Origin of the sequence: Bacillus sp. TE8-1, assembly GCF_008368855.1 — a bacterium.
Lineage (GTDB): Bacteria > Bacillota > Bacilli > Bacillales > Bacillaceae_G > Bacillus_A > Bacillus_A cereus.
The window spans coordinates 1-57,671 of sequence record NZ_QPET01000022.1 but is presented as its reverse complement, the minus strand read 5'-3'; the positions used below and the strand labels follow the sequence as shown (position 1 = coordinate 57,671).

The window sequence follows — 57,671 nt, the reverse complement described above, 5'->3', positions numbered from 1 at the left end:
TTATTATTACAAGCTGTTAATAATAAAGATGTAACAAGTGCCATTACCATTAAATGGCTCTTTTTTCGCTTCATGAGTTGTTCTCCTTAAATATAAAATATTATAAAGCGTAATATATTATAGCAGAAATACTAACAGAAAGATGCGACATTCTTTTGAATATTTATTCGTTCAAGAAAAAAGCTATCCTTTTAAAAGGATAGCTTTTTCAACTGCCACATAATTATCTATCTTTGCAGACCTCGTTTATAACGACTTGCTTCAAATATAATACGCTCTTCATCTAACGTTTTACATTCGCCATTCCAAACGACACGTTTTCCGTTAATAATTACATCGCTTATATCTTTTCCACTAGCAGCATATACAAGGTGTGATAACACTTCATCCGCTGGTTGTAAATGCGGCTTATTAGACGGGTCAATCGTAATAAAATCAGCACACTTACCAGCTTCTAGTGACCCTGTTTGTTTCATCCCGATTACTTCAGCAGCCCCTTTAGTCGCAAGTGTAAGAGCTGTTTCAACTGGTAATGCTGTTGCATCTTGGTGAATACCTTTTTGTAATAAAGTCGCTATGCGCATTTCTTCAAACATGTCTAAATTATTGTTAGATGCAACACTATCTGTTGCAATTCCTACTTTTATTCCTGCTTCTAGCATCGCTTTTACATTCGCTATACCAGAACCTAGTTTTAAATTACTATTTGGGTTATGTGCTACTCGAACATCATGTTCTGCTAAAAATGCACGCTCATCATCATTTAATACTACACCGTGTGCAATAACTGTTGGGCGTTTAAACAATCCGCAGCTCGCTGCATATTCTACTGGACGTTTTCCGTACTGTGCTTCAATATCACGTACTTCACGCTCTGTTTCAGAAAGGTGGATATGAACCATTGTTTGATTCTCTACTGCAATCCGTGCGCACTCTTCTAACAATTCTGTACTACATGTATATGGACTATGTGGTGCAACCATCGTAGTTAACATGCCACTTTCGTTATAGTAACGCTTCACATATTTCTCAGCTTCTTCAATCGCTTTCTTTTCATCGTCTTTCGTTCCGAAGCTAAATAAAGTCCTTGAAACAGCAGCTCGCATCCCGCTCCTTGATACCGTTTCCATAATTGCGTCTTGATCTACTCCAATTGGATTAAACATGTCAGAGAATGATGTTGTACCACTTTTCACCATCTCAAGTAATCCTAATTCCGTACTAGCGACCGCAATTTGGGGAGTAAATTGACTTTCCAGTGGCCAAATTCTCGTCTCAAGCCACGGCTGTAATAACATATCATCGCCAATACCTCTTAGGAGACTCATTACAACGTGTGTATGTGTATTTACAAGCCCTGGTAAAACCCACTTTCCTTTCATGTCAATTACTTCATCTACTTCAAAATCATTAGCGAATTCTCCGCTCTTTACATCTATAATTTGATCATTTTCTACAATGATATATCCATTTTCTATCACTTCGTTTTGTTCATTCATCGTTACAATTGTAGCGTTTACATAAGTTGTTTTCAAAAGTATTTCCCCTTTCAACTCTATGAAGTTCCCTTTAATAAGTTACCACCATTATAGTAACTTATTAAAGATTAAGAGTCAAAAGATAATTTTAATTCTTTCGTTATTTTTCCCTTCAAAATGCTATATTGTTTTTCATTTGTATCTGCAAATGCTTCTTCCCGATTTGACTTTTCATCCATATAATTCAATTTCCCATTGAATTGAGTCTCTGTAAAATCAAATCTCTGCCCATCTATAAAGTTATAAAAGTGCCATACCTCTCTTACTTTTGTCTTTTTAATTTCTCCTCCATATATGTCTTGAACGACAAGAGCTGTAACACCACATTGTCCCTTTGCTGGGCTTTCAATTATCCACTTTGAACTTGTTTCAATCGACCACGATTTTATTAGTGCTTCATATATTCTTTTTTCCTTTACATCATCCATTCTAATCTTCCCCTACTATTAATAGTTTTACACATCATATTTCAAAAGAGGCAGTACACGACCCTTAAAGACAGTTGATGGTGTCTCTCCTATTAACTGTGCTCCCATTTTCAAGTAATATCCTTTTGCATTCGGATCACTATCAATCGTAAAACTTTTTAATCCTAGTTCATTGGCTTTTTCTATTACATACTCCCAAAGTATTTTCCCGTAACCTTTTCCTTTGTAATCAGGATGAATGTACAAGAAATCGAGAGCTTTATCATTACGTAAAAATGAGAAAAAACCAATCTTCGCATTATCGTTTTCTAAAACATATACAAAATTATTTTTTATGTATTCTTCTGTAATTGTTAAATCTTCCTTACAAGCAAGTATGAATTCTTCACTATAATCCCACGTTGCTTTTGATTGTAGTGCGAGTTCACTTAATTCATTTGCTTCACTTAATAACGCTTCTCTTATCTTCATGATTCTTTTTCCTCACCTTCGATATGTAAACTACTAAATTGATTCGGAAAGCACTTCAAAAAACCTTTTATTTTCATAAATTAGAGATTATTTTTATAAATCTTTATTATAACCAGTACAATTTTCAACAATTTTTTTAAAGAAAAAGAACGCCATCCCTAAAAGTTGGCGTTCTCTTTTTCTAAAATTTAATCTTCAAACTCACTCATTCATTTTACTATTTTGTACGATACAAACCTATACAGTTTCTACTACCGCTTCAAGCATTGTTCCATTTTTAGCATAATTCGTATGCCAAGAAAAAGCTTTTTCTAAAATATGAGGAGTTTGTCCACCTCTTGTTTTTGCTTCTTCGTAATAAGCACGTAGTTGATCACGATACATTGAATGTGCGCAATTCTCAATAATAAGTTCCACTCTTTCTCTTGGCGCAAGTCCCCTTAAGTCGGCATACCCCTGTTCAGTGACGATAACATCTACATCATGTTCAGTATGGTCTACATGAGAAACGAAAGGAACAATACTTGAAATGTTACCACCTTTCGCAATCGATTTAGTAACAAAGATAGCTAAGCGTGCATTTCTTGCAAAATCACCAGACCCACCAATACCATTCATCATTTTTGTACCTAAAACGTGAGTAGAGTTAACATTTCCGTATATATCTAATTCTAATGCAGTATTAATTGAGATTAATCCAAGGCGACGAATGATTTCAGGATGATTGGAAATCTCTTGCGGACGCATCATTAATTTGTCACGATATTTTTCAAAGTTAGAAAATACTTGTTGCATTTTCTCTTCAGAAAGCGTGATAGAACAACAAGAAGCAAAATTGACTTTTCCAGCATCCATAAGATCAAAAACTGCATCTTGTAAAACCTCGGAATATACTTCTAAATCTTCAAATTCTGAATCTAACATTCCATGCAATACGGCGTTAGCCACTGAACCAATTCCTGATTGTAACGGCGCTAAACGATTTGTTAATCGGCCTACTTTAACTTCTTCTCGAAGGAATTCTATTAAATGCTGTGCCATAATAACAGTTTCTTCATCCGGAGGAACAATTGTCGATGGCGAATCCAATTGATTCGTAAACACAATTCCCTTTACTTTTTCAGGATCAATTGGAATACCGATTGTTCCAATTCGGTCATCTGTTTTCACAAGCGGAATTGGAAGCCTCTCCCCTTGTTTACCTGGTTCATATAGATCATGTAGCCCCTCTAATTGCGCGGATTGAGCCATATTCATTTCAATAATAATAGACTTAGCATTTAAGGAAAACGCTAAGGAATTTCCAATTGAAGTGGTTGGAATAATCATTCCGTCCTCTGTAATCGCAACCGCTTCCAAAATAGCGAAATCTATATCCAGAACGTCAGCGCGGAGTAACTCTGCTGTATGAGACAAGTGTTGATCCACAAATAAAAAGTCTCCGTTATTAATTCCTTTTCGCATAGTCGCGTCAGCTTGGAAAGGTAATCTTTTCCCTAAAATTCCTGCCTCAGCAAATAATTTGTCTACATCCGAGCCTAAAGAAGCCCCAGTATAAACATTTACTTTAAAAGATTCATCATTCTTAACTCGGTTTACAAGCGCAAATGGGACTGCTTTTACATCACCTGCACGTGTAAACCCACTTAAGCCTAAAGTCATTCCACTTTGAATCCAGGAGGCTGCTTCTTCAGGTGTAACTACCCGATCTTTTAGACGTTGATCTCTGATTCTATCTAAATTATTCTCCATATGTAATCCCTCTCTCATTGAATATTCATAATTATTTTACACATTAACACTATCAAAATAGGGATTTTAGTATACAATGCCGAAAATTCAGACAGAACAGCAAATCTAGGTTCTAAAGCAGAAAAATTTAGAATCCTAGAAGCTTACGGAAATAACTAGCGTATGATTGACTAACTGGTACTCTCTCACCATTATCCATCGAAAGTACAAAAGTAGAATGGGTATCAGGATAAATCGCTTTAATATGATTAACATTTACAATAAACGAACGGTGACATCTAATAAATGAATCTTTCGGAAGCAAGTATTCGAATTCTTGCAGAGAGTATTTATGTGTTCCTGATAACTCTTCTGAGTTCACGTACGTCTTTTTATCTTTAGCCTCTAAATACATAACCTTTGAAAAAGGAACCGGAATCCAGCCGTCTGTTGTTTTTAAAGTAACGACTGACTTTCCATCCGTTAAAGCTGGATAAATTGCCGTTACGCACCCTTCAAGCTTTCCATTGTTTGAAAATGGTACAGCCATTCCATGATAAGGAATACCAAAAACATCCCGATTCATAAACTCAGATGTTTTTTGATTCATCACCATCGCTTTATGAGCAATCGTTCCTTCCTTTATAGGATCCCCGACACTAATCTTTAAATCAATTCGTTTACTTGGCCGATAGTAAATATATTCTTTCGTATTCGAAACAGCAATTGAAATTTCATCTGAAAATAATTCCCCAACAACATCTAGTAATAAACCTAATGTTCTATCTTCCATTCTATTAACACCTCATTCACTATTATACTACTATTATGAACGAGCATCTGTTGCTTTATAAAAAGTTTGATTTTAGGTTACTTTTAAAATTAGTTTTATTCACTATTACTTCGTTACTACAAAAAACCTCACTTCAGAAAAGTGAGGTTTCCTCTCATACAATATTTCTTTATTTTTTGAACGACTATAGAATAAGATTTATTTTTTATTAAGTAAAGTGAATTTAAGAATTTATTGCCCCTATTTCTGTATAATAAATAATCCCAAATTACAAACAGTTTGGGATTATCTTTCTCATTTATTATGCGCATCTAACCACGAAATTAAATCTTTAAATACTTCATCCTTATTTACTTCATGAAACATTTCATGTCTACCATTTTCATATAAACGTAGTGTCACGTCTTTCACACCACATTTTTTATAGTTTTCATATACTTCTTTTACACCTTTCCCCATATCGCCAACAGGATCACGATCACCAGAGAATATATGTATTGGAAGATTCTTTGGCGTCTTCTTGTATTCTTCTAGTTTATTTACTTCTAATACTCCAGAAAATAATTCTCGGTAAAAACTCGTCGTACAAATGAAACCACATAACGGATCCGCAATATATTTATCAACTTGATTATTATCTGAAGATAACCAATCAAATTTTGTACGATTTGGCTTAAAGTTCGAATTGAAGTTTCCAAAAGATAAAAAGTTTAACATTGGACTTTTCGTTTTTGCCCCGCGCAATTTCATTTCGATTGTTGCTACTTTATGACCAATAGCTCCTAAAAGCCCTGGATTTCCACCTGTTCCTGAAATCAGAAATCCATCGTATAGTTCACCCCTAAGTTGTACAGCACGTCTTGATAAAAAAGAACCCATACTATGTCCAAGTAAAAACAAAGGACTTGACTGCTCTTCTTTTATCCTTTCTGAAACAAAGATAACATCCGATACAACTTGATTCCACCCTATATTTGGTTCAAAATGACCATAATCTTCTTCTTTTTTTACTGTTTTCCCATGTCCTTTATGATCATGCGCATAAACACCATACCCTGCTTCCAATAAAGCATCTACAAATTCTGTATACACCCCTGCATGCTCTGTCATGCCATGTGCAATTTGAATAATTCCTCTCGGATCTCCTTCTGGTAACCATTTACGCAAATAAATTTCCGATCCATCCAATGCCGTAACGAAACTTTCCTGTACATTCATTTCGTCAGCCCCCAACTCTATTATGTATAGCTTTAAGAAAATGAATATCCATTCACTTTTCTTATTTTATATTATATGTAATTGCTTTCATTATGACAAATGATGTATTTTTCAGACTTGCTTTTAAACTAATCTCTTGACGAATTAAAAATAAAATTATATAGTTACTTACATAAAGTAATTATATAATTTTTAGGAGGTTTCTACTATTATGATGCCATCATTATTTTTAGCACATGGTTCGCCTATGCTCGCTATTCAAGATACAGACTATACACGATTTTTAAAAATACTTGGAGAAACATATAAACCGAAAGCAATTGTTATTTTCACTGCTCACTGGGAAAGTGAAGTATTAACGATTTCCTCATCAGATAACGAGTATGAAACAATTTATGATTTTGGAGGTTTTCCCCCTGAGTTATACGAAATCAAATATCGTGCGAAAGGCTCTTCTCATATTGCATCTATTTTAGAAACAAAATTTAAGAACAAAGGTATTTCAGTCCATCATAATATGACGAGAGGTTTAGATCATGGTTCATGGACACTTCTGCACCGCATGTATCCAGAAGCAAATATTCCTGTCGTGCAAATATCAGTCAATCCATTCCTTTCTGCAAAAGAACAATTTGAAATTGGAGAAGCACTTAAAGGACTCGGACAAGAAGATATTTTAGTAATCGGGAGTGGCGTTACCGTTCATAATTTACGAGCACTGAAATGGAATCAAACTACACCTGAAAAATGGGCAATTGAATTTGATGATTGGATTATTAAACATATGCAGAATAACGATAAAGATTCATTGTTTAATTGGGAGAAAAATGCTCCTCATGCACAATTAGCAGTACCAAGAGCAGAACATTTTGTTCCTTTATTTATCGCTATGGGAAGTAGTGAAAATAGCGGTGAAGTCATTCACCGTAGTTACGAGCTTGGTACATTAAGTTATCTTTGTCTTCGATTTTAAAGAAAAGGATGAAGCACATGTTGCTTCATCCTTTTTCTTTTTCATTCACTTAGTTAACTAACTTCCAAACGTTGTTTCTCTGATACTTCTTCGTTCTTATTATAAAAATAAACCCAAATACACGCAATAAATAATAGTGATGATGTAGAGAGGAAAACATATTGGAAGCCTGCATGCGCTGCAATTTGTCCCCCGAGCACTGGCCCAATCATATTTCCTAAAAACTGAAACGACTGATTATATCCAAATATTCGTCCCGTAACATGGGTTGGTGTATGTTGTTTTAGTAGAGTTTGTACGGAAGGCAATAATCCTGCTTGTGCGATACCTAATAAAAATCGAAGAATTAATAGTTGCCAAGCTGAGGTTACAAATGCTTGCGGGATAAAAATAATTCCAGCTGCAAACAACGCTACAACTAACGTTTTTTGAGGACCGATATGATCTGATAATCTTCCTAGTCTTGGTGCTGCCAAAATAACTGCTAATCCTGTCGCTGACATAACTGCACCCGCAATTGTTTCAATATGTGCAGTATGAGGACCTACTAAATTTTTCACGTACAATGTAACAATTGGTTGAACTGACATATTAGCAAGTTGAATAATAAATGTTGTTACAAATAAACTAATAATTAAATGCTTCGCTGGGACCATCGTCCATACTTTTTTCGGCTGTGTTTTTTTTGCTTGAGCAGAGTGATTTTCTTCATGCAAGAAGAAAAAAACGATGAGAAAGGAAAGGAATAAAAAAGCTCCTGTAACAAGAAAGACATGACGCATTCCAATTAACTCAGACAAATAACCTCCAAGTAACGGGCCAAGTAACGAACCGCTCACACCACCAGTTGAAATTGTGGAAATCGCCCAACCTGAATGTTCTTTCGGAGTTTCTGCTGCAATAAATGTCATCGCTGTTGAAAGGAAACCAGATACTGCTCCCATTAAAAATCTTAGTGCGACTAGTTGATACACATCCGTTACAAACCCCATAAGCGTCATAATAATCGCCATACCGAGGCTAGCACGAATAAGCATCAATTTCCGTCCATGTATATCACCAAGCTTTCCCCATATTGGCGATACGATCGCACCCATTAAAAATGTTACACCAAATGCAAGTCCCGACCACTGTGCAATGCTTGAAGTGCCAGTTACTCCTAATTCCTCAATATAAAAAGATAAGAAAGGAATTACTAAACTCATACCGGCTGCAGTGGTAAAACAACCTAGCCAACAAATCATTAAATTCCGTTTCCAGCTGGCCATTTTCACACCTTCTTTCTTTAGATACCCATTCTACACCCTTTCTTGTAAAAAGTTTAGTAATTTGCTTTATATGCAAGATTTACTACAAAACCCGCTATTTTCTAGTAAAAACCAATACATCTCTACATCATTTTCATAATAAAACCAACTCCTCTATATGAAGTTGGTTACTTATTATCTATCGGTATTAAACGAGCATTACAATTTCTCTCGTAAAACTCAATGGGACCTGCTTGTCCAATAATCGCATATTCATATCCATCTTGCTTCATATTATATAAACAATGATGCAATAATTCTTTTCCTACACCTTTCACACGATTTTGTTTCGCTATGCCCATTGGACCAAACAAGCCTTTCTTTCCTCTCACTACATCGTAACAGGCGAAACCAACTATTACTTCCTCCTGCTGTGCAATATAGATAGGTAACTTTTCGTTATATGTCCGAAATCCATAATCAACCGACTGTAACCACCGTTCACCAAATTCATCCACTACAAATCGTGATAACTTATCAAAATCAGAAGGACTAACTCTTCTTACATGACAAAATAATGTATTATAAATAGCTTTAAAACGATTTAAATCAACCGCTAAGTCTCTCGGTGCAGCTGTAATACGTAATATATCTTTTTGCATTTGTGTATGTATAAATCCACCAATATTTGTATCTACACGAAATAATGCATACATAACATGTCCTTCATTTACTACTACTTGCTGAAAGCGTTCCATACGTTTCTTCGCTATTTGTAAAATTTCTATCGCCTTATAAGATAGTTTATATTGCCCTATTTTTTTATACTCTTGATTATGTAAATCGAATTGTTTTCGTAACGAAAGTTTTTCTAAAAAATCTGGACCGACTTTGTGAAACAAATACATAAATAACTCAGCGCAAACTCCTGTACCTTCTTTACACATACCTATAAACAGATGGACTGGGTGAATTATGTTATACTCACTCTCTTTTGCTGCAATCTCCAATATTTTATGCACACGTTTTGTAAATTGAAATTCCTCCATATGTGTTTCCATCCTCTACTAATTTACTAACAAACCGTAACCATAAATAATTGAAACAATTACACCCACTACCAATATACCTGGAAGTAAATTTGCCACCTTGATTTTAATAATACTAAGCAAGTTCAATCCAATAGCAGATATCATAATGCCGCCCGTAGCCGTCATCTCCACTATAAATTGGTTCATTAATTCTTTCGAGACAAAACTATTAATTTGTGTTGCAAAAACTGCAATACCACCTTCATATAAAACAACTGGAATCGCCGAAAATACTACGCCAATTCCTAGAGTTGTCGTTAATATAATAGAAATAAATCCATCGATAATCGCCTTTGTAAATAAAATATCATGATTTCCGCGAATCCCACTGTCAAGTGCACCAAGTATCCCCATCGCGCCAATTGCAAAAATTAAAGTAGCTGTTACAAAACCTTCTGATATGCTACCTTTCCCTTTCGATCCAACTTTATTTTCTAGCCAATCCCCTAAATGTTTTAACTTTTCTTCTAATTGTAACCATTCTCCAATTACCGTACCAATCACTAAACTCAGTATGACAACAAGAAAGTTTTCACTTTTTAATGCCATTTGAAGCCCAAGCACAGTAACCGCTAAACCGATTGCGTGCATTATCGTCCCTTTCATACTTTCTGGAATCCTACTAAATAATTTACCAAGTAAAGTACCAAATATAATACAAATTCCATTTACAACTGCTCCTAATATAACCATTTCTCATTCTTCACCCTTCGAATTCTTTATTTCTATATTTTGGTTTATACATTGATTTACAGGTCATCTATATGTTAACTTAATATTGAGAATATTAACAAATGTTTTCCACTGCATAACCCGCTATTTTTTGTAACTTTAATTACCTTTAATAGATTCAGTGTTAATTTAATTGCGGGATAATATTAAAAGGGAAGGTATACATGAAAACTTTACTAAAACGATTTTTGTTAATAGCCTTTTTCATTACACCGATTGTTTTATTAATCAATTACTCTTTTATTTCAAAAGCAAAAGACAAACCCGATTTGCAAAACAAATCTAGTAAAACCGCTTCAAAAAGCGAAAAGAAAATAGAAGACCAAGAAATCACACTCACCTTCTCTGGTGATACAATGTTTGATTGGCAATTACGTCCTATAATCGAAAAGAATGGGGCTGATTACCCATTCCAACATGTAAAAGAAGAAATAAAAAAAGCTGATATTTCTTTTGTGAATTTAGAGTCGGCATTTACAACGAAAGAAAAGAAAGCACCTGGGCAACTGTTTTGGATTAAAAGTGATCCATCTACACTACAAGCTATTAAAAACACTGGATATGACATCGTAAATATTGGGAATAACCACACACTTGATTATGGGCAAGATGGATTATTAGATACGATTTCTCACGTAGAAAAATTAAAGTTCCCTTACACTGGAGCCGGAAAAAATGCGAAAGATGCATATACAGCACGAGAAATGACCGTAAAAGGGAAAAAATTTAAATTTCTTTCCTTCGTTCGATTTATGCCTGATTCTAATTGGGTAGCTGGTGAGAATAAACCTGGCGTTGCGAATGGCTATGATTTAAATCTTGTAACAAAAACAATTAAAGAACAAAAACAAGATGCAGACTATTTAATCGTCTATATGCATTGGGGCGTTGAAAAATCAAATCGTCCGGTAGAATACCAAAAGCAATATGTACCTAAAATGGTTGAAGCAGGAGCTAACGCAATTGTCGGAAGCCATCCACATTGGTTACAAGGGTTTGAGTATTATAATAAAGTTCCTATCGCTTACTCATTAGGTAACTTTTTATTCCCGAGTTATGTGAATGGGAAAAGCGCTGAAACTGGCGTATTAACTTTAACTTTTAAAGGAAAGGATGTCCAAATGTCATTCAATCCTTATATCATTCGCAACAACCAAGTTTCCCCTGTAAATGAGGAAGAAAAGAAAAAAGCTCTTCAATATTTACAAACAATTTCAACTGATGTAGAAATTGATGGTACAGGGAAAATAAAAAACAAACGAAACTAGACAGTTCAAGATCTATTTCTCTGTAATATACTTTACAGAATAGGTGATAAACATGCTGAAAGACTTATCAGAAAATGTAAGTTTGTTAGAGAATATTTATAAAATGTCTATAGCAGTTCTACTTTTATGTTCTAGTTTAACTATAAAAAAGATAGAACAAGCACTATATTTCCTCGCTTGTATCTATCTTTTTTATTTAGATGCTAACTCTTCCCTTCTATTAAATAAGCAAATCAAACAAAACAGGGTTTTTATTAAGCTCCATAAATTGAATATTATTTTCTTTAAAGCGAGTAATTAATTGCTCATAATCTCCTTTATGTTTTAATTCTACTCCGACTAATGCTGGACCATTTTCTTTATTATGTTTCTTAATATACTCAAAGCGCGTAATGTCATCTTCTGGTCCTAATCCTTTATCAAGAAATTCTCTTAGCGCACCTGAACGTTGCGGAAATTCAATGATAAAGTAATGTTTCAGTCCTTCATAAATGAGCGAACGCTCTTTCATTTCTTGCATTCTATCAATATCATTATTTCCACCACTTAGCGTACATACAACTGTTTTACCTTTTATTTCATCCCTGTATAAATCAAGTGCTGCAATAGAGAGTGCACCAGCCGGTTCAGCTACAATCGCATTTTTCTTATACAGTTCTAAAATCGTCGTACAAACTTTTCCCTCTGGTACTAAAACAATGTCATCAATTACATCTTTACAAGTTTCAAAAGTTAACTTTCCTACCTTTTTAACCGCTGCCCCATCAACAAAACTATCTATTTTCTCTAATGCGACATTATCATTTTGAAGAAAAGCCTCTTTCATAGATGCAGCTCCCATCGGTTCTACACCAATAACCTTTGTAGTAGGACTAACACCTTTTACATATGTACCAACACCTGATGCTAATCCACCACCACCGATTGCTGTAAAGATATAATCAACCGGTTTCTCCATATCATGCATAATTTCAACTGCCACTGTCCCTTGACCAGCAACGACATACGGATCATCAAACGGATGAACAAATGTCATTCTATTTTCTTCACAATAACACTGTGCTTCTTGGAAAGAGCTATCGAATGTATCACCAACTAATACAATCTCTGCGAAATCACCACCGAAAAATTGTACTTGTGATACTTTTTGTTTCGGTGTTGTTGTGGGCATAAATATTTTCGACGGAATCTTCAATAAATTACATGTATAAGCAACTCCTTGCGCATGATTACCAGCACTTGCACAAACAACACCGTTTTGTAACTTTTCTTTCGGTAAACTTTGAATCAAATTGTATGCACCACGAATTTTGAAAGAGCGAATTAATTGTAAGTCTTCTCGTTTTACATAAACGTCACAATCATATTTCTCAGATAAAACTGTATCACGTTGTAACGGTGTTTTAATAACGATATCTTTCATGCAATTATGAGCCATTAAGATATCTTCAATTTTCACTCTCTCCTTTACCTTTTGCACCATTATATATCATCCTTATCTCTTTTAAATTGGCTCAATCAAAATTTGGGATTTTCAGAACAGCCCCTGTATTCGCCGATGTTACCATTTGTGCATAACGTCCAAGCCAGCCAGTTTTCACTTTCGGTTCTGGTCGTTTCCATTCTTTTTTACGCTTTTCTAATTCCTCATCACTCACTCTTACTTCTAACAAACGTTCTTCAACATCAATACATACAATATCCCCTTGTTCAAGAAGTGCAATCATCCCGCCCGCTGCTGCTTCTGGTGAAATATGTCCTACTGAAATTCCACGTGAAGCTCCAGAGAAACGTCCATCCGTTAATAATGCAACCTCAGCACCTAATCCCATTCCAGCAATTGCTGATGTTGGTGCTAACATTTCTGGCATACCAGGGCCACCTCTTGGTCCTTCATAACGAATGACAACTACATCTCCTTTTTTCACTTTCCCAAGCATAATGCCAGCAAGTGCCTCATCTTGTGAATTAAAAATAACGCAAGGTCCTTCAAAACGCTTTACCTCTGTTGCACCGCTTTTAATAACCGCTCCATCTTTCGCAAGGTTGCCTTTTAATATACGCAATCCTCCTTCCTCACTATGAGGGTTTTCAAGAGAGTGAATAACTTCCTTATCTTTAATCTCTGCCTCAGCAATATTTTCTCTTAATGTTTGCCCCGTAGCAGTTATTCGATCAAGATGAAGTACTCCTTCTTTCCGGCTCATCTCTTTCAAAATTGCACTAATCCCGCCCGCACGATCAATATCTTCCATATGCCAATTGGAAGCAGGGCTTACTTTACATAAATGTGGTACACGTCTTGAAACGGCATCAATACGGTTCATATCGTAATCTAATCCAGCCTCTTGCGCGAGCGCCAATGTATGCAACACTGTATTTGTTGAACCGCCCATCGCCATATCAAGCGCAAACGCATCATCAATTGCTTCTTCCGTTACAATGTCTCTTGGTTTAATATCTCTTTCAATTAAAATTTTCAATTTCTCTGCTGCTTGTTTAATTAACTCTTCACGTCTTGGATCAATTGCTAAAATACTCCCGTTACCAGGAAGAGCTAAACCTAACACTTCACATAAACAATTCATAGAGTTCGCGGTAAACATACCCGAACAAGATCCACAAGATGGACAGCCATGATCTTCAATATCTTTTAATTCTTCTTCTGAAATTTTACCAGATTGATAAGCTCCTACTCCTTCAAAAACGGAACTCAGATCAACAACTTCTCCTTTAGATGTTTTTCCTGCTGCCATCGGGCCGCCTGAAACAAACACAGTCGGAATATTAATACGTAGTGCAGCCATCATCATACCTGGTGTAATTTTGTCACAGTTTGGGATACAAATCATGCCGTCAAACCAGTGTGCATTTACAACCGTTTCTACTGAATCTGCAATTATTTCACGACTCGGAAGAGAATAACGCATACCAATATGCCCCATCGCAATACCATCGTCAACTCCAATTGTATTGAATTCGAATGGTACCATACCTGCCGCACGAACTGCCTCTTTTACAAGTTTCCCAAACTCGTTCAAGTGTTTATGCCCTGGAATAATTTCAATAAAAGAATTACAAATCGCTATAAAAGGTTTATCAAAATCTTCATCTTTCAAACCAGTTGCTTTTAATAAACTACGGTGCGGCGCTTTATCAAAACCTTTTTTAATCATGTCACTTCTCATCTTGTCAAATCCCCTCTTACATATTTTTCATTTATACTCTCTTACTCTATTTCTTTACTAATTCTTTCGGTGCATGAATCCAACTCATCATTTCACGAAGCTCTGCTCCCACTTTTTCTAATTGATGATTTTGCTCTGCTTTTTTCATTGCGTTATACGTTGGACGCCCTGCTTGATTTTCTAAAATCCATTTCTTCGCGAATTCACCTTGCTGAATTTCTGTAAGTACTCGTTTCATCTCTTTCTTCGTTTCATCTGTAACAATTCTCGATCCTGTTACATAATCTCCAAACTCTGCCGTATCTGAAATAGAATGGCGCATAGTCGTTAATCCACCTTCGTACATTAAGTCAACAATTAGCTTTAATTCATGCAAACATTCAAAGTATGCAATTTCAGGGCGATATCCACCTTCCGTTAACGTTTCGAACCCGGCCTTCACAAGTGCAGTTACCCCGCCGCAAAGTACAGCTTGCTCACCGAATAAATCCGTTTCGGTTTCTTCTTGGAATGTCGTTTCAATTACCCCCGCACGTGTACACCCTACACCTTTTGCATACGCCAGTGCTACGCTTAATGCCGTGCCCGTAGCATCTTGATGTACTGCGACTAATGCCGGAACACCATTTCCTTCTTGGAATACACGGCGAACGAGATGTCCTGGACTTTTTGGTGCGACCATCGCTACATCTACGTAACTTGGCGGATTAATTTGTCCGAAGTGAATGTTAAATCCATGTGAGAAAAGTAACATTTGTCCTTCACGAAGATTCTCTTCTACCTCTGCTTTATACACATGAGCTTGCTGTTCATCTGGCAATAACATTTGTACAACTTGTGCGGTTCGAACCGCTTCTGAAACAGACATTACTTCAAACCCATCCGCTTTCGCTACTTCATACGACTTACCAGGACGAACACCAACTACTACTTCTACACCAGAATCACGTAAATTTTGTGCTTGCGCATGCCCTTGTGATCCATAACCAATTACTGCAACAGTTTTCCCTTGTAATAACTCTACATTTGCATCTTTTTCATAATATGTTTTCATATTCCATACACTCCTTATAATTTATTTACTTGCAGAACATCAATTAATTTTTTCAACTGACTAACAAGTAATGTCGCTTCATTTTCAGTACAAACTGCTGTGAGTTTCATTTCAGAAACACCACTAGTATCTCTTTCGTTTAAATGTAAAGAAGAAATATAATAACCACGCCGAGCAAAAATCCCACTTATACGTAATAAGACACTTGGCTCGTTATGAATAACGAGTGAAAAAGTATGACTCATTCTTCCCACCTCTTCATAATCATTTCGTTATTTCCTTTGTTTGGCGGAACCATCGGAAATACGTTTTCACCTTCTTCTACACAAAAATCAACTACGACAGGACCTTCGTGAGCAAATGCTTCTAACATCACTTGTTTCGCCTCGGTTGAATTTGTTGCTCTTAATCCCTTTACTCCATAAGCTTCTGCTACTTTCACAAAATCTGGTGATCCAATTTTTGACTCTGATAAACGATTTTCATAAAACATTTCTTGCCATTGCCTTACCATCCCTAAAAATTTGTTATTTATGATAAATACTTTTACAGGGATATTATTTTCAGCAATTGTTTGTAGTTCTTGAATGTTCATTTGAAAAGAAGCGTCACCTGCAATACAAATGACAAGTTCTTCTTTTTTAGCTAGCTGAGCACCAATTGCTGCTGGAAAACCAAACCCCATCGTTCCTAATCCTCCAGAGGTAAGGAACGTCCGAGGTTTTCTTGCTTTATAGAAGTGAGCAGCCCACATTTGATGCTGACCTACTTCTGTTGTGACAATCGCTTCACCATTCGTTAATTCACTTACTAAGTTGATCACGTGCTGTGGTTTTAACTCAGATTCTTTTTGCTTATAAGAAAGTGGATATTCTTCTTTCCATGTCTTTACTTTCTGAAGCCATTCGTCTGTTTGTGTATAAATAGACATATGTAACAGCATGTGTAACGCTTTTTTTACATCACCAACAATCGGATGTTCTACAGTTACATTTTTATGAAACTCAGAAGAATCAATATCAATATGTACTTTTTTCGAGTTTGGAGAAAAAAGTTCTAATTTTCCTGTTACACGATCATCGAAGCGAACACCTAATGCAAGTAGTAAATCACATTCTGTTACCGCCATATTAGCAGCGTATGTCCCATGCATACCAAGCATCCCTAGAAACAATGGATCATCCGGTGGATATGCACCAAGTCCCATTAAAGTTGAAACGACTGGAATACGGTTCTCCCTTGCGAATTCGAAGAGTTCATCGGATCCACCTGAATGAATGACACCTCCTCCAATATAAAGAAGTGGACGCTTAGATTTTGAAATTGCTTTAGCCACCTCTCTAAGTTTCATACTGTCTGGTACAAGTTCTGGTTTGTACCCCGGAATATCAACTTCTTCATTAAAGAAACTGGTGACTTTTGCATTTTGAACATCTTTTGGAATATCAATTAATACTGGTCCCGGGCGCCCGCTTTTGGCGATGTAAAAAGCTTCTTGCACAATTCGTGATACATGATTCACATCACGAACCTGGTAATTATGCTTCGTAACAGGTACTGTAATTCCGACAACATCCGCTTCTTGAAATCCATCTTTACCAATTAAAGGCGTTGCAACTTGCCCGGTAATGACAACTAAAGGAATCGAATCCATATAAGCGTCTGCTAAACCCGTAACTAAATTTGTCGCCCCTGGGCCAGAGGTAGCAAAGACTACCCCGACCTTTCCAGAAGCTCTCGCATATCCTTCAGCCGCATGAATGGCAGCTTGCTCATGACGAGTTAAAACATGTTTCAAACCACTTTCGTATAACGCATCGTATACTGGTAAAATCGCTCCGCCTGGATAGCCGAAAACGGTCGTTACACCCAATTTCTTCAAACATTGAATCACGTGCCCAGCGCCTGTCATTTCTTCATACTGTAACTTCTCATACGCTGTATACTGCTGCTTCATTTCCATTAACTCCTCTCCTTATTTATGCTAAGCTTTCCGTCAGCCCAGGAACACGTACTCCTCTTTCTCTCGTTAATTTTTTAAATTCTTCGGTCAATTGTTTCGTTACACTTCCTGGTTTCCCATCTCCAATTTCTCTCGAATCAACTTTTACAACTGGAATTAACTCCGCTGCTGTTCCTGTTAAAAATACTTCATCCGCTACATATACATCATGGCGAGTGAATGGTCTTTCCTCACACGGAATATTCAGTCGTTCACATAGCTCGATAACACTATTTCTCGTAATACCTTCTAATGCTCCTAAATAGGATGGCGGGGTTAGCACTTTTCCATCTTTCACAACGAAAACATTATCGCCAGAACCTTCACAAACATATCCTTGTTGATTTAACATAAGAGCCTCTAACACTCCTGCTTGTGCTGCTTCAATTTTTACAAGTACGTTATTTAAATAATTCATTGACTTAATACGTGGATCTAACGCATCTGGCGTATTACGTCTTGATGCAACAGATACAACGCTTAGCCCATTATCATAAAATTCTTGTGGGAATAACTTTAATTGTTCTGCAATGATAATTACGCTCGGCTTCACACAACTTCTCGGATCGAGCCCTAAGTCACCTTTTCCTCTTGAGACAATTAAGCGAATGTAAGCATCAGTATATTCGTTTTTTTGGAGTGTATGTAAAACTGCTTCTTCCATTTCTTCTACCGTCATTGGAATTGTTAGTAAAATAGATTTCGCTGATTCATACAATCGTTTCACATGTTCTTTTAAACAAAATACATTTCCTCCGTAACTACGAATCCCTTCAAATACACCGTCTCCGTATAAAAAACCGTGATCATATACTGAAACAACTGCCTTTTCTTTTTCTACAAATTCCCCATTCATGTAAATGTACTGGTTTCCCATCTCACATCGCTCCTCTTTTTTTCTCTATTTTTTGCAATCTATTTCTACATCGATTGCTGAGATGAGTATTTTTAACAGAATATTCAGTATATAAACCTTAAAAATATACTCGTCTCAACAATCGATTACTTACATACTTGTAGCAATCCATTGCTGAGACGAGGGAATCGTGGTACCACTCAGCTTCCTTATACTTCTCACGAAATATAAGCTCTGCAAGTCCAATTAGACTTTTGTTTTTCTATCGGGAACAACCCCGCTACTTTTTACTAGTTTTCAAAAGTAGTGCTCCAAGGTGATTTTCAATGAGTGAATTGTTACCACCCTCACAGCCTCGGGGCAGCTCTCTGAAACAATCTTTATCATTTACTCTCCTCTTCTACGCATTCTCTTCTTCTATTTTTAAAAATAAAAACTCTCGCCTCAGCAATCAACTACTACAATTTAGTAGCTTTGATTGCTGAGGCGAGAGTTTCGCGTTACCACTCAGCTTCCTTATACTTCTCACGAAATATAAGCTTTGTAGGTCCAATCAGACCTCCGTCCTTTTACCGGAGACGATGCCGCCGCCCTCTACTCAGTTTCCCTTTCGCAAGCGATGCTCCGAGGTGATCTTCAATGATTCGATTGTTACTACCCTCACAGCCTTGGAGTAGCTCTCTGAAACGATCATAATCATCTACTTTCCTCTTCTTTGCATATACAACATATAAAGTTAGAAAATTCTTAATTAACTTTTATTTGTTACACGTATTATAGGACGTTGTTCTTTTCATTGTCAATATGTTTTTTCAAAAAAATCAAAATTCATTCTATTTATTTTTTCTCAAATCAAAATTGGAATGCATTACTTACATACACTCATATATTACTTAAGTATGTTTGCATTACTACATAAAGAAAAGCTTATAAAGTTTATGAGGAGATGAGGAAACTATGTTAAAAGGGAAAGTAGCGTTAGTTACAGGAGCAAGCCGAGGAATTGGACGAGCGATCGCTAAACGTTTAGCAAATGACGGTGCATTGGTTGCTGTTCATTACGGTAGTCGAAAAGATGACGCTGAAGAAACTGTTCATGAAATTCGATCAGATGGTGGCCAAGCTTTTTCTATCGGCGCAAATCTAGAATCCTTACACGGTGTAGAAAACCTTTATAACGCTTTAGATACTGAATTACAAAAGCGCACTGGTGAAACACAATTTGATATTTTAATAAACAATGCTGGCATTGGTCCTGGTGCTTTTATTGAAGAAACGACTGAACAGTTTTTTGATAGAATGGTTTCAGTAAATGCAAAAGCTCCATTCTTTATCATTCAACTAGCACTACCACGTTTAAGTGACAATAGCCGAATTATTAATATTTCATCCGCTGCCACCCGCATTTCTTTACCTGATTTTGTTGCATATAGTATGACGAAAGGCGCTATTAATACAATGACTTTTACGCTAGCAAAACAGCTTGGAGCACGAGGAATAACGGTGAATGCAATACTTCCAGGATTTATTAAAACAGATATGAATGCAGAACTCTTGAGCGACCCAATGATGAAGCAGTACGCTACTACTATTTCCGCTTTCAATCGCTTAGGTGAAGTAGAGGACATTGCCGATACTGCTGCATTTCTTGCTTCTCCAGACAGCCGCTGGGTTACTGGACAATTAATTGATGTGAGCGGAGGATCTTGTTTATAAAAAACATATATTTTCAAATCTTTTTTATTGCGCAATAAAACAATTTATATAATACTATATAAAACATATACATTTAGGAGGATTACAGCAATGTCCGAAAAAACATACGAACTCGCAACCTTCGCAGGCGGTTGCTTTTGGTGCATGGTAAAACCATTTGATGAACTTCCTGGTATTCATAAAGTACTTTCTGGCTATGCAGGAGGTCATGTAGAAAATCCAACATATGAACAAGTAAAAGCTGGAACATCTGGACATTTAGAAGTTGTTCAAATTACATTCGATCCTTCTATTTTTCCTTATCAGAAATTACTAGACTTATATTGGCCACAAATCGATCCAACTGACGATGGCGGACAATTTTTTGACCGTGGTCCATCTTATCGTACCGCTATTTTTTATCATAACGAAACACAAAAAGGGCTTGCTGAAAAATCAAAACAAGCTCTTGCAGAAAGCGGTATGTTTAAAGATCCAATCGTGACTGAAATTCGTCCTGCTGCACCTTTTTACGAAGCAGAGGAATACCACCAACATTTCTATAAAAAGAATCCAGAGAAATATGCTACTGAGCAAAAAGAATCTGGGCGTGAAGACTTTATAAAAGAAAATTGGCAAAAAAAATAATAAAAACGCATCGTGCTTTTTTAGTACGTTGCGTTTTTATTTTTGATAAAAGTACCATACAATTAACAGAACAATTGCTGTTAGTGACCAAAGTACTATCTCGTTTTTCACTCTATTCTTTTTCTTAGTCATTTCATTCCCTCCTAATAACTATTAAACATATTCAATTTTTTCTTTGTTTAATTGTCCATCTTATATACGTGAATACATCCTTACAAATTCTAATAGCAAGACCACCAATAATTCCGATTGCAATGGCAATTACTAGCATCTGTCCAAAACTAAAAGAATTTGTGTACATTATGTAGAGAACGATACATATAAGTAAAACATCCGGTAAAGAAAGTAAAAACCTTTTAAGCATTCCTTTATCTCCTCTATACTTTATTTATATCTTCTACTGTAATTTTGAAATGAAATTTGTTCAAAAATTCCATTTATACCCTTATTCTATGAAAAATAATAAGAATCCCTTTTCAAAAGAGATTCTTATTCAGCAGATTTAAGTTTAATTATTTTCTACATATCCTATTCCATAATTACTCCTAAAATAGAATAATATTACTAATGATTTATTGTAAATTGACTATTTGCCAGGCAACCGAATGTCGCGCCAGCTACCTACATCGCATTGGCCAAATTCATTATTACCTACCGCGATCACCGTACCGTCTGACTTTAGTCCGACTGTATGTGCACAACCAGCCGCTATCGCTACAATATCTCTCCAATCACTTACGTTACATTGACCATACTCATTCCAACCCACTGCCACCACGGTACCGTTTGATTTAAGTCCGATTGTATGATTCGTACCAGCCGCTATTGCTACAATATCTCGCCAGCCACTTACATCACACTGGTTATGTTTATCATTCCCCACTGCTGTCACCGTACCGTCTCGTTTAAGACCAACAGTATGAAGATACCCAGCCTTGACCGCTACAATACCTCGCCAGCTACTTACATTGCATTGACCATATCGATTATTCCCCACAGTCGTCAATGTGCCGTCCAATTTAAGACCGACTGTATGCCAGTCACCCGCTGTGACTGCCACAATACCTTGCCAACTGCTTACATTGCATTCTCCTTCTTTATTTCGGCCCACCGCTACTACCGTGCCATCCGATTTCAGGCCAATAGTACGACGCCACCCTGCCGCAACCGCTACAATATTATGCCAATCGTTTACATCACATTGTTCATGCTTATTCCAACCCACTGCTACCGCAGTACTGTCACATGTAAGACCGATTGTATGAGCATTACCCGTGTTCGTTGCCATATGAACATTGCCCACTGCGACTGCTTCAATATCTCGCCAGCCACTTACATTACATTCCCCTTCTTTATTCCGGCCCACCGCTACTACCATGCCATCCGATTTCAGGCCAACTGTATGACAACGCCCCGCCGCTATCATATCTTTGGGCCATCGCTTCACTTTTTCTTTCGATAAAAGGTAATCCATGTTTTACCTCCTTGCATATAAGCAACTGTATCATAATAGATATTTTTATCAAATTTCATTATAAATCTACATTTACAAAGAAAGCTTATTGTACTTCTTCAAAAAATAAAAACCTCCAGTTTAAATACTAGAGGTTTTCTCGTTATTTCTTCAAGCGTTCAATAAAATCGTTCAATTTATCTAGCGATTTCATATTCTGATTGCAAGCTACACCATCTTTGCAAATGTAGTTTCCCTTTTTAACGAAAGTTCCTGGTACATCGCCTTTAATTTCAACTAAAAACATTCCTACTTCTTCATGTCCATGACATAACGAACAAATGCTTTTTTTATTTAAACTTTGGAACGTTCCTTGCAGACCAACAAATTTATTTTTATCATTTTTCGCTATAATAAATTTCCTGCTTGACCCCTTATCAATCCAGCTTAAATAAGATATTTCTTTCATATCCATTTCTTCCATATCAGGAAGTTTTAACTTTTTCGCTTTAGGAAATAATTTTTTTAATGTTTGTGCTGTAACTTCTTGAAACGGAATTACATACGGATTTATTTTCATTAAAAATGATTCTGCATCTTCTCTATTTTGAACTGTTAATACCGTATCAATTAACTCTTTCTGTTCATCCGTTAAATTCTCAAATACATGTATTATCTTTTCAATCGCAAGCGATTTTAACGCTTGAATTACACCTCTATCATTTGCCGTTGCATGCCCGTTTGCTAAAATATAAGCTTGTGATTTTATAAAATTATATTGATCACTTCTAATAAACGCTTCCATCTTTATCACTCCATACAAATTGTTGATCTAGTTTTATTGTATACAATGATTACGTTTTTTGATATGTAAAAGATAACTTAGAAACAAACATTACATATATCACTTATTCTCTACCGCTGCATTTCCTGACAAAAGAAGCCATCATCTGTTTTCCATTCCGCATATAATACGTCTTCAAATTTAGTAATTCCTTTTTGCTTTATTTGTTTATAAAGCCATCCTTCATCAAATCCCGCTTCCCTCAAATTATCCTTAACTACTTTTCCATCACTAATTAATGAAATTGGTAAGTATACAGGCTTATGTTTTAAACTTAAATCATTTATAGTAGGAGATTCGTATTTACTTTTTTTCAGAACGCTTATGTTTCCGTTCGGTTCCAATATCATATATTCAACTTCTCGGATTGAAAATATATCTTTTTGTTGCCTAAGCATTTGTTGTAATTGGTTTATATCCAAATGATTTACGCTTAATTGTTCACGATCAATCTTTCCATTACGAATAATAATTGAAGGATATCCTTCAAAAAACCTTCTTGTTCCTCTTACTTTTTGTGTTATCACTTCTATAGTATAAATTAAAATTACCCAAACAAATACTGAATATAAAATAGACCATACTTTAATTTTAGGATCATATATTGAATTTCCAACGAGCTCACCTAGGACGATTGCAGAAATAAAATCAAATGGCGTTAGCTGAGATATTTGTGTTTTCCCTAATATTTTTGTAGCAATTAATAGAACAAAAAAACCAACTAAAAGCTCTATCGTTATTTGTCCAATATGATTCATATATGTTCACCTTTCTACTTTTCAAATGCTCTGTATACCATTTAATAAAAAAACGGCACATTTTTTCTATTATCATGCCCATTCACACCTCATATATCCAATACATATAAAACAAAAAGAGTCTGATTCAAAGTAATATATGAATCAGACTCTTTTCCTCTTATTTAGAATACACAATCTTTTTAATCGTTTCCCCAGAAAGAAAATATTCTTCTGCAAGTTGATGAATAGCAATCCCACTTTTAAAAGCTTCTTTAATTGCTTTATTTCTTTCATCTAGTTGTTTTCTTCCGCCAGATCGTGTACCCCATTTATAATGTTTCGTTTCTTGTTTCGGAATGTAAATTGTTTCACCTTGTATATACTTTTGAATTTCAGTAATTAAACTCTCCGGTAAAACAGCATTAGCTTTTACGTATTTCATTTCTGCTCGCCCCTTATTTTTTATGGTTCATTTCAATAAGGTGCAAAGCCAAATATAAAAAATGATACGAGCTCATATAGGCGATTGTATATTACTTGTCTACCTCACGCAAAGTATCGCCATTTCCATACTTGGCTTTGCATGAGACGTTGCAGTGTCTGGCAATTGAATTATAATCGCCATATAAACACCTCCTAATATACCTTTTGTATTTTATTATATGATAAATTCCTTCTCCTTGCATCCACACCCTTCTTAAAGCACGAAATTACTTAGTTTGATATAATACTTTTTAATTGAATCAAAAATCATTGTGAGGTTACATTATGAAGAAAAAAATTATCATTACAATCGTTACACTATTCTTTATTATCACGGCATTATTCGGAACATACAAATTGATGAACGCAAGAAGCTTTCAATTATTTGGATATTTAACACAACGTGTAGAAACAAATGAAAAAGTGATCGCTTTAACTTTTGATGATGGCCCTACTAACAATGTAAAACAAATATTACCGCTACTAGATAAATACAACGCTAAAGCTACTTTCTTTTTAATTGGAAATGAATTAGAGAAAAATCTATCGTTAGGTGAAGCTATCGCGCAATCTGGGCACCAACTTGGAAACCATACATATTCTCATAATAGAATGGTTTTCAAAACACCTTCTTTTATTAAAGGTGAAATAGAAAAAACGAATTCATTAATCCGCCAAACAGGATTTACAGGCGAAATTGATTTTAGGCCCCCTAACGGTAAGAAGTTAATAGGGCTGCCATATTATTTAAATAAAAACAATATCGAAACAATCACATGGGATCTTGAGCCCGATACTTTTTATAAATCTGCGGCTGATAAAATTAAATACGTTAATAAAAATGTAAAACCAGGTTCTATCATTTTACTGCACTCTATGTATGATGAGTCTAATGAAAATTTACAAACGATTGAAGGTATTTTAGATTCTTTATCTAAGAAGGGCTATCAGTTCGTAACAGTAAATGAATTGCAAAAAAGAGCAAAATAAAAAGGTAGCGTATCTTTGTATGATACGCTACCTTTCTTTTTATATAATGCCAAGTACATTTAAGAATACGATAATAATCGCAATTGGTGCGATATAACGAAGTAAGAATAACCATAATACGAATAGTTTATAACCTTTATTTTTACTTACACCTAGCTCTTTCATTAATACATCTTTCTTCATTTTTAAAGGAACAAAGATAGAAACTAATAATACACCAAGTGGCATTAATACGTTACTTACTGCATAGTCCGCTAAATCAAAGACTGTCTTCCCGAAAATCTTCAGATCACTTAATATACCGAATGATAATGCTGATGGTACCCCAACAACGAAGATTAATAACCCTACGATTAAGGCCATTTTTTCACGTTTCCCTTTACCTTTTGATGTTAACGATGCAACACTAATTTCTAACATCGAAATTGCTGATGTAATCGTAGCGAAGAAGAATAGTAATAAGAAAACAATGAAGAATAATTTTCCGAACGCCATTTTACTGAAAATAGCTGGCAACACGATAAATAATAGTCCCGGCCCTTGAGATGGTTCCATTCCAAATGCGAACACAACTGGGAAAATTGCAAGTCCTGCAAGTAATGTAATAACAAGAGTTAAGGCTACGATAGAAAATGCTGAACGTGGTAAGCTTTCTTCTTTCGGTAAGTATGAGCTATACGTTACCATAACGGCTACCCCGACAGATAATGAGAAGAACGATTGCCCCATTGCGTATAATATAACTTCTGATGTTACATGTGAGAAATCAGGTTGTAAGAAGAAACGAACGCCTTCTCCAGCACCATCTAATGTAAGTGCACGAACGATTAATACAAAGAATAAAACGAATAATGCTGGCATGAAATATTTATTTACTTTTTCAACACCATTTTGTACACCTTTACTTACGATGAAAATAGTAATAAGGATGAATAATAGCTGTGATCCAACTGCTAAATATGGATTGGAAATGATTTCACCAAACGTAGCTTCGTATGCTCCATTTCCTTCCCATAGTCTACCTGTAATTGCATTCCATAAATATAATAAAATCCAGCCTCCTACAACACTGTAGAAAGAAAGTAATATGAAACATGTTACAATTCCTAATTTACCTAACCAAGGCCATAACGTTTTAGGAGCAATCTCTCTATATGCATCGACAGCCTCTTTTTGTGTACTTCTTCCAATAACAAATTCAGCTAATAATAGCGGTAAACCAATTAATAATGTGAAACCGATGAAAATTAGGAAGAACGCTCCGCCTCCTCCAATGCCGGCCATATATGGGAATTTCCAAATCGCCCCAAGACCAATTGCCGAACCTGCTGCAGCTAATACGAAACCTAATTTCGATGTCCATTGCTGTGAATTCATTTGTTAATCTCCTCTCTATCTCTTTTTCTTTGTTACAATTCGGTATTTATATTGTTCTATCAATACTCTTTTCTAATACGTTCACTTCCTCCCTAATAATAAAAAAACGCCCCTACGTAAATACGTAGGGACGACAAAATTATCGCGGTACCACCCTAGTTGTGAAGAATACTAAGAAACCACCTAAATAAAAACGCCCCTACGCAAAAACGTAGGGACGATAAAATATCGCGGTACCACCCTAGTTATGAAGCCACACCAAAGTTAGGACCTAAATAAAAAACGTCCCTACGTAAATACGTAGGGACGATAAATATCGCGGTACCACCCTAGTTGTGAAAAAATCTTCACCACTTTATTTGATAACGGTATAAACTACCGTCTTTCATTTCCTCAAAATATGAGATTTATGAAAGATGCTCCAGGACGAACTTCATGAATAATCTATATACTGATTCACACCAACCATCAGCTCTCTGAAATAGGGAGATATTCACTACTATACCCTTTCATTGCCCAAATATTATTTTCCGAATTGATTACTATCATTTTTATCACACATTAAAAATAGTGTCAACTTATATTTCGAATTTTTATGTATTACAATCTATTTGAAAATTCGAAATATAAGTTTTAGTTTAGAAAACAAGTAGCTTAGTACATAACGAATTCTAACAGGCAATAGAAAAAGAATTACGTATTATTGATACTTATTCAATAATACAAATCATCTAGAAACATAACCTGTCTCTCTGTATTCATTTTTTAAGAGTTTGATGGATACCAAGAAAATTTCGCATCACTATCCAGTGGTCTATTTTTCGTTTCTTCTTTAATTACACGAAACCATTCATTTAGAATTTGAGTTTTGGGCAATTGAGCAGCAAGGCTATCTTCCCAAATTATATGTGAGAACCAGGCTTTCGTTTCCCATTCAAACTGCAATTGTGCGAACGAAATTATAGGGTGATCAGCTCCACGAAATTGCTCATTTACTGCATTTGAAACTTCTGGAGCTTGCGGTAACAACTCGTTCTGAATTCTATTTCTTATCGTCTCATTTTCTAGCTGATCCCAGAAATACAATTGCCCATTTATTTGATAAAAAATATCAAATGAAGCCTCACCTTTCTTCAAATTCAATAACACGAAGGCACGTTCCACATCATTGTCAGCCGCTTTTACAGCATTAACAATTATATTTTGTGCCATTGATACCCAGTAACTAGTCGCTTCCTCTACCGGTGATTCAACATACAATTCTTCACTTAATTCATGAAGAGTAGCTTCTTGCTCATTTACTTTTTCAACTTTTTTAAAAAACCTATTAAAAAACCCCATAACTTCCCCCTTATTACTATTTTCTATTTCACAAAATAAAAAATAGATTTTTCTTGCTCATCCACATTTACTCCTGGTGCGTATGTATGAACTTGTTGCAACACTTCTTCTATTAGCAACTCTAACTCCTGCACACTTTTTTCTGGATTCCCTATTAATGTGTCCGCCATACGTTCATATAATTTTTCAGGTTTAATAGTCATTCGTTCCACATTATTAGGCATCCATTTAAACGCTGGATGATGTACGTACATTTTATTCAAACCAAATAAAACACCCAATATGTTCCTTTGTACTTCGCAAATAACGTCATAAAGCATAAGCCAATCTTTCCGTTTTAAAAGCGCCTTTCGATTGTGCCAACGATTACTTAACCATAGATTTTCTGAAATCATCCGTTTTGCTAGTTCATCTGGATATGCCGCTACTTTTTCTTTTAATTCATTCACTTTCCCTTCTCCATACAAACTAACACCATCATGAATGGATGATACAATACATTGTTTTTCATAACTTATATCATATTGATCCACCACATCCGAAATCACTTTCTCTACTGTCTCTGTTAAAAAGTTACTAATCTCTAATTTAATTCTCTCTTTCGTTAAATACGTTTCCGACCATTCTTCTTCCTCATACGGATGATACGATAATATTTTCCCATCAATATGATAAATAGGGGCCCTACGATCCTCATCTTCCGGCGGTGTTGACCATAAAATATGTAATTCTATATCTGAATGTTCATCTTCAAGCCTTCTAGCTACTGAACCCGCTAAAATAATAGCTTCTACTTTCGGATTTTTCCTATAAATCTCTGACATCTCTATCGCTTTCTCTTTTAATCCCATTTCATTTCCCCCTAAAATTGCAGTAATCCCCTATATTTCATTTATCTATTTCGATATTACAGCTTGCATTACCTTTTCAAATTCCTACTTAATCATATTTCTATCCAATAGCGCTGAATAACTTCACCAGTACGAGAAGAAACTACTTCATTTTCTAACACACCTCCAACCTTTTGAATCGTTTTAGCAGAACCGATATTGGATTTATCGCAAGTTATTAATACTTTCTGCAATCCTAATTTTTGCGCTTCAGCTAATGCAAGTTGTAGTTGTTTCGTAGCGTAACCGTGGCGACGTTTATTCGGATGGACACTATATCCAATATGACCACTTTCCCGTAATAATCCTGGATTTAATCTATGTCTAATATTCACAAAACCTATAAGTTCCCCTTTTTCAAAACTTAAAAACTGACTAGATGGCACTCTATTAGCTAGTAAGTTTTCTCCTAGTTCTTGTTTACTCACTTTTTCAAACCATTCATCAAGAGAATCAAAGTTTTGTAAAGAACTACTTCCATGTGGTTGTTCCCCTGAGTGTAAAAACGCTCGTCTATACGCCGTAATATGCTCACTATATTCATGGATTGGTTTTAATAGTTTCATTGTTCTTCTCCCCCTCTTCATTCCATAAAACAAACACCTTAATAGCAGCTATTCACTATTAAGGTGTTTCTACCCTTTTTATTCAAATAACCCCATGCTCAAATAACGTTCACCTGTATCAGGCGCAATACATAAAACTTTTTTACCAACGCCTAGGCGTTTCGCTATCATGATTGCAGCGTAAACAGATGCTCCAGAAGATGGCCCAACTAATAATCCTTCTTGTCTAGCTAAGTTTCTCATTGTCGTTAAAGCCTCTTCATCTGCAATTTGAATAATTTCGTTATACACTTCTGTATTTAAGTTTTTCGGAATAAATCCTGGGCTTGTTCCTACTAGTTTATGAGGACCTGGTACACCACCGGATAAAACGGGAGATCCTTTCGGTTCCACTACTGCAATATATAAGTTTGGTAATTTCTCTTTTAACGTTTCACCAGTCCCTGTAATCGTTCCGCCTGTTCCTGCCGTTGCAACAAAAGCGTCCAGCTCTCCATCCATTTGTTCGTAAATTTCAAGCGCAGTCGTATAACGGTGAATATTCGGATTAGCTGGGTTTTCAAATTGTTGCGGAATAAAACTATTCGGTATTTGCTTTTGCAATTCTAACGCCTTCGCAATTGCTCCTGGCATTCTTTGTTCTGCTGGTGTTAAAACTACTTCTGCTCCGTATGCTTTCAATAAATTAATACGCTCTTTTGACATATTATCTGGCATAATTAAAATCGCTTTATACCCTTTAGCTGCTGCATTCATCGCTAAACCAATCCCTGTATTCCCGCTTGTCGGTTCAATAATTGTATCTCCTGGTTTGATGAGACCATTTTCTTCTGCAACGTGAAGTAAATTATAAGCAGCACGGTCTTTCACACTGCGCGATGGATTAAACATTTCTAGTTTCACATACACATCTGCTGCGTCTTCCGGAATAAATTTAGATAATCGGATGACAGGTGTATCCCCTATTAATTCCGTAACGTTTTCACACAATTTCATAGCGCATCCCCTATTCTATCGTTTTCTTATCACTTGGCAGTAACCATGAAGTGAGTCCAATTAATGGTAGACAACTACATAATAGCATAATAAATTGCAGGCTATATATATCTGCTAATTTCCCAAGAACTACAGCACCTAATGCTCCAAGTCCAAATGCAAGACCTACGATTAATCCTGACACCATTCCCACTTTTCCAGGCACAAGCTCTTGTGCATATACAACAATTACACTAAAACTACTTGAACTAATAAAACCGATACATAAAAATAACGGTACGACCCACACAAGTGAGACATGTGGTAATAACAGTGCAAGTGGCGCTGAACCTAACATTGAAAATACGATGATATTTTTCTTACCAAATCGATCTGCTAACGGTCCTCCGAAGAAAGTGCCTAACACACCAGCAATCATAAATGCGAATACGAAATACTGGGCATTTTTTATAGATAAACCGTAATGCTCTATTAAGTAAAATTGATAGAAATTCCCGATACCAGCACCGTACCAAGAGCGTACAAAAGTAAGAAAAACAAGAAGTATAATAACGAATTTAATGTGTGTACTTACAATTGCATTTTCCGCCTCAAGTGCAGCCCTCTTCTTCCTTCTTACAGCACCGGTTGCTAATTCATTTTTGTACCAATTCGATACGAAAATTAATAATGCAATTCCTACTGCTGCAAATGCTGTAAAACCCAATGAACCAATTTGACCGAGTGGAACGAAAATTAGCGCTGTAAAAATAGGAGCTAAAGAATTCCCCGTGTTTCCCCCAACTTGATAAATCGCTTGCGCTAACCCTCGTTTTGCACCTGCCGCCATATACGCAACACGAGCGCCTTCTGGATGAAAGACTGCGGAACCTAAACCAATAAATAAAACAGAAATAATAACAATAATAAAGTTTGGTGCAAACGCGAGTCCAATCATTCCAAGCATACTTGAAAACATGCCGAGTGGTAATAAAAATGGTGACGGCTTCTTATCTGAATACATACCAAACACCGGTTGCATAATCGATGACGTCATATTTAACGCAAACGCAATCCACCCTACTTGCATATAGGATAAATTCATCGTTTTTTCCAAAATAGGAAACAACGCCGGCACAACTGCTTGCATCGAATCATTTAAAAAATGTCCAAAGCTAATCGCAAATAATATTCGATATATTGTCGGTGTTTCTACTGTGTTTTTTTGCGAAACTGCCTGCATATGTGAATCGCTCCTTTCTGTACAAAAAATATATTTATTACAGTAGGTGTAATAAATTCTGACTTTTGAAACATTTCTATTCTATACTGCTTTCATTTCTTTTTCCAGAAATATAACTTAACTCCCATCATTGACTTGCATCCTTGTAACTTTCAGCAGTAAAACATTATAGAAAAAGGCAACCCAATCACAAACTGGGTTGCCTCTTACATTAAATTGCAAAACGCTTATACTTCTCGTAATCGCTCGTCTTACATTCCACTTCTAGTTTCGTACCTTCATTTTCATAACTCGTTGATAAAACGTGCGCATGATTATTGAAATACGAAACTACCTGTCCTTGATCATACGGAATTAACATTTCACATTTCGTATATTCTTTATAAATATGGGAACGAATCATTTCTACAAGCTCTTCCATTCCAACATGTTTCTTCGCAGATAAATACACGCGGTCTTCTTGTACTTTCGGAATTTCAACATCCACCATATCTGATTTGTTATAAGCATAGATCGTTGGAATATTTTCTACTCCAATTTTCTTTAACGTTTCATTTGTAATATCAATTAATTGTTCATAATTTGGATTTGCGTAATCTACGACGTGAATAAGTAAATCTGCTTCCGCTACTTCTTCTAACGTTGAACGGAACGCCTTCACAAGATGATGTGGTAATTTACTTACAAATCCAACTGTATCTGTTAATAAAAATGATTTATTATCTGGCAAATCAATATTTCGTACAGATGTTTCTAACGTCGCAAATAACATATCTTTTTCAAATACTTGCTTTTCTTCTGTACCATTATAAATTTCAAGCATTGCATTCATCGTCGTTGACTTTCCTGCATTCGTATAACCTACTAATGCTACAACAGGTATTTCATTTTTCTTACGTTGCTTTCGCTGTGTTTGACGCTGAGCAACGAGCGCTTCTAAATCTTTATTTAAAACTGAAATTTGTTCTTCAATTTTACGACGATCTAACTCTAACTTTTTCTCACCGACACCTTTATTTTTCGTACCAACGCCGCCGCTCTGTCTTCCTAACGATTCACGAAGACCGATTAAACGAGGCATCATGTACTGAAGATGTGCTACTTCTACTTGTAGCTGTGCTTCTTTCGTTTTCGCACGTTGCGCAAAAATATCTAAAATTAAAATGGTACGATCAATTACCTTACAATCTAAATCCTCTTCTAAATTTCGAATTTGTGAAGGAGATAATTCATCATTAAAGATGACCATATTCGCATCTATTTCGCGTACATACGCTGCTACTTCTTCAATCTTTCCTTTTCCGATATAATGCGACGGATTTACTCGTTGTAAATTTTGCGTTACTTGCCCAATTACCTCTACATCACAAGCTTCCGCAAGATTTGTTAACTCTTCCATCGAATACGCAAAATCATCTTCATTACCTACATTTACTCCAACTAAAACTGCTCTTTGTAATACTTCTTCCATATATTTATTCCTCCATTTCGATTACGTAAAATAAAAAACACAGGTCGCTGCCTGTGTTTTCGTAAACGGATAAGGGTTCACCAAAGAAATAGAAGAAAGCTATGCTTTCATCCTATTTTATAGTCAAAAAGTCCCAAGATCGTATACGTATCCACAATAAGCGTTCACCTATACAATCCCATTCTATTTATAAAGGCAAAACAAAAAGAGGGCGTATTCGTCCCTCCCTCTTTTTCACATATAAGCTTAATAAAGGGTTCCTTTAAAATAGGCAGACCAATCCCGTTCACTCTGTACACAGACAGAGCCTTTGAGCGCTATTCAATTATTGGCACAAAGTATTGAGACGTAATCTGATTAAGATCAAAGGAAGCCCCTCCGTTCATTTTAAGTTACATAAAGTGTAGCATAAGTAATTCGCTTTCACAAGGTTTAACAACCTATATCACACGAAAGAAAATCGTTATATTTTTACTTTAATCGTCATTTTTTGCGAGTTTTTCTCACAATAAAAATAACAAAAACAATCATCAATAACAAACCAATGGAAATAATAGCAACTTGCCGCCAATTTAAACCGCTCACCATCTCACCTTTTAAATCCACTTTCTTCGTCGGAACAGACTCTTTTGCAATTTGACTTAAAGCCGCTTTGTCCGCCCCTGCCTCATCCAATCTCTTCGTTCCACTACAACTATTTGTGTGTAATTGTTTTTCTGATCCTCTTTGAGTAGAAAATACTAAGTACCCTCCTCCTTCTACAAAGCGAAACATACAATCACCACCCTTTGTATATACGATAATTTGCGAAGAAGTTGTCCCTTTCCAAATTTTCTTCACTTCAAATAACACTTCAGTTCCAACCTCTTCTTTCCTTCCAACCTCAATTACTTTTCCCTCAAACACTACATCGTTTTTTTGAAATGCAGCTTCTGTTGATACTTTAATACAATCACAAGCATAAGATTTCTCAGGAAAAATAATAAGAATAAAGCTACAAATGATGACGACAGGAAACATGTGTAAAATCCTTTTCAAGGAGCTTAACTCCCTTCATTATCAATTTTAGAAACTTCTCGTATATTATTTTTACAGCACTCGCCAAATTCCTTCATAGTAAGTTAAGTATTATCGTTTTAATACAACAAAAATCTTTATTGACATTTTTATAACCTAATATTAGTATCAGGTTATAAAAAATAAAAGTTAGGAGATGTTCCTATGCATTCTAAATCTCGTATTACTGCAATTGGTACTTATGTTCCAGATCAAATATTGTCTAATAACGATTTAGAAAAGATGGTCCATACGAATGATGAATGGATTGTACAAAGAACAGGAATAAAGGAAAGAAGAATCGCTAGTGACGAAGAATACTCCTCAAACTTAGCCATTAAAGCAATTAAAAATTTATGTACAACATATAAGAAAAACTTAGAAGATGTCGACTGTATCATTGTCGCTACTACTACTGCTGATTACATTTTCCCTAGTGTTGCTTGCCAAATACAACAATACTTCAACATACCTCATACACTAGCTTTTGATTTAAATGCAACTTGTGCTGGTTTTACATATGGACTACACGTCGGTAATAGCTTAATCACTTCTGGATCACATGAAAAAGTACTTGTCGTAGCGACAGAGACATTATCTAAAGTTACTGATTATACCGATAGAACGACCTGTATTTTATTCGGTGATGGTGCTGGAGCTATTTTATTAGAAAGAGATGAAAACACCCCAAGCTTTATCGCTGCTCACATGGGAACAAACGGTGATGGCGGCATTCATCTATATAGAACAAACTTATCTACTACTATGAATGGCACACCACTGCAAACAAATGAAAAAATCGTTCAAAATGGAAGAGAAGTATATAAATGGGCAACACGCACAGTACCAAAAGGCATAAAAAATTTATTACATACCGTAAATATGCAAGTAGATGATATAGACTGGTTCATACCCCACAGCGCTAACTTACGAATGATCGAATCTATTTGCGAAAAATCTCAAATTCCAATACAAAAAACATTAACGAGCGTGGAATATATGGGGAATACCTCTTCAGTCACCATTCCACTCGCTTTAAATTTAGCTATAAAAGAAGGGAAATTAAATAATGGAGACACACTTTTACTATACGGATTTGGTGGCGGACTTACGCATTTAGGGCTTATTGTAGAGTGGAATTTAATTTAAGTGTATAAAAAGAGGTTCTAGTCAGTAACTAGAACCTCTTTTTCATTTAATTTCTTGCCCCTTTTCGAGACCATATCACAACAGGAATAAGTAATAACGCTAACACGCCTCCAGCCAATGACAATGCCGCATAACTTGAATTCGCTACTACCATACCTGACATTGCTCCACCAGAAGCTCCAGCTAGCGCAATAAAAACATCTATTTTCCCTTGTGTTTTAGCACGTGTAGACGGTGTTGTGGAATCAACGATTTGTGCTGTACCACTTATCAATCCGAGGTTCCATCCTAGCCCAAGTAAAGACAGAGCAACGATTAATAATAATAAAGAATCACTTGGCGCTATCGCAGCTATGACACCCGCTGCAAGTAAAATCACTCCACCAGCTATGCTCATTGTAGTTCGGCCAATTTTATCAATTAACATTCCTGTAACGAGAGATGGAAGATACATTGCACCTACATGAAAACCTATCACAAGTCCTACTGCACTTAAACCGTGACCGTGGTGTCCCATATGAACTGGCGTCATCGTCATAATCGCAACCATCACTATTTGCGTAAGTATCATTACGATTGCTCCCACTGTAATACCTCGTTTATTTTCTTTCGCTTCTTCTGTTATTGGTTGTCCTTTATATGTATGTTCCTGTTTATATCTTTCTATTATGTTAGCAATAATCAAAGGATCTGGACGAAGCATAACAAAAAGAACTAGACCCGCCAGTATAAATGCTGCTGCCGATAGTATGAACGGACCTGCAAGCTTAGGAACTCCAATTGAATGAGCAAAACTTCCCATTACCCCTACTAAATTTGGTCCTGCAACTGCACCGAAAGTCGTCATTACCATCGTAATACTAACAGCCGTTGCTCTCTGCTTCTTATCTGCTAAATCTGTACCTGCATAACGAGCTTGTAGATTCGTGGCTGTACCGGCACCATATATAAGTAAAGAAATAAGTAAAAGAATAATACTATTTGTTAAAGCTGCCATTACAACACCAATTGCTCCAAATCCACCTACTATAAACCCTGTTGCAAGACCTATCCGGCGTCCATATCGTTGCGAAAGCTTCCCTACTATGAAAGCTGCTAATGCCGATCCTAATGTAAACATAGCAGTTGGTAATCCTGCAAATGCATCTGTTCCAAGCATTTGCTGCGCAAGAAGTGCTCCCACTGTAATACCAGCAGCTAGTCCTGCACCGCCAAACATTTGTGAAATGCTGACGATTATTAACGTTCGTTTGTATAGTTTTTGTTGCTCTTCTCCTGTGTACACATGATTATCTATTAAAGCCCCTGCCTTATCTAGCAATTCCCCATCCTCCTTTTAAAATTAATCCCTCTTGTTAATGTACTATGTATAACGTTACATATTCAATGGCATTTTCCATTCATCCCTTTCATTCTAAAAAACTTTCTAATCATACTCGACTTATCCCATGCTATATTAAAAATACTACTATTCACAATATGCAAGGAGAAAACAATGAAAAAAACAGGCTAATAGCAGCCTGTTTTTCTTTACGCTTCTTCTACTAATCTTCCCCTTCTCTTTTTACTCAAAGCTTTCCCTTCCCAAAACAACAAACTTACGAAAGCACAAATTAAAATAATTGGCACACTTGCTTTATATAAATCTGTAAAACTCATAGCCATCTGATTCTTGGCATAATGATTCACATCATTCGAAAATGTGAGTACCTCTTTCTTTATACTTTCCTCTTGTTTTTCAACTTCTTTTGTCACTTGCCTCATAACTTCTTCTCTTTTTACATCTCTATATTCTACTGGAACTTCTCTTAATATTTCATCCGTCTTGTCGCGAATCAATTCTTCCTTTTTCTCTTTACTTAATCCCATTGTCATTGCATTTTGTTTCTTATTTATATTCGACTCTAAACTTTGATTCTCTATTTTTTCTTTAGTCATTTGTAAAATTTCAGTTTGCTCAGTACTATTCACATGAATATTACGCACCTTTTCTTCTGCATAACGATATACTTTTTCTTTATTTACAGTTAAATTGTGAGTTAAGTTCGAGACAAATATTGCGACCGCCAATACAATTCCGACTTGTCGTAACATTGATACAACACTTTGAGAAGCAGTTAACAATTCTCCTTCAAACGAAGACGCACTTAAAACTGTAATTGGCCCCACTACTAAACCATATCCAACACCTAATATCATACATGGAATAATAATTTCTATATTTGTTGAATGAACATCAATCATTTGCAACCAATAGTAGGAAAGCCCCATAATAAGAAATCCTGACAAAATAATAGTTACTTTTCCGAGTTTTTTAATTAAAGTTGCTGCAACTGGTGAGACAAAAAATATCATTGCTGAAATAGGTGTCACTAAAAAAGCCGCTTCAATTTCCGTTCGACCTTGTAGTTTCGTCAAGAACGTTGGAAGCAATACAGTAACTCCAATTAAAAATAAATTACTTAATATAACAACGATAGACGCTCCGACAAACATTCGATCTTGAAATAACTTTAAATTCACCATTGGATTATGAATCTTTCGTTCTACTAAAACAAATAGAATAAGAGAAATAGTGCTAATTGCATAACAAGACAAAGCAATATTACTTTGCCATCCCCATGTATTACCTTTTACTAATATGAGAGTAAATGAAAAAATTGCTGTGCTACTTAATAGTAGTCCTATCCAATCTATTTTTGAGATAATACGTTCTTCATTTTTTATTTGTAGCATGATGCAACATAACACGATTCCTATTATACAAACCGGAACATTAACGAAGAACACCCATCTCCATCCTAAATTTTGTGTAATAATTCCACCTATTACTGGTCCCATAGCAGCTGACAATCCTTGTGTTACTCCTAAAATCGCAAGCGCAACATGCCTCTTAGCTAATGGCATAGCTGATACACCAATTACCATACTTGTTGGAAATAAAATCGCTGCCCCAATACTTTGTATAAAACGAGAAAAAATAAGAAAATCACCTGTATTAGCAAAAGCGCAAAGTACCGATCCACCACCAAAAATCACCAGACCAAGAATATACATCTTTGCTTTTCCAAAAATATCAGCTATCCGCCCTAACGGAATGGCAAGTACTGCAATCGTCATTGTATAAACATTTAATACCCAAGACATCTTTTCTAATGAAGTATTTACACTCGATTGTATTGCCGGTAAAGCTATATTCATAATTGTCGTATCAATCATACAAAGAAAGATACCTAGACACATTAAAAAGACAATCTTAATACCCTTTGATTGCTCCATCTTTATATACCCCTTTATTTATTGTGAATGCGTTTTTCATTCTTCTGTTTTATTGTTTTCTTTTGCCTCTAACTCTTCTAATTTTCTCTTCAAAGTCTCCACTTGTGCACTATACGATGCAATACCTACATCTAGTGAAATTTCTTCGACGAAAGTAATACCTACTCTCCACTTTTCATATTTCAATCGAAGATCTGCAATGTACGCTTCTTTTCTTTCAATTTCATCTTTAATCCATTTTTTTATTGTCACATCATCACTATAGTTGCCAAAATACATTCTCATTAAAAAATCCGAACGTAAAACATCCTTCTCTACAGGCGTCTGCATGTATTGATAAAACTCTTCACGTCCTTCATCTGTAATAAAGTACATTTTCTTATTCGGTTTCCCCTCTTGCATGACAACCTCTTTTTTTATTTTCCCTTCATTCTCCAATTGTCGTAACGTTGGATAAATCATTCCAAAACTTCCATCAAAAAAATGAGTAAATACGTCTTCAAACACAATTTTAATATCGTAACCAGACAATTCCTTTTCCATTAATAAACCTAAAACAACATCTCTTCCCTTCAAAGTAAAACCCCCACATAGTATATAATCAATAATCATATTAACAATGTTAATACGATTATTGATTATATACCTTATTCTGTTAATTGTAAAATGTTTCTAAATAAAAAAGTCCCATAATTTGGTTTCACCAATTCACAGGACCATTTTCTTTTTTACTCTTTAACACCTACATCTTGCAAAACTTCAATATCCTCTTTCATTTCATAATAATAAGAAGGCAATTCTATACCATGTTCTAAGAAATAATCCTCAATGAATGAAATAATGATTTTTAACGTTTTCACACGGGCATACAATTTATCGTTACTTTCAATAATATGCCACTTCGCATTTGGCTTACTTGTTTTTTCAAACATGTCTTCCATTGCTTCAACATATTCATCCCATTTTTCACGATTACGCCAATCTTCGTCTGTAATTTTCCACCTTTTTAAAGGATTTTTCTCTCTATCTTTAAATCTCTTTAACTGTTCCTCTTTACTTATATGGTAGAAGAACTTCCCTATTATGTAATGGTCATCTGTTAGTAGTTTTTCAAAATCATTAATCTCATCATATGCTCTCATCCACTCTTCCTTTGTAGCAAATCCTTCAACACGCTCAACTAACACACGACCGTACCATGAGCGATCAAAAATGGTGATTTGCCCGTACTGTGGAATTTTGCGCCAGAAACGTTGCAAATAATGGTAACGTTTTTCATGAGGTGCAGGCGCTCCAATTGGATTTACTTGGAACCCACGCGGGTCAAGATGTTCCGTCACCCGCTTAATTGCCCCACCTTTACCAGCCGCATCCCATCCTTCCATAACAAGCATAACCGCGATTTTTTCTTCTTTCAAAATTTGCTGTAATGCTAATAAGCGCCTTTGATATTTTTCGAGTTTCTTGTTGTACTTAGATTTTGATTCAATTTTTTTCGTTAAGTCTACTTTAGCAAGATGTCCATTTTCCATAAAACAAATCCCCCTTGTTGTATGACAATGTTATTTTAACATATTTTTGGGAATTTTTTCATATCCTAAAAAGCTGTGTAGAAACATCTCTACACAGCTTCCTTCTCTAATTTCACATATATAAGCACATTTAACTACATTAAAATAAATAATTTATACGGAACTCTTAGGAAATTCTTTTTATTAAAACGTAAAAATAGCCCTTTTAAAAAGAGCGGCAATCTAAGTATAGAAAGAAAAAATAAATTTATTCTTTCTTACTACATACGTAATGATGCCAGCTATAAGAGTAGTGAATAAGATATTAATTCACTACTCACAATACCCATTTTACATTATATGGTATATTTACTCGTAAAAAGAAGATAATAACAAGTAAATCCATTAAAGAATGGGAGCTCTAAAAAATGAAACGAAAAATATTAACTCTCTTTACGCTTATATGTTTAGCACTACCAATGCAAGCTAATGCTTACACATTTCAGTCACTGCCGATTGCGTCAAAGTCTAAACAATGGTATGTCGAAATTGATAAATCTCATAACTCAAACAAGCAAGCAATTCAGCCAAAACAAGGTGTATTTGATACGTATAGTTTACTCGTAAAAAACATCGGTCATGATGTATCAAATGTATCTGTGGAAATACTTGATAACAACCCTACCTCTAAAGCTACCTTTAAACCTACTACACCTAATGAAAATATTTCTAAAAGTCATACAAGCTTTGACTACATGGTATTCCCATTAGACTTTAATAGTCATAATTTTAAAGTTGTGATCACTTGGGAAGAAAAGAATTTCTCTTATAACGGCCATCCGGTAAATGAAGGTAAGAAAATGAAACAAACATTTGTATTTAATGAAGAATAAGTCCTAATTTCTTTAGGGCTTATTCTTCATTTTTGAAACCTGCTTGTATCGCTTCCGTCACTTCTTTTGTGATTTCTAATTTTGTTGCTTCCATACTAATCTTTTTGTGCCAAATATGTATGGACGGTTTTTCATTACAAAGATGTTTTATTAATACTAATTGATTATATGCTAAGTTATTTTCTATTTGGGTAGCGATATAGACTGTAAAATTTTTCGCTTCAAAGACCTTTTCTTCCAAAATATATTTACTCTCTAATTGCCTTGTTACTATATCTTTCAAGTTTTCTATAGTCATGCATATCGCCCTCTTTTCCCATATAATCAATTAAATCGACGAATACTCGGTACAGACAATGCGATTCCAATTGTTAAAATTACTAAACTAGCTAGTGTTATAATAGTTATCTCGCCACCTATGACAGTAGCTAACCAGCCTACAACTACGTATCCTACTGGCAATAAAGCAAAAGAACCCAACATATCAAGGCTTGCCACTCTTCCGAATGCTTCTTCTGGTACAAGCTCCTGTAAACTCGTTTCCCAAATGAGTCCAAATATCATCATGCCAAATCCTTCAATTGCCATTAAGAATATTAAAGCGGGTGCCCAAGAAATGAATGGCATAATTAATAAAGCAATGCCACTCATTAAAACACCTCCATAAGCCAGTAATCCTCTCTTATGCCACAGCTCTTTCCCACCAAATATTAATGCGGCAATTACAGCCCCACCACCAGAAAAGGCCATGCCAAGCCCATACACGTAAGCTTCAAAATGATGATGAACATTAAATAACCATGGAATTAATACGACGATAATGCCGGCATAACAAATATTTATAAAAGAAAAAACTAAAATTGTAATCCACAGCCACGGATGACTTTTTAAAACTAAAACACCTTCCATAAACTCTTGTTTGTAATTAAGCTTACTCTTTTCAATGGGTTTTACTTTTTTAAACTTAATTTCTTTTAAAAATAATAAACATAAAAATGATAATAAGTACGTTGCTGCATCTAGTCCGAAGCCTATCCCTGCAGATGCAACCGATACGATTAATCCACCAAGTGCTGGCCCAATTAATCGTATACCTTGATTACTCATTTGAGTGAGTGCGTTAGCTGCATTACGAATTTCAGGGACGAATACTTTCGCCCTTACAGCAGAATATGCTGGTTGGAATATCCCTTCCATAAGTCCGTATATGGCAACGAGAATATATAAAATCGTAATTGTTAATAAATCCATAAATATAAGCGATGCAAGTAATAGCATTAATATACAGCGGATTATATCCGTAAATAACATTAACCTAACCCGATCAATTCGGTCTACAATTAAACCCGCAAACGGTAAAGCAAGAATATTAGGTAGCATGTACATTGCCATCGTCATCCCCATTACAACTGTTGAACCAGTTAATGAATACACAACAACTGGAAGTATGACCATAGTTATCGAACTACCTAAGGCCGAGAGTAATTGTCCAATCCATAAAAACTTAAAGTGCGTTGATACTTTAACTGGTAATAATAATTTTCCAATATAACCTAAACTTTTCTCCTTTTGTATTTCCCCTTGCATGTCTCTCCCCTCTTTTCAAATGACTATAGAATACATAATATATGACTGAAAATTTATAATATTACACTTCTAATTATATAAGAAACAATTATGTTATGGTAAAATTATCAAAAAAATATAAAGGAGAATGCATCATTATGCCTCCAAATTCACATAACATCGAACACCAGATCTATACAATGTGTATGATCCAACGTAACAATGAAGTTTTACTCATAAAACGCCCCAACCATCGAGGTTTCCCTGGCTACATCGCTCCTGGCGGCAAAATAGATTTCCCCGAAAGTATCGTTCAAGCCGCTATAAGGGAAGTAAAAGAAGAAACCGGATTACTTGTTTCGGATTTAATTTTTAAGGGATTAGATGAATATATAAATCTGAAAGGGAATGTTCGGTACATGGTATTCAACTACTGGACAGACTCATTTGAAGGTGAATTTCTTTTGAACCCTCCTGAGGGCGAATTATTATGGATACCAATTGATACAGCACTAAAGCTTCCGATGCAAGATTGGTTTAAAGAAAGATTCCCATTATTTTTTGAAACAGGCACTTTTGAAATTCAACGTGTTTGGGATAATGAGCTAAATAAACAAATTTCTATGACAATTACCCATACATAAAAAAGCTTGGAAACCCATCCAAGCCTTTCTTACTTCTGTGCAAATTTTTCAATCTTATAATGAATATGTAAAAATTCAAGTCCAAATAGCCACATGCTATGATGAGCTGTTAACATTTTATCCTTACCCTCTGTAATGATGAAAGTCTCTGCTAACGGTAAACGGATTGTTAAGAACCGAGTATGTAAATAAATCCCCTCATCTCCCTGGCCATTTTCTCTTAACTTACTAGTAATGATTAAATCATGATTATCATTACATAGCCTCAAAATACCAGTCATATTCGAATAAGGTAAAGGTAAGGCGATATTCATATATGTCTCATTCTTATTTGTATGCTTTGAATAAAGAGCTACAAAAATAGATTCACCTGCTTCATTTTTCCTTATCCAAGCCCTTACATTCTCTCTTCCGTCTTTCTCATCTATTACACTAATGATAGAGCCATGCATCGTTTCCCAATTGCCGCCCATACCTAAATGTATTTGTTCTACACGCTTACTCATTTTCTCATAGCAAAGTGCGAACGGACGGAACCAACGAGTCCATTTAATATTCGATTGCAATTCATACTCTGCTGTATTTTCATAAAAATGAATCATACTTAAAGGAACCTTCGTCACATCAAATGCCTCACTATGAAAGTCATTTACTTTATCGACTAAACCGTTGTATTCCTTACTGTCTACTAAATTGTTGCTATATAAATAAGCCTCACCAATTGCCACATTTCCTCTTAACTTACTCATTGGTTTCCCATAGTATTTATAATTCGGAACACTCTTTTCAATCACCCAGCCGATAAATGCCGGTAAAGCTACTCCAATTCCATTGACAACACCATGAATCCAAACCATTTGAGCAATTGTAATCGTCATTACATGCTTCAAATTTCCGTATGAATATATAAGTGAGAACATAATTGTAACCATGAGTGTACTAGACGAAACGATTAGAAGAATCTTTGCACTGATAGCATTAAATTTTGCTCTCCAAACGTAAAATCCATACCCATAAATTGCACATAAATATAGGAACACTGCAAAAAATTCAAATATTCTTGAGTATGTAATTCCTATTGCAACTGTCATAGGTGAAATCATGATGATAAACATAATAGCATCATACACTTTACTTCTCTTTTCTCTTTTTCTCCCTATTAAACCAGCTGATAATGGCAATAGAAACGCCGAATAATGAAAATGTGCAGCTGTGAGTAAAACAATGTCAGAGCTAAAATGCATAATTGAAAGTTTTGCTACTGAAGCAAAAAACCAAAAACCACCTAAAAACAAATAAATAAACGCACTATCTATGACGGTCTCCTCTAACAGCTTCCATCCTCTTTCTAGCAATCTACTTACACCAAATAACGCAACAATTCCTGTATATACAAACCAAACTAGCGCAAATACATATTGATTTGTGACGAAAGCTAGCATTGCACAAATTGCTGCGATTGGATATAAAAATGCTACGGATTTATAAAATAATAATTGCGATCCATCTCTTTTTCTTTTATCAATAATACAAAGTGACATTGGTATAAATAATAAAACAGATAATAATATAATTGCTTCAACAGGATTTATATTTGACCACTCACATATTAGAAAAATAACATAACAAGCAAGCCCAAATATTATATTTTTCATATCGTTTATTCCCTTTCCACAAATGTTCCCTTATATGAAAAAAGCGAACCAATTAACGGGTTTCGTACTTGTACATGAATTCGAAAACACTGAAGTGTTTCATCATAACTTTCAACAATTTTTGCCTCACCATACAAAAATTTTGGTAACGGCATTTTTCTTCCAAACATATAAAACCATTGTTTCTTTGAAGAAATATGCATTGCCCCTAACTCATCGATATGAAAATGCAGTGTAGAAACGAGTAAATGTGGTTCGCCAAAATAATCTACAATTTCATTTTCGTTTCCATCCAATTGCATAACTGCATTAAAATATCTTTTCTTATTTCACCTATTGATTCCCCTTCTCCAGCTATTTCAAACCCAAATCCAATCTTTGTTTTATACAAAAACTTCTGTGGTTCTCCTTCTTTTTTCTCTAAATACGAAATTTCAGTAAAGCGAGCATCCCACTCTGTATGTATATGTGGTTCTTGCGTATATTCCCATAATTTTTCCATCGTCGTGTTCATTTTTGTCGCAACATAAATAGGCTGTTTCCTTTTCATTCTCCCCACCTCCTATGCACTATAAGTTTAATGTACATGCAATGAATTTATTTTGCTACATTTTTCACAAACTTCCTCAGAAAAAAGAAAGAATTTTTAAAATATATATAAAACACTTGATTCCCCGAAAAATTTAAATTATTATAAAACAAATGTTACCAACAACTTCATAAATCAAACACTCTCGCCTAAAACGTGAGATAGAGGTTGCGATACTTATGAGTATTCTAATGGAGACACAGAGATGTCTATGAAGTTAGATAAAAGGAAGTATTGCCGAAATTGATAAATTTCTCTGCATTTATCAATTGGGGCTGTTTTCGAATAGAAACAGAACTGTCATATGTACAAACGTGTACGTATGAAGAGCTATCTACAAAAAAGAGATATCATTTTTTATGATATTCCTTTTTTGGCGGTTTTTTTATTAGCTCCGTTTTCTGTTTCCCTTTTCCTGTAACAGCACCATCCTCACTTATTTGAGATGGTGTTTTTTGTTTGTCTTTCTGGTAACTACAGGAGTATTGGGATTTATATATTTCCTAATCTATTCTTAAAAATAGACGAAAGAAGGAATCTGTAATGGAAACAATTGTTCAAAAATTCGGTGGCACTTCTGTCGGAAGCGTCGAACGCATTCAACATGTAGCAAATTTAATTATTGAAGAATATGAACGAGGTCATAGCATTGTCTCTGTCGTTTCAGCAATGGGAAAAAGCACAGATGAACTTGTCGCACTCGCTAACGCTATCACAGAAAATCCAAGTAAACGTGAAATGGATATGCTTCTATCTACAGGAGAACAAGTAACTATTTCATTATTAACAATGGCACTGCAAGCAAAAGGCTATCATGCAATTTCATTAACAGGGTGGCAAGCAGGTATTACGACAGAATCTGTACATAGTAGTGCACGGATTACTGACATTCATACAGATCGTATTCAATCTTATCTTGCTGAAGGTACGATTGTTATTGTAGCTGGTTTCCAAGGAGTCAGTGAAGATTTTGAAATTACAACGCTTGGACGAGGCGGTTCTGATACAACTGCTGTCGCATTAGCCGCTGCACTTAAAGCAAAAAAATGTGATATTTATACGGATGTTACAGGCGTATATACGACGGACCCACGAGTTATAAAAGATGCTTACAAATTAGACGAAATTTCTTATGACGAAATGTTAGAGCTTGCTAATCTCGGTGCTGGCGTATTACACCCGCGCGCCGTTGAGTTTGCTAAAAATCATAACGTAGTTTTAGAAGTTCGCTCAAGTATGGAACAAGAAAACGGAACAATTGTAAAAGGAGAATGTAACATGGAACAACAATCAATCGTTAAAGGTATTGCATTTGAGGATAATATTACACGTGTCACAATTAAAGGACTAGAACAAGGCTCGCTTTCAACAGTTTTCTCTACATTAGCAGCAGCACACATTAATGTAGATATCATCATTCAAAGTATTACAAATGAAGGAACTGTACATCTCTCCTTCTCCATTCACTCGAATGATTTAAGAGAAACTTTAGAAGTTTTGGAACAAAATCAAGAAACTCTTCACTATGAATCTGTAGAACATGAAAATCACTTAGCAAAAGTATCAATCGTAGGATCTGGCATGGTATCTAACCCAGGTGTCGCTGCAAATATGTTCACTACTTTAAAAGAAGAAGATATTCATATTAAAATGGTAAGTACATCAGAAATTAAAGTGTCTGTCGTTATTGACCGTCTTCATTTAGTAACAGGCGTTGAGGCGCTGCATCAATCATTTATGGCGAAAATTGAGCCTTTCGTGCAAATGAGCTAATTTGATATGTTTAGTAACGCTTATAAAAAAAACATATTAATCTACTTCCTTCCTATTAAATAAAAAGCTATTCGTTAACAAGATGCTATATGATATATTAAAAAACACCTTGTCACATTTTCCTATACTGTGACAAGGTGTTTTTGACTGAAAGGAATTTGTAACTACTTAGTAGTATAATTATGAGGATAATTAAATAATAAACTTTTATACATAAGGAGATAAGACTATGGCAAAAAACAAATTACTACGAATGGACAATGTCAGCATCGTTGTAGAATCCCTTGATAACGCAATCTCTTTCTTTGAGGAGATTGGCTTGAATCTCGAAGGTCGAGCAAATGTCGAAGGTGAATGGGCTGGTCGCGTAACTGGACTCGGTTCTCAGTGCGTAGAAATCGCTATGATGGTCACTCCAGATGGCCACAGCCGAATTGAACTTTCGCGATTTCTCACCCCTCCTACTATAGCAGATCACCGAAAAGCTCCTGTAAACGCCCTCGGTTATCTACGCGTCATGTTCACTGTCGAGGATATTGACGAAATGGTATCGAGACTCACTAAGCATGGTGCAGAGCTCGTTGGCGAAGTAGTTCAGTACGAGAACTCGTATCGTCTCTGCTACATTCGTGGAGTCGAAGGAATTTTAATCGGTTTAGCAGAAGAACTCGGTAATAAATAAGTAATGTTTTATAAAAAAGAGGGAATAGCTCTATATTTAAGCTATTCCCTTACTTCTATTAAAACAGATGAATGTTTTCTTTCTTGCAAGCTTCACGTAAATCGTCAGGCCATACAGAAGATTGAACTTCACCGATATGTGCTTTACGTAAGAAGTACATGCACATTCTTGATTGTCCAATGCCACCGCCGATTGTTAATGGTAGTACGTCTTCTAGTATACCTTTATGGAAATCATACTCACGTTTGAAGTCTTCACCAGTTTTCGTTAACTGCTCATCAAGTGATTTACTATCAACACGAATTCCCATTGATGATAACTCAAATGAAGATTGTAGTACTGGGTGCCAGAATAAAATGTCACCGTTTAATTTCCAATCGTCATAATCAGCTGCGCGTCCGTCATGCTTTTCACCTGAACGAAGTGCATCACCAATTCCGATAATGAAGACTGCACCGTGTTCTTTTGCAATTGCATGTTCACGATCTTTCGGTGTTAATTCTGGATATTTATCTTCTAATTCTTGAGAAGTAACGAAAACAATTTCTTCCGGTAAATACTTTCCAAGGAACGGATATTTTTCAAATAAGTGATCTTCTAAATCTTTGAATATTCCATAAATTGTTTGTACTGTTTTTTGTAAGTATTCAACAGTACGCCATTCTTTTTGAACGATTTTTTCCCAATCCCATTGGTCAACATAAATGGAATGCGTTGCATCAAGTTCTTCATCACGACGAATCGCGTTCATGTTTGTATATAAACCTTCACCAGCTTCATATCCGTATTCATGTAATGCAAATCGTTTCCATTTCGCTAGTGAATGAACAATTTCTAATTCTTCTCCTGAATGTAACATATCAAATTCAATTGGACGTTCTACACCGTTTAGGTGATCGTTTAATCCTGATTTTTTCGTTACGAATAATGGTGCAGATACGCGGAATAGTTCAAGGCGTTTTGCTAATTGGTCCTCGAAAAATGTTTTAACTTCCTTAATTGCAATTTGAGTCTCTCTTACTGTCATTAATGATTGATACATGGTGGTTTCCTCCTAAAATGTTTGGATGTTGTGAAAAGAAGCCAACAAAAAAAGCCCTTCTTTCCCAAAAAACTGGGACGAAAGGCTTTGGTTCCGCGGTACCACCCAAATTAGCAACAGAGGTTGCTCACTTATACAATACGGAGATGAAATATCTCGATACTGTTCTTCTTGTAACGGCGAAGTTCCCGGCTAAGTCTACTTTCCTATAAAGGATTTCGGTTAGCAACTCCAGGAGGTTCTTCATAATAGGCTTCGTATCAGGCTCACACCACCCCTGACTCGCTTAAACTACGTCCTACTACTACTCGTCCTTTCATAGTCGTTTTGTTGTCACATCTCTGAAACATTTTATTAATGATTATTCTATACAAAAAATAAAGAAAGTCAACAAAAAGTTTTAAAATATTTTTCAATTCTTTATTTTACGGCTTTATTGATTGTTGTTAATTTAACATCTTTACTTTTTCTGCCTCGTCAATCCAAAAAATGTTTCACTGACCGAAACTAACGTATACAAAACAATTAATGTGATCGTTCGGAATATAGAATCTGCAGTATTTCTTATTATTTTCATTTTCTTTATAATTCCTTTCAGTTTACTTGCAAATTCATGTTATACTATAGCATTCAAGCAGTTTATTTTTACTTAAAGCAATCATAGTCATTTATAAAGAGTATTTTCTAAATCATTGACTATTATCAAATAAGATTTTTATATAACGGAGTGATCATATGAGTAAAACGAAAGCAAAACCGAAAAAAGGTGTAGGACAAGGTACAGGAAGTAAAGGATGGAACCGTTGGCAATCAAGTGCAAAGAAAAAGGCAGCTGCCAAACCATACAAAAGTAAAGGTACAAAGAAGTAATTTAAATAACATTTGATTTCTTTACTTTGTACAAAACAAAATATAATTATTACAACAAAAAAGCTATGCCCTCATAAATTTGAAGGCATAGCTTTTTTATATTAAATCATTAAAATATCTCGAATTTCTTCCTCTGTGATTGAGGACAATTTCTCTTCTCCCGGCTCAATCACTTCAGCGATTAAATTTTTCTTACTTTCTTGCAGTTCATGCATTTTCTCCTCAATTGTACCGTGGGCTACTAGCTTTATAACTTGCACTGTATTTTTTTGTCCCATTCGATACGCCCTATCGGCCGCTTGTTGTTCAACAGCTGGATTCCACCATAAATCATATAATATTACTGTATCTGCACCAGTTAAATTAAGTCCGGTACCACCAGCTTTTAAAGAAATGAGAAATAGATCTCCTTCTCCTTCGTTAAACCGATCGCACAGCTCTACACGATCCTGCGCTGGTGTACTCCCGTCTAAATAAAAGTATGGAATTGCTTGTCGATTTAACTCACGACCAATAATGGAAAGCATCTTCGTAAATTGAGAAAAAATTAATATTCTCTTCCCTGTACTTCTACATTCCTCTAAAATCTCTAACAGTTGTTCAAATTTAGCTGAACTTCCTTTGTAATCATCAACAAATAAAGCGGGATGACAACAAATTTGTCGCAATCTCGTTAAACCAGCTAAAATTCTAATTTTATTTTTACGTAACGTGTCTTTGTCTAAATGCTTTAACGTTTCTTCCCTTAACTTCGCTAAATAAGCAGCATAGAGACTCTTTTGATCGGGTAATAACTCCGATGATTGTAAGTGCTCTATTTTCTCTGGCAACTCATTTAATACGTCCCCTTTTAATCGTCTTAATACGAATGGTTTCACTCGCTTCGCTATATCTTCACGCCTTAAATCACCGAACTCTTTTCTTCCTGGTAATAATTCCGGGAAGACGACATGGAAGATAGACCATAGCTCTTCTAATGAATTTTCTACAGGTGTACCAGTTAGTCCGAAACGGTATTCAGCTTGAATTGTTTTCACAGCTCTTGCCGTTTGCGTTGTAGGGTTTTTAAACGCCTGTGCTTCATCAAGAAATAGTGTATGAAATGGTCTTGCATATAATCTTATATCTCTTCTCAGTAATGGATATGACGTGATTACGACATCAAATTCCGTTATATCTTTCAAAATTTCCCGGCGCTCTGCTTGGTTTCCATCTGCAATAACTGCTCTAATATGCGGGGCGAATTTTTTCAATTCACTAAACCAATTATAAACAAGAGATGATGGTGAAACGACTAATATAGGCAGTTTCTTTTCTCGAATCTCAGGCAAAACAGAATCTATAAAAGCAATGCTTTGCAACGTTTTTCCAAGTCCCATATCATCTGCTAAAATACCGCCAAAACGGTAATGAGCAAGTGTTTTCATCCATTCGAACCCATATACTTGATACTTTCTCATTTCTGCATTTAAAGTATTTGGCACAGCAAACTTTAATTTTTTCGGGTTTTGAATGTTTTCTACTAACTCTTGAACAGAATCATCCAAACTTAAAACATTGCCTTCATGAAGTCCGTTCATCCATTTTACACTTCGAATAAGCGGAACATTTACCTCTTCTCCATGTAAAAATTCTTTCCGAATACCTGATTCTTTTATAAACTGATTAATTTCATTAAACTCTTTACTCTCTAGCGATAAAAACGAACCATTCGCCAATCGATAATATTTACGTTTCTCTTCAAGGGCCGCTAATACACCTTTAATTTCTGCTTCTGGTATTCCTTTTATATCAAAACGAAATGACAACCAATCAATTCTTTCTTTTCTTCTCACTCTAATAAGAGGAACTGCATCCCCTTTACTAATTCGCAATTTGATTGCTGTTGTCGCATAAATATCAACTAAACCTTTTAATGTTGGCACGACGTGATATAAAAAGTTATACTCAGCTTCTTCATTATGCATAAAGTAACCGCCTTCTGTTTTTGCAAAAGCACTTTCACTCATAATGTCTAAAATCTCTTTTTCTTTTTTCTCATCACGATTAAAAACAGACGGCTGTCCATCCTCTTCTAGCGGATTAATCATGACGTTCCCATAGTGAAATTCAAGACCTGCTAATAAGCGATTTTTCACGCGGTCTAAATACAATTTCGCTTTTAGCGAAGGTGTTTCAACACGATCCGATATTACTTCATCAATGTGTACAGTTCCGAGCTTCATTAATCCTGGTACAACTTTCGCGACGAAATGTTCCATCTTACTTTCTGGAATATAAAACTGATTACTATTTGAGCGACTCATCATCTTTTGTAATTCAATAAGTCGCATACAATCTTCAATGTGTAAGTGATATAATTTCCCATCGTAAAGTGCATTGTTATACATATCCATAACTTGTACACGATTTAAACCATCTATATGAAGTGTAAATCCGCCATTATTTCCCTTCGTAAATTCAAAGTGTAACGGCAACAAACCTTTTGAAACTTGTAATCCCTGAAACAGTTGTTCATTTTGTTTCAGCTGTACATATTCAGCTTTAGAAAGTGAAAAGAGCATATCTTTCCATGAAGCTGGTGGTATAAATATCATACTTTCATCTTGTTTCGCATGTACTTCTAGCGTATCTTCATACATTTTTTCGTTATGATACATTTTAATGAGCTGCTGAATAATTGCATCCGTTTCTTGTTTAAAACTATGTACATCTGGTGTATATGTAAATTCATTTGAACAATGAAAAGACTCTCTTTTCTCCACCTTAGAAAGAAATTCTCTAATATGATTTATGAAATACACTTTGGCAAGTTTCAATTGAATCCCAAGAAGAGCCCCACCACTTCTCGTAGCAACTGGTGTACATATAAACTCAATATCTAATATTTCACGTGTATCAAAACGGTGTTGTTTACTTTTTGGCCTCAGTGGTTTGTCTGCAAACAGCTGAAACATACCACTTGTCAATTGATCATTTCTGCTACTAGTGGAGCTCATTCCACCTGTTTGTTGATTATAGTTTATTTGTATTAATACTGCTGCAACATGTTGACAGTACGTTTGAAAAGACGCTAATGAAGGACAACTACATTTTGCAACAACATCACCCTTTTTGGCTTTTGCTACTGTAACATGGAAATCCTCGTTCCCTTTTACTGTCGCCTCACAAATTTCTTTATTTTCATCGTAATGATCTATTATCACTTTATTTGATTTATAATAGGCTTCACCTCTTTTATATGAGGTCTCTCCGCACACTTCTTTAATAATCAATTTATTCAATGTGAAACTCATCGCTTTGACACTTCCTTAATATAAAACCAGTTTCTCTTACTTAACATTTTACATGCTCCACGAGAAAATATAAAATGTTGATTTAACAAAAGAAGATGCTTATTTATAAGCATCTTCTTCACTCTATCTCCATCAACCTCTTCGCCTCAAAATACAACACTTGAATAAACTTCTTCGTATTAATTCGCGTATGACCAGAAGATGCGAGTTCATCTTTCGTCATTTCTGTCATCCGTTTTCTAACTACGGTAAAATCGAAAAATTTTGGAGCATAGCTTTCAAATTTTGGATTTGAAAAGTCTGTTAATCCTAAAGAAGCCAAATGATTTAACGACTGATAAATAGCTCGACGTACTCTTTGTTCAGACGCTTTTTTCTCTTTATCAATATCCGCCTCTAAAGCTAGATCCCCTAATTTCCTTATCGTAATATGATGAAAAATTTCTTTTAACGCAGGAAAGCCAAACTCAAATGTCTGTGCCTTTTCTTGACCATATAAATATTCCAGCATACTAAGTAAATCTTTACTTCCATTCTCTCCGGCAATACCGAGTTCTGATAGTAAAAAGCGCCCTAAATCCCCTATCTTTTTTCCTTCTTGCACTGGTTCAGTACGCAATTGCGGCTTTTCCCACTGAAACACGTTATTCAATGATTTTTGAATATCATGTATAGAACGCTCCAATCTAATACGCTCCATCACTTTGCGTACAACAGATACAACTTCGATTTTGTTTAATGGTTTTGTAATATAATATTCTACACCAAGTGTATATGCCTCACCTATAAGCTGCTTCGATTCCACTTGAGAAATCATAATGATTTTCCCCGTGAAAGTTGACGCAATGTGACGAACTGTTTCAATTCCGTCCCTCATCGGCATCAACAAATCAATAAATAAAATATCTACTTTTTTAAAATTTAGTTGATCCGCTTCAATAAAAGCTCCGTCATCCGCCTCACCAATTACTTCTCCAAGATCTCCATCTTCAATAATTTGCGAAAGCATCGAACGGAAAACTTCATCATCGTCTACGATATAATAAAACAAATCTATTCCCCTTCCTGCTTTAAACTATCCTCTGGTAAACAAACGATAAACTTACATCCTCTTTTATTTTCTCGGTCTTCTAATTTCACTTCTCCGCCTAGCTCTGTTACCATTTCATTTATGTAAGAAAGCCCAATACCAGTTGACGGTGTTCCCGTTTGATCATACTTGGAAGTAAATCCTGGCTTAAATACTAATTTCTTATACTTTTGTGTAATACCAGGCCCATCGTCAATTACTTCAAAAAATATATGCTGATTTCTTTTATATAGCTTAATAATAACGAAACCTTTATCTTCAATTGCTTCAACTGCATTTGCAACTAAGTTATTAAAAATTGATAGCACTGTATACACGTGGTATGCAGCATGCTCACCTTCTATATGTTTAGAAAAACGTATATCCTTTTCTAGCATTTCAGCATACTTCTCGTTTATTCTAACAATCATCTCTGCTAACTCATGTCCTTCTACATATTCAGCCACATTTTTATCTAATAACAGTTTAGATAATCCTGCAAATATCCTTTGATTATCCTTTTTTATTTCATGCACTTCCCCCGCTATTTTCAATGCTGTTTTACTACTTGAATCAGCGCTTACTTGTAAATTTCGATATAGTTGATATGCTTCTTGTGTAATTAACTCCGCATTTTGTAACGTCTTTTTCAAATGAACAGATTCCACATATAAATTAGAAAGATGCATTAACATATTTTCATTTTCTTTTCGAACTTGCGATTCTTTTAATTTCGTTTCATATAAATTCATCATATTTAAAAAACCAAGTGCAAAGAAACTACGAAAAATAGCAATAATAATAAGTTTATTCACTTCAGAAATCGTTATTGTTGTACCTAGTACTAACATGTGATAAAACGCAAGTTCTGACATACTTGCAACAATTTCAATTGAAATTCCAAGGCATCCAATAATGATTGGTTTCTGATGGAACTTATTTACCCTACAAAGCGAAAAAAAACTGCCATAAATAAAATAATAGAAGAACACAGGATAACGCAAATAAAATGATTCTGTCATATGAAATGAACCTTGCATGATCCAGTCAAGACATACTCGGAATAAGACTACAGATATACCAACAAGAATACCTGCAACTCCTGCTGGTACTCTTCTTAAAAATAATAATAAAAAGAAGAATAGCGGTGTACCGAAGCTAACTCGAAACGTATCATTAAAGGGATGAAAGTTCAGCTCCCCAGCAATCGGAACAACGACCATTAATATAATTAAAAGGGACATATCTTTCTTCCATAATTGATTCCAATTCAAAGGTGACACTTCCTATACTTTTTTTCAGTAGTAAAAGTGAAAGCCCGCTTATTGTTATAAACGGGCTTTTTTTCTATATTCTAACCTTTTCTACCGCTTTTATTTGGCGATACTCTGGCTTCCACATTGCTTCTTGCACTGCCATCTTGATATCGTTATCACTTAAGTTCACTCTTGCAACACCTTCTGCAACTGCAACTTTCGCTACTTCAATTGCAACCATTTCTGAGATATTACGTAATTCTTCGACCTCTGGTAAAATAGGTGCTCCTGGCTGACTTGTATCTACCATACTTGCAACTGCTTCAGCAGCCGCTGCGAACATTCCATCCGTCATGACGCTTGCTCGTACTACAATTGTTCCAAGACCAAGCCCTGGGAAAATAAGTGCATTATTTGATTGTCCAATCACATACGTTACACCGTTATATGTAACTGGTTCAAATGGACTTCCTGTTGCAACTAACGCTCTTCCTTCTGTCCACTCGATTAAATCTGCTGGTTTTGCTTCAGCAAGTGGCGTTGGATTCGACATTGGTAAAATGATTGGTCTTTCTACGTGAGAAGCCATTTCTTTAATAATCTCTTCTTTAAATGCACCTGCAACAGTAGATGTACCAATTAAAATTGTCGGTTTTACATGTTTCACAACTTCAGCAAGTCCGATCACATCATTTTCTTTCCACTCACTTACTTCTGCTTCTTTTCTTGCGTATGGAATTTGGAAATCAAGAAGATCTTCCATATTATCTGTAACTAACCCGTTACGATCAATACACCAGAAACGCTTATATGATTCTTCTTCAGATACGCCTACGCGGACCATCGCATCTCTAACTTGATCTGCGATACCGATTCCAGCCGTACCAGCACCAAATACAACAACGCGGTGTTCACTTAGCGGTACACCAGAAGCTTTCACTGCCGATAATACTGCCGCAAGTGAAACTGCACCTGTACCTTGAATATCATCATTAAATGTACAAACATCATGACGATATTTATCTAAAATTTTTCGTGCGTTACGAGAGCTAAAGTCTTCCCAATGTAAAAGTGCTTTCGGGAATTGTTTGTTTACCGCTTGTACAAACGTATCAATAAATTCATCGTAAGCTTCACCTGTTATACGAGGGTGACGATTTCCAATATAAAATGGATTGTTTAATAGCTCCTCACGGTTTGTACCTACATCTAAAATTACCGGTAATACACGACTAGGATCGATTCCAACTGCAGCAGTGTAAACAGCTAATTTTCCGATTGCGATGTTAATACCACCAACGCCCCAGTCACCAATTCCTAATATGCCTTCTCCATCTGTTACAACGACTAAATCAATGTTCTCAGCTGTTGCACCGATATTCGTGAATGCTTCTTCGATACCTGATGGATCGTTAATTGATAAATAAACACCACGTGGTTTACGATATTCATGACTATATCTTTGAATTGCTACACCGACAGTTGGTGTATATACAATCGGTAACATTTCACGTAAATGATCTGTTAATATACGATAAAATAATACTTCATTTCGATCATGTAACGCAGTTAAGTATACATTCTTTAATAAATCATCCGGCTGAGAACTAAATTGTTCGTATGCTCGGCGTGCCTGTTCTTCTAACGTTAAAACCGCTGGCGGTAATAACCCTTTTAAACCTAACTCTTCTCTTTCATTTTGTGTGAAAGCTACCCCTTTATTTAAAAGTGGTGTTGATAATACTTCTGCTCCTCTTAATGTTGTTTCTAATGCACCATTAGAAGCTACTGTAAACTTGCTCATAACATCCCTACCTCTATTCATATATAGCATTTCTATATTGTAAACAAAAAAGAGGGGATTGTCCCCCTCTTCTTTTAATTTTTCTTTAAAAGAGTTGCTCCTGCAATCCCTGGGTGTGTCATCTCGAATGGATCTAGAATTAACTCTAAGTCTTCTTGTGACAATACACCATTTTTCACACAAAGTTCTCGAACGGATTGGCCTGTTGCAATTGCTTCTTTCGCAACGCGA

At 35.5% G+C, this 57,671-nt stretch carries 53 protein-coding genes, 3 pseudogenes, 1 riboswitch and 3 other annotated features (1 of these 60 running past the window's edge); of the genes and pseudogenes, 12 read left to right on the top strand and 44 right to left on the bottom strand.

All coding sequences use genetic code 11. From position 1 onward, the window contains the following. The 7 genes from DN404_RS21025 to DN404_RS20995 form a co-directional block, all read right to left on the bottom strand. Positions 1-74, bottom strand: partial view of a peptide ABC transporter substrate-binding protein gene (locus DN404_RS21025; protein WP_000823500.1) — the start only. It extends 1,555 nt beyond the left edge of the window; only the first 74 of its 1,629 coding nucleotides appear in the window; the start codon lies at positions 72-74; the stop codon falls past the left edge of the window. Between the two features lie 153 nt (positions 75-227). Next, complete coding sequence (locus tag DN404_RS21020) at positions 228-1,553, bottom strand: bifunctional S-methyl-5'-thioadenosine deaminase/S-adenosylhomocysteine deaminase (protein WP_002023818.1); 1,326 nt, start codon at positions 1,551-1,553, stop codon at positions 228-230. 53 nt (positions 1,554-1,606) lie between these two features. Then, a complete protein-coding gene (locus DN404_RS21015) occupies positions 1,607-1,966 on the bottom strand; it encodes a YunG family protein (RefSeq protein ID WP_149215417.1) in 360 nt (119 codons plus the stop codon). A gap of 27 nt (positions 1,967-1,993) precedes the next feature. After that, on the bottom strand, positions 1,994-2,437 hold the full coding sequence (locus DN404_RS21010) for a GNAT family N-acetyltransferase (RefSeq protein WP_000701909.1): 444 nt from the start codon (positions 2,435-2,437) through the stop codon (positions 1,994-1,996). Between the two features lie 237 nt (positions 2,438-2,674). After that, entirely contained in the window at positions 2,675-4,189 is a 1,515-nt protein-coding gene (locus tag DN404_RS21005; protein ID WP_149215416.1) for an acetyl-CoA hydrolase/transferase family protein, read from the bottom strand. Positions 4,190-4,316: 127 nt separating this feature from the next. Beyond that, positions 4,317-4,961, bottom strand: a complete 645-nt coding sequence (locus DN404_RS21000) for a LytTR family DNA-binding domain-containing protein (protein ID WP_000390211.1) — start codon at positions 4,959-4,961, stop codon at positions 4,317-4,319. Positions 4,962-5,255: 294 nt separating this feature from the next. Beyond that, complete coding sequence (locus tag DN404_RS20995) at positions 5,256-6,179, bottom strand: alpha/beta hydrolase (RefSeq protein ID WP_001102583.1); 924 nt, start codon at positions 6,177-6,179, stop codon at positions 5,256-5,258. Positions 6,180-6,390: 211 nt separating this feature from the next. On the opposite strand from DN404_RS20995, the gene DN404_RS20990 reads away from it, so the two are divergent. Then, the gene (locus DN404_RS20990; protein ID WP_046392611.1) at positions 6,391-7,152 is read left to right on the top strand and encodes a DODA-type extradiol aromatic ring-opening family dioxygenase; all 762 of its coding nucleotides are present in this window, start codon (positions 6,391-6,393) and stop codon (positions 7,150-7,152) included. 53 nt (positions 7,153-7,205) lie between these two features. Here DN404_RS20990 and DN404_RS20985 read toward each other — a convergent pair whose 3' ends face one another. The 3 genes from DN404_RS20985 to DN404_RS20975 form a co-directional block, all read right to left on the bottom strand. Then, complete coding sequence (locus DN404_RS20985; protein WP_149215415.1) at positions 7,206-8,420, bottom strand: multidrug efflux MFS transporter; 1,215 nt, start codon at positions 8,418-8,420, stop codon at positions 7,206-7,208. Positions 8,421-8,587: 167 nt separating this feature from the next. Next, complete coding sequence (locus DN404_RS20980; protein ID WP_000390856.1) at positions 8,588-9,448, bottom strand: GNAT family N-acetyltransferase; 861 nt, start codon at positions 9,446-9,448, stop codon at positions 8,588-8,590. An 18-nt stretch (positions 9,449-9,466) separates the two neighbouring features. Beyond that, entirely contained in the window at positions 9,467-10,183 is a 717-nt protein-coding gene (locus DN404_RS20975) for a DUF554 domain-containing protein (protein WP_000236032.1), read from the bottom strand. 203 nt (positions 10,184-10,386) lie between these two features. Between DN404_RS20975 and DN404_RS20970 the strand changes: the two genes are divergently transcribed. Together DN404_RS20970 and DN404_RS31340 are read left to right on the top strand one after the other, a co-directional pair. Beyond that, positions 10,387-11,490 carry a CapA family protein gene (locus DN404_RS20970; RefSeq protein ID WP_149215414.1) on the top strand — a complete coding sequence of 368 codons (1,104 nt, stop codon included), beginning with the start codon at positions 10,387-10,389 and terminating at the stop codon, positions 11,488-11,490. A 52-nt stretch (positions 11,491-11,542) separates the two neighbouring features. After that, the gene (locus DN404_RS31340; RefSeq protein ID WP_149215413.1) at positions 11,543-11,791 is read left to right on the top strand and encodes a hypothetical protein; all 249 of its coding nucleotides are present in this window, start codon (positions 11,543-11,545) and stop codon (positions 11,789-11,791) included. Here the strand turns inward: DN404_RS31340 and ilvA are convergent. Genes ilvA through ilvE form a run of 6 tightly spaced genes read right to left on the bottom strand, consistent with a single transcriptional unit; the run spans position 11,711 to position 18,611 of the window. Then, positions 11,711-12,973 carry a threonine ammonia-lyase IlvA gene (ilvA, locus tag DN404_RS20960; protein ID WP_046392610.1) on the bottom strand — a complete coding sequence of 421 codons (1,263 nt, stop codon included), beginning with the start codon at positions 12,971-12,973 and terminating at the stop codon, positions 11,711-11,713. The two genes, DN404_RS31340 and ilvA, sit on opposite strands and share 81 nt — an antisense overlap. Before the next feature lie 31 nt (positions 12,974-13,004). Continuing rightward, positions 13,005-14,678, bottom strand: a complete 1,674-nt coding sequence (gene ilvD, locus DN404_RS20955; RefSeq protein ID WP_001255815.1) for a dihydroxy-acid dehydratase — start codon at positions 14,676-14,678, stop codon at positions 13,005-13,007. Positions 14,679-14,724: 46 nt separating this feature from the next. Then, a complete protein-coding gene (gene ilvC, locus DN404_RS20950) occupies positions 14,725-15,732 on the bottom strand; it encodes a ketol-acid reductoisomerase (RefSeq protein WP_149215412.1) in 1,008 nt (335 codons plus the stop codon). A 14-nt stretch (positions 15,733-15,746) separates the two neighbouring features. Next, on the bottom strand, positions 15,747-15,977 hold the full coding sequence (locus DN404_RS20945; protein WP_000019916.1) for an ACT domain-containing protein: 231 nt from the start codon (positions 15,975-15,977) through the stop codon (positions 15,747-15,749). After that, a complete protein-coding gene (ilvB, locus tag DN404_RS20940; protein ID WP_002153104.1) occupies positions 15,974-17,689 on the bottom strand; it encodes an acetolactate synthase large subunit in 1,716 nt (571 codons plus the stop codon). The genes DN404_RS20945 and ilvB overlap by 4 nt, the downstream gene beginning before the upstream one ends. A 22-nt stretch (positions 17,690-17,711) precedes the next feature. Next, positions 17,712-18,611 carry a branched-chain-amino-acid transaminase gene (gene ilvE / locus DN404_RS20935; RefSeq protein ID WP_016122282.1) on the bottom strand — a complete coding sequence of 300 codons (900 nt, stop codon included), beginning with the start codon at positions 18,609-18,611 and terminating at the stop codon, positions 17,712-17,714. Between the two features lie 151 nt (positions 18,612-18,762). Next, positions 18,763-19,002: a binding site (T-box leader), on the bottom strand. A 545-nt stretch (positions 19,003-19,547) separates the two neighbouring features. On the opposite strand from ilvE, the gene DN404_RS20930 reads away from it, so the two are divergent. Next, positions 19,548-20,306: an SDR family oxidoreductase gene (locus tag DN404_RS20930; protein ID WP_149215411.1), complete on the top strand. Its 759-nt coding sequence runs from the start codon at positions 19,548-19,550 to the stop codon at positions 20,304-20,306. A gap of 90 nt (positions 20,307-20,396) precedes the next feature. Then, positions 20,397-20,933 carry a peptide-methionine (S)-S-oxide reductase MsrA gene (gene msrA, locus DN404_RS20925; RefSeq protein WP_001291883.1) on the top strand — a complete coding sequence of 179 codons (537 nt, stop codon included), beginning with the start codon at positions 20,397-20,399 and terminating at the stop codon, positions 20,931-20,933. Positions 20,934-21,096: 163 nt separating this feature from the next. Here msrA and DN404_RS20920 read toward each other — a convergent pair whose 3' ends face one another. From DN404_RS20920 to DN404_RS20900, 5 genes are all read right to left on the bottom strand, one after another. Then, positions 21,097-21,297: a hypothetical protein gene (locus tag DN404_RS20920; protein WP_149215410.1), complete on the bottom strand. Its 201-nt coding sequence runs from the start codon at positions 21,295-21,297 to the stop codon at positions 21,097-21,099. 222 nt (positions 21,298-21,519) lie between these two features. Continuing rightward, positions 21,520-22,407, bottom strand: coding sequence for an RCC1 domain-containing protein (locus tag DN404_RS20915; protein WP_149215409.1), 888 nt, complete (start codon positions 22,405-22,407; stop codon positions 21,520-21,522). Between the two features lie 142 nt (positions 22,408-22,549). Further along, a complete protein-coding gene (locus tag DN404_RS20910) occupies positions 22,550-23,191 on the bottom strand; it encodes a FusB/FusC family EF-G-binding protein (protein ID WP_000387074.1) in 642 nt (213 codons plus the stop codon). A 110-nt stretch (positions 23,192-23,301) separates the two neighbouring features. Continuing rightward, positions 23,302-23,988 carry a DUF421 domain-containing protein gene (locus tag DN404_RS20905; RefSeq protein ID WP_001015543.1) on the bottom strand — a complete coding sequence of 229 codons (687 nt, stop codon included), beginning with the start codon at positions 23,986-23,988 and terminating at the stop codon, positions 23,302-23,304. 160 nt (positions 23,989-24,148) lie between these two features. Continuing rightward, positions 24,149-24,412: a CD3324 family protein gene (locus tag DN404_RS20900; RefSeq protein ID WP_000878325.1), complete on the bottom strand. Its 264-nt coding sequence runs from the start codon at positions 24,410-24,412 to the stop codon at positions 24,149-24,151. A gap of 326 nt (positions 24,413-24,738) precedes the next feature. Here DN404_RS20900 and DN404_RS20895 point away from each other — a divergent pair, with 326 nt between their 5' ends. Continuing rightward, positions 24,739-25,443 (top strand): polysaccharide deacetylase family protein, encoded by a 705-nt coding sequence (locus DN404_RS20895; RefSeq protein WP_061113561.1) that lies wholly within the window; start codon positions 24,739-24,741, stop codon positions 25,441-25,443. Positions 25,444-25,482: 39 nt separating this feature from the next. On the opposite strand, the gene DN404_RS20890 is transcribed toward DN404_RS20895, so the two are convergent. From DN404_RS20890 to DN404_RS20855, 8 genes are all read right to left on the bottom strand, one after another. After that, the gene (locus DN404_RS20890) at positions 25,483-26,820 is read right to left on the bottom strand and encodes a sodium-dependent transporter (protein ID WP_001088187.1); all 1,338 of its coding nucleotides are present in this window, start codon (positions 26,818-26,820) and stop codon (positions 25,483-25,485) included. A gap of 299 nt (positions 26,821-27,119) precedes the next feature. Next, positions 27,120-27,342 (bottom strand) — a binding site (T-box leader). A 243-nt stretch (positions 27,343-27,585) separates the two neighbouring features. Further along, positions 27,586-28,161, bottom strand: a complete 576-nt coding sequence (locus DN404_RS20885; protein WP_000505545.1) for a hypothetical protein — start codon at positions 28,159-28,161, stop codon at positions 27,586-27,588. Between the two features lie 23 nt (positions 28,162-28,184). Further along, on the bottom strand, positions 28,185-29,012 hold the full coding sequence (locus DN404_RS20880; RefSeq protein WP_149215408.1) for a DUF4037 domain-containing protein: 828 nt from the start codon (positions 29,010-29,012) through the stop codon (positions 28,185-28,187). A gap of 92 nt (positions 29,013-29,104) precedes the next feature. Next, a complete protein-coding gene (locus tag DN404_RS20875) occupies positions 29,105-29,617 on the bottom strand; it encodes a GNAT family N-acetyltransferase (protein ID WP_149215407.1) in 513 nt (170 codons plus the stop codon). Positions 29,618-29,695: 78 nt separating this feature from the next. Beyond that, positions 29,696-30,613 carry a cysteine synthase A gene (cysK, locus tag DN404_RS20870; RefSeq protein WP_149215406.1) on the bottom strand — a complete coding sequence of 306 codons (918 nt, stop codon included), beginning with the start codon at positions 30,611-30,613 and terminating at the stop codon, positions 29,696-29,698. Between the two features lie 10 nt (positions 30,614-30,623). After that, complete coding sequence (locus DN404_RS20865; protein WP_001149412.1) at positions 30,624-31,835, bottom strand: MFS transporter; 1,212 nt, start codon at positions 31,833-31,835, stop codon at positions 30,624-30,626. 211 nt (positions 31,836-32,046) lie between these two features. Beyond that, positions 32,047-33,306 (bottom strand): GTPase HflX, encoded by a 1,260-nt coding sequence (gene hflX, locus DN404_RS20860; RefSeq protein ID WP_000393291.1) that lies wholly within the window; start codon positions 33,304-33,306, stop codon positions 32,047-32,049. 483 nt (positions 33,307-33,789) lie between these two features. Continuing rightward, on the bottom strand, positions 33,790-34,344 hold the full coding sequence (locus tag DN404_RS20855) for a cobalamin biosynthesis protein CbiN (RefSeq protein WP_042866697.1): 555 nt from the start codon (positions 34,342-34,344) through the stop codon (positions 33,790-33,792). 183 nt (positions 34,345-34,527) lie between these two features. Between DN404_RS20855 and DN404_RS20850 the strand changes: the two genes are divergently transcribed. After that, on the top strand, positions 34,528-35,511 hold the full coding sequence (locus DN404_RS20850; RefSeq protein WP_016122277.1) for a ketoacyl-ACP synthase III: 984 nt from the start codon (positions 34,528-34,530) through the stop codon (positions 35,509-35,511). Positions 35,512-35,557: 46 nt separating this feature from the next. On the opposite strand, the gene DN404_RS20845 is transcribed toward DN404_RS20850, so the two are convergent. The 4 genes from DN404_RS20845 to DN404_RS20830 all read right to left on the bottom strand — a co-directional run bounded on the left by DN404_RS20845 (position 35,558) and on the right by DN404_RS20830 (position 40,322). Further along, a complete protein-coding gene (locus DN404_RS20845; protein WP_149215405.1) occupies positions 35,558-36,832 on the bottom strand; it encodes an MFS transporter in 1,275 nt (424 codons plus the stop codon). 209 nt (positions 36,833-37,041) lie between these two features. Continuing rightward, entirely contained in the window at positions 37,042-38,790 is a 1,749-nt protein-coding gene (locus DN404_RS20840; RefSeq protein WP_063264146.1) for an MDR family MFS transporter, read from the bottom strand. Between the two features lie 36 nt (positions 38,791-38,826). Further along, complete coding sequence (locus tag DN404_RS20835) at positions 38,827-39,366, bottom strand: PadR family transcriptional regulator (RefSeq protein ID WP_006916931.1); 540 nt, start codon at positions 39,364-39,366, stop codon at positions 38,827-38,829. Between the two features lie 152 nt (positions 39,367-39,518). Beyond that, positions 39,519-40,322 carry a polyphosphate kinase 2 family protein gene (locus tag DN404_RS20830; RefSeq protein ID WP_000427319.1) on the bottom strand — a complete coding sequence of 268 codons (804 nt, stop codon included), beginning with the start codon at positions 40,320-40,322 and terminating at the stop codon, positions 39,519-39,521. A 407-nt stretch (positions 40,323-40,729) separates the two neighbouring features. Here DN404_RS20830 and DN404_RS20825 point away from each other — a divergent pair, with 407 nt between their 5' ends. Further along, positions 40,730-41,194, top strand: coding sequence for a hypothetical protein (locus DN404_RS20825; protein WP_049107139.1), 465 nt, complete (start codon positions 40,730-40,732; stop codon positions 41,192-41,194). A gap of 19 nt (positions 41,195-41,213) precedes the next feature. Here DN404_RS20825 and DN404_RS20820 read toward each other — a convergent pair whose 3' ends face one another. Further along, positions 41,214-41,492, bottom strand: coding sequence for a hypothetical protein (locus DN404_RS20820; protein ID WP_098273002.1), 279 nt, complete (start codon positions 41,490-41,492; stop codon positions 41,214-41,216). 26 nt (positions 41,493-41,518) lie between these two features. Further along, positions 41,519-42,781: an MFS transporter gene (locus DN404_RS20815; RefSeq protein WP_098273001.1), complete on the bottom strand. Its 1,263-nt coding sequence runs from the start codon at positions 42,779-42,781 to the stop codon at positions 41,519-41,521. A gap of 137 nt (positions 42,782-42,918) precedes the next feature. Here DN404_RS20815 and DN404_RS20810 point away from each other — a divergent pair, with 137 nt between their 5' ends. Beyond that, a complete protein-coding gene (locus tag DN404_RS20810; protein WP_149215404.1) occupies positions 42,919-43,404 on the top strand; it encodes an 8-oxo-dGTP diphosphatase in 486 nt (161 codons plus the stop codon). Positions 43,405-43,433: 29 nt separating this feature from the next. Here the strand turns inward: DN404_RS20810 and DN404_RS20805 are convergent, their stop codons facing one another. The 3 genes and pseudogenes from DN404_RS20805 to DN404_RS20795 all read right to left on the bottom strand — a co-directional run. Continuing rightward, on the bottom strand, positions 43,434-45,059 hold the full coding sequence (locus DN404_RS20805; protein ID WP_149215403.1) for a YndJ family protein: 1,626 nt from the start codon (positions 45,057-45,059) through the stop codon (positions 43,434-43,436). Between the two features lie 5 nt (positions 45,060-45,064). Further along, a pseudogene (locus DN404_RS20800) lies at positions 45,065-45,388 on the bottom strand (DUF4166 domain-containing protein); the annotation flags it as partial. After that, positions 45,331-45,609: pseudogene (locus DN404_RS20795) on the bottom strand (hypothetical protein); the annotation flags it as partial. The pseudogenes DN404_RS20800 and DN404_RS20795, both read right to left, overlap by 58 nt. A gap of 193 nt (positions 45,610-45,802) precedes the next feature. After that, positions 45,803-45,989: riboswitch (Lysine riboswitch) on the top strand. A gap of 202 nt (positions 45,990-46,191) precedes the next feature. Between DN404_RS20795 and DN404_RS20785 the strand changes: the two are divergent. Then, positions 46,192-47,421, top strand: coding sequence for an aspartate kinase (locus DN404_RS20785; protein WP_149215401.1), 1,230 nt, complete (start codon positions 46,192-46,194; stop codon positions 47,419-47,421). 229 nt (positions 47,422-47,650) lie between these two features. Beyond that, entirely contained in the window at positions 47,651-48,103 is a 453-nt protein-coding gene (locus DN404_RS20780) for a VOC family protein (RefSeq protein WP_139849647.1), read from the top strand. A gap of 58 nt (positions 48,104-48,161) precedes the next feature. Here DN404_RS20780 and asnA read toward each other — a convergent pair whose 3' ends face one another. Then, positions 48,162-49,145: an aspartate--ammonia ligase gene (asnA, locus tag DN404_RS20775; RefSeq protein ID WP_000284917.1), complete on the bottom strand. Its 984-nt coding sequence runs from the start codon at positions 49,143-49,145 to the stop codon at positions 48,162-48,164. Between the two features lie 70 nt (positions 49,146-49,215). Further along, positions 49,216-49,474 (bottom strand) — a binding site (T-box leader). A 406-nt stretch (positions 49,475-49,880) separates the two neighbouring features. Between asnA and DN404_RS20770 the strand changes: the two genes are divergently transcribed. Continuing rightward, positions 49,881-50,015: a DUF3934 domain-containing protein gene (locus DN404_RS20770; RefSeq protein WP_000047588.1), complete on the top strand. Its 135-nt coding sequence runs from the start codon at positions 49,881-49,883 to the stop codon at positions 50,013-50,015. 101 nt (positions 50,016-50,116) lie between these two features. Here DN404_RS20770 and DN404_RS20765 read toward each other — a convergent pair whose 3' ends face one another. From DN404_RS20765 to DN404_RS20745, 5 genes and pseudogenes are all read right to left on the bottom strand, one after another. After that, on the bottom strand, positions 50,117-53,311 hold the full coding sequence (locus DN404_RS20765) for a DEAD/DEAH box helicase (RefSeq protein ID WP_149215400.1): 3,195 nt from the start codon (positions 53,309-53,311) through the stop codon (positions 50,117-50,119). A gap of 118 nt (positions 53,312-53,429) precedes the next feature. Beyond that, complete coding sequence (locus tag DN404_RS20760; protein WP_000500302.1) at positions 53,430-54,362, bottom strand: response regulator; 933 nt, start codon at positions 54,360-54,362, stop codon at positions 53,430-53,432. A gap of 2 nt (positions 54,363-54,364) precedes the next feature. Beyond that, positions 54,365-55,663 carry a sensor histidine kinase gene (locus DN404_RS20755; protein WP_002023846.1) on the bottom strand — a complete coding sequence of 433 codons (1,299 nt, stop codon included), beginning with the start codon at positions 55,661-55,663 and terminating at the stop codon, positions 54,365-54,367. Between the two features lie 64 nt (positions 55,664-55,727). Further along, positions 55,728-57,440: an oxaloacetate-decarboxylating malate dehydrogenase gene (malS, locus tag DN404_RS20750; RefSeq protein WP_002023847.1), complete on the bottom strand. Its 1,713-nt coding sequence runs from the start codon at positions 57,438-57,440 to the stop codon at positions 55,728-55,730. Between the two features lie 74 nt (positions 57,441-57,514). Beyond that, positions 57,515-57,671, bottom strand: a pseudogene (locus DN404_RS20745) (aspartate ammonia-lyase); the annotation flags it as partial.

Bases quoted from the DNA above. Each gene is read 5' to 3' on its own strand.
- DN404_RS20810 (WP_149215404.1), top strand. From the start codon at position 42,919: ATGCCTCCAAATTCACATAACATCGAACACCAGATCTATACAATGTGT.
- cysK (WP_149215406.1), bottom strand. From the start codon at position 30,613: ATGAAATTGTGTGAAAACGTTACGGAATTAATAGGGGATACACCTGTC.
- DN404_RS20945 (WP_000019916.1), bottom strand. From the start codon at position 15,977: ATGAGTCATACTTTTTCACTCGTTATTCATAACGAGCCAAGTGTCTTA.
- DN404_RS20830 (WP_000427319.1), bottom strand. From the start codon at position 40,322: ATGGAAAATGGACATCTTGCTAAAGTAGACTTAACGAAAAAAATTGAA.
- DN404_RS20880 (WP_149215408.1), bottom strand. From the start codon at position 29,012: ATGGGATTAAAAGAGAAAGCGATAGAGATGTCAGAGATTTATAGGAAA.
- DN404_RS20970 (WP_149215414.1), top strand. From the start codon at position 10,387: ATGAAAACTTTACTAAAACGATTTTTGTTAATAGCCTTTTTCATTACA.
- DN404_RS20915 (WP_149215409.1), bottom strand. From the start codon at position 22,407: ATGGATTACCTTTTATCGAAAGAAAAAGTGAAGCGATGGCCCAAAGAT.
- DN404_RS20910 (WP_000387074.1), bottom strand. From the start codon at position 23,191: ATGGAAGCGTTTATTAGAAGTGATCAATATAATTTTATAAAATCACAA.
- DN404_RS20785 (WP_149215401.1), top strand. From the start codon at position 46,192: ATGGAAACAATTGTTCAAAAATTCGGTGGCACTTCTGTCGGAAGCGTC.
- ilvD (WP_001255815.1), bottom strand. From the start codon at position 14,678: ATGAGAAGTGACATGATTAAAAAAGGTTTTGATAAAGCGCCGCACCGT.
- DN404_RS20905 (WP_001015543.1), bottom strand. From the start codon at position 23,988: ATGAATCATATTGGACAAATAACGATAGAGCTTTTAGTTGGTTTTTTT.
- msrA (WP_001291883.1), top strand. From the start codon at position 20,397: ATGTCCGAAAAAACATACGAACTCGCAACCTTCGCAGGCGGTTGCTTT.
- DN404_RS20850 (WP_016122277.1), top strand. From the start codon at position 34,528: ATGCATTCTAAATCTCGTATTACTGCAATTGGTACTTATGTTCCAGAT.
- DN404_RS20815 (WP_098273001.1), bottom strand. From the start codon at position 42,781: ATGCAAGGGGAAATACAAAAGGAGAAAAGTTTAGGTTATATTGGAAAA.
- DN404_RS20820 (WP_098273002.1), bottom strand. From the start codon at position 41,492: ATGACTATAGAAAACTTGAAAGATATAGTAACAAGGCAATTAGAGAGT.
- DN404_RS21010 (WP_000701909.1), bottom strand. From the start codon at position 2,437: ATGAAGATAAGAGAAGCGTTATTAAGTGAAGCAAATGAATTAAGTGAA.
- DN404_RS20875 (WP_149215407.1), bottom strand. From the start codon at position 29,617: ATGAAACTATTAAAACCAATCCATGAATATAGTGAGCATATTACGGCG.
- DN404_RS20975 (WP_000236032.1), bottom strand. From the start codon at position 10,183: ATGGTTATATTAGGAGCAGTTGTAAATGGAATTTGTATTATATTTGGT.
- DN404_RS20920 (WP_149215410.1), bottom strand. From the start codon at position 21,297: ATGCTTAAAAGGTTTTTACTTTCTTTACCGGATGTTTTACTTATATGT.
- DN404_RS20900 (WP_000878325.1), bottom strand. From the start codon at position 24,412: ATGAAATACGTAAAAGCTAATGCTGTTTTACCGGAGAGTTTAATTACT.
- DN404_RS20930 (WP_149215411.1), top strand. From the start codon at position 19,548: ATGTTAAAAGGGAAAGTAGCGTTAGTTACAGGAGCAAGCCGAGGAATT.
- DN404_RS20985 (WP_149215415.1), bottom strand. From the start codon at position 8,420: ATGGCCAGCTGGAAACGGAATTTAATGATTTGTTGGCTAGGTTGTTTT.
- DN404_RS20890 (WP_001088187.1), bottom strand. From the start codon at position 26,820: ATGAATTCACAGCAATGGACATCGAAATTAGGTTTCGTATTAGCTGCA.
- ilvB (WP_002153104.1), bottom strand. From the start codon at position 17,689: ATGAAGCAGCAGTATACAGCGTATGAGAAGTTACAGTATGAAGAAATG.
- ilvC (WP_149215412.1), bottom strand. From the start codon at position 15,732: ATGAAAACATATTATGAAAAAGATGCAAATGTAGAGTTATTACAAGGG.
- DN404_RS20770 (WP_000047588.1), top strand. From the start codon at position 49,881: ATGAGTAAAACGAAAGCAAAACCGAAAAAAGGTGTAGGACAAGGTACA.
- ilvA (WP_046392610.1), bottom strand. From the start codon at position 12,973: ATGGTGCAAAAGGTAAAGGAGAGAGTGAAAATTGAAGATATCTTAATG.
- DN404_RS20980 (WP_000390856.1), bottom strand. From the start codon at position 9,448: ATGGAGGAATTTCAATTTACAAAACGTGTGCATAAAATATTGGAGATT.
- DN404_RS21015 (WP_149215417.1), bottom strand. From the start codon at position 1,966: ATGGATGATGTAAAGGAAAAAAGAATATATGAAGCACTAATAAAATCG.
- DN404_RS20780 (WP_139849647.1), top strand. From the start codon at position 47,651: ATGGCAAAAAACAAATTACTACGAATGGACAATGTCAGCATCGTTGTA.
- DN404_RS20765 (WP_149215400.1), bottom strand. From the start codon at position 53,311: ATGAGTTTCACATTGAATAAATTGATTATTAAAGAAGTGTGCGGAGAG.
- asnA (WP_000284917.1), bottom strand. From the start codon at position 49,145: ATGTATCAATCATTAATGACAGTAAGAGAGACTCAAATTGCAATTAAG.
- DN404_RS20825 (WP_049107139.1), top strand. From the start codon at position 40,730: ATGAAACGAAAAATATTAACTCTCTTTACGCTTATATGTTTAGCACTA.
- DN404_RS20805 (WP_149215403.1), bottom strand. From the start codon at position 45,059: ATGAAAAATATAATATTTGGGCTTGCTTGTTATGTTATTTTTCTAATA.
- ilvE (WP_016122282.1), bottom strand. From the start codon at position 18,611: ATGGGAAACCAGTACATTTACATGAATGGGGAATTTGTAGAAAAAGAA.
- DN404_RS20885 (WP_000505545.1), bottom strand. From the start codon at position 28,161: ATGGGGTTTTTTAATAGGTTTTTTAAAAAAGTTGAAAAAGTAAATGAG.
- DN404_RS20990 (WP_046392611.1), top strand. From the start codon at position 6,391: ATGATGCCATCATTATTTTTAGCACATGGTTCGCCTATGCTCGCTATT.
- malS (WP_002023847.1), bottom strand. From the start codon at position 57,440: ATGAGCAAGTTTACAGTAGCTTCTAATGGTGCATTAGAAACAACATTA.
- DN404_RS21005 (WP_149215416.1), bottom strand. From the start codon at position 4,189: ATGGAGAATAATTTAGATAGAATCAGAGATCAACGTCTAAAAGATCGG.
- DN404_RS31340 (WP_149215413.1), top strand. From the start codon at position 11,543: ATGCTGAAAGACTTATCAGAAAATGTAAGTTTGTTAGAGAATATTTAT.
- DN404_RS20840 (WP_063264146.1), bottom strand. From the start codon at position 38,790: ATGGAGCAATCAAAGGGTATTAAGATTGTCTTTTTAATGTGTCTAGGT.
- DN404_RS20865 (WP_001149412.1), bottom strand. From the start codon at position 31,835: ATGCAGGCAGTTTCGCAAAAAAACACAGTAGAAACACCGACAATATAT.
- DN404_RS21000 (WP_000390211.1), bottom strand. From the start codon at position 4,961: ATGGAAGATAGAACATTAGGTTTATTACTAGATGTTGTTGGGGAATTA.
- DN404_RS20895 (WP_061113561.1), top strand. From the start codon at position 24,739: ATGAAGAAAAAAATTATCATTACAATCGTTACACTATTCTTTATTATC.
- DN404_RS20995 (WP_001102583.1), bottom strand. From the start codon at position 6,179: ATGAATGTACAGGAAAGTTTCGTTACGGCATTGGATGGATCGGAAATT.
- hflX (WP_000393291.1), bottom strand. From the start codon at position 33,306: ATGGAAGAAGTATTACAAAGAGCAGTTTTAGTTGGAGTAAATGTAGGT.